The sequence below is a fragment of the Meiothermus sp. genome (genome assembly GCF_037443965.1).
Taxonomy (GTDB): Bacteria; Deinococcota; Deinococci; order Deinococcales; family Thermaceae; genus Meiothermus.
Map to the genome: position 1 here is coordinate 1 of NZ_JBBINI010000025.1, position 56798 is coordinate 56798.

Sequence of the window (56798 nt, forward strand, 5' to 3'; positions counted from 1 at the left end):
GGTGGTCGCGGGCTTGTGATTTGCAACTGTATGGGTTGGGTTGTTTAGGAGGAAGATGATGCGTTTCTGGTTCTTTGGGATGGTGCTGGCTTTGGGAGGTGTATTGGCGCAACAAAATCCGGCCCAGCCTTCACAGCCCTCATCCCGGCCGCAAACCCAGGCCAGCCTGTGCGCGCTGCTGCTTGATGCTGGGCGTCCAGAAGCGGCCCTCACAGCCTGTGAGCGTGCCGTCAAGGAGGCGCCCAGCGCAGAAAACCTGTACCTGCTGGCACGGGTACAGTCCGAGCTCAACCGCTTTACGGCGGCCATCGAAAACCTGCGCCGCTCCATTACCCTCAACAGCAGCTTTATCCAGTCGTATGTGGCCTTGGCCCAGGTTTATGTCCGCCAATACCTGCTGGCCGAAAACCGCGAAGCCTCCAAAAATCTGTTGGATCAGGCCCTGAGCATCCTTCGCGAGGCCGAGCGGGTCAACTCCCGATACGCTCCCATCTATGCCACCCGGGGCACGGTCTTGGCCTATCAGAACCGGCTCGACCAGGCGGTTGAATCCATCAATCGTTCGCTCGCCATCAAGGACGAGCCCATAGTCCGGGCCTTGCTGGCAGATATTTATATTCGACAGGGCAAATGGGACGAGGCCCTTAAGAATTACGATGATGCTGTGAAAGCGGCCCCCAAGAACGCTGGTTTGCGGGTCAAGTATGGCAGCTTGCTATTGCTTCGGGGTAATGTAGACCTGGCTGTAGAACATCTCGATCAGGCTGTGATTCTGACCCCTGGCAATGCCGAAGCTTGGTTGCGTCGGGGCGATGCCTACTACGAAAAAAAGGACTGGCAGCAGGCGGGTGTTTCCTATCAGCAGACCGTGGCCCTTTCGCCGGTGCGTTTTCCGGATGCCTATATTGGCTTGGGCCAGGTTTTGATTGAACTTAAGGATTTTCAAAAAGCCCGCTTCAACTTCACCAAGGCCGTGGCCCTGGAGCAGGACAACCCGGTCTACCGTTTCTGGCTGTGCCGCGCCAACGAACTGCTGGGGGATAAAGCCGGTGCGAAGGCCCAGTGTGAACAAGCCCTCAAGCTGCGGCCCGACTTCAAAGAAGCCCAGGACGTACTCAACCGTCTGAAGTAATACCGTTTCCGCTTGAAAAATCCTTCACCGCCTTGCGTAGTCAAAGGTGAAGGATTCAAGCCGACCGAAGGGAGTAGAAGTGCATTCCGGCAGTATCGCTTAGGCTTTCAATAGTGAACGATACTGCCGGAATGCGTATAAGGTGGCTGGGCCTGCAGACAGCGATCTGCAAGTTGGAAAAGATAACGGCTGCAGGCGAATATGGCCCTAACATTTTTCGTAAAGATATTTTCGTGTAAAGCAAAATATTGTACATTGGGCCTATGGCCTGGAAGCTGGAAGCCTGGAACCCCGACTATGCCCTGCCCGAACGGGTTGGGGCCGAAGACGAGGGAAGCGGCCTCGAGGATGTCAAAATCCACTACGAGGGCGACTGGATGGCCCATACGCCACCAAAAATCGAACCCCATGACTGGCCCATCGTGTACCTGGTGGATGGCCGCCAGCGCATAGACGCCCAGATTGCTGATGCAAGGGGGCAGCGGGCCTTGCTGGCTACGGTGATTGCGGGGGCTGTGCTGCGCGACGGCGGGGGTATCCGCCCAGTGGGAGAACCCCTGAAACGCCACATCCTGTTACACAGCAGCGACCTCGAGGAACCCCTACCCCCTGGCCTTAGGCATTATGAGCCCATCAAGACGGCAAAATCCGACCCTGCCAACCTGCGCAGTAAGGTAACCGAGGTGATGCGCCGCCTGGAGGCCAGCCTGGTGAACACGCTCGAGGGCGGCCTGGTGATTGTGGATGGGCAGATTTTCCCCGGTGAGCAGGACTACCGTGAACCCGGACGGCTGCTGGGTTACACCAAGACCCAGGCCGCGACCTACCTTGGGCCGGAGCAGCAAGCCTTATTGTATGACCTACAACCCTACCAGCGCAGCCCCATATTCCAGATTCCGGGCTATGCCCTGAAGCGTCCGCTGGACGTGTTCTCGTGGTACGTGCGCCTGCCCCTGGAACCAAACAGCACCTTCTACAGCGGCGCGGCTCTCCTGCGCATCGAGACCCCCACCGAGGAGCCCAGCGAGGCGGTTCGACTGGCCGATCTTTCGGTCAGCCTGTTTTGCGCCCTGGCCTCCTCACCCGCCAAAGACCCACGCGCACCGCAAAACCTAATCCCCATAGGGGGCCTGGAGCAGTGGCTTGGAAGGCACATGGGGCAGGGTGATGTGGTTCGGCGTAGAATCGTGCAGGCATTGTTTGGATATGTCGGGAGGAAGCTGTGAGACAGGTGGGCATGGTATTGGGTAGCCGCGAAGCAAAGGCCTTGGATTTCTGGGTTGGCGTTGAGGAGGGGCAGTACCTGCGCCTCGACGATCTGGTCTATGTCGAGTTTCGCCACCCCGACCCGCGCAAGGGCGATGAGAACGGCAACGTGCGCTACTACGGCATGGTGGTTGATGTGATCAAGCTCTACGAGGGGAAACCGTTCGACACCGATGTGTTCCTGGCCCAGCGCAACCTGCTACCGGTGAGCCTTTCCTATGTCGCGTACGTGCAGATCACCCGGATCATGCCGGAGGAATACCTGCCCCCCGACCCCGGCGCGCCGGTCTACCTGGCGCAGGGCGACCTGCTCGAGCTGGCGCTGTATTACGACCGGATGCAGGAGCAAAAACTCCCGGTGGGCCTCCTGAAAAACGGTGAGGTGGCCTATGTCAACTTCGAATTCCTAAATGGCTTCAAGGGCGGGCATGTCAATATTTCGGGGGTCTCGGGGGTAGCGGCCAAGACCAGCTACGCCACCTTTTTGCTGCACAGCATCTTTCAGTCTTCCGCCAACCGACAAAAAGCCAACACCAAGGCCCTTATCTTTAACGTCAAGGGGGAGGATCTGTTCTACCTCGACAAGGACAACAGCGGCCTGAACGACGAGGCTAAAGCCGCCTATCAAAAGCTGGGACTGCCCGCCCAGGCCTTCCGGAGCGTGGCCTTCCTGGCCCCGCCTCGCAAAACCCCCGGCGACATCCTGGCCGATGTGGGCCGCCACGATGCCAGCGCTTACCACTGGGACTTGGTGCAGTTCTGCCGCGAGGGGCTGCTGCCGTTTTTGTTTACCGACCGGGGGGCTATGAGCAACCTGGGCTTTCTGATTGACCAGGTGACCGAGCGCCTGCGTCGCCTGGTGGGTGATGAAAAGGGTGGCCAGAAAGGCCCGGCCCTGCAAGTAGATGACTGGACCGACGAGCTTTCGGCCATGGAGGCCGACGTGGCCTTTAACGAATTGGGTAAGCTCAAAGTCACCACCTTTACTGCACTCGTGCGCTACATAGAGTTCAAGCTGCTGGGCCCAGAGACCACTGAAGAGGACGAAAACAAGCGGCTTAAGGGCGATCCACGCTGGACAGCCCGGCAAGCTACCGGAACCCTCGAGGCTTTCGTGCGCCGCCTGCGCGCAGCCATTGGCAACGTCGAGCACCTGATTCGGGGTGATAAGGCGGGCAACCGCCCCAATCCGCTCTCGAGTCAGGCTCAGGTAAGCGTGGTGGATATTCACCAACTCTCGGCGCAAGGGCAGATGTTTGTGGTGGGCTCCATTTTACGTGAGGTGTTCGGGCGCAAAGAGCGCGGCGATTATGCAGGCCGGGTGTTTGTGGTGCTGGACGAGTTGAACAAGTATGCCCCCCGTGACGGCGAAAGCCCCATCAAAGACATTCTGCTGGACATCGCCGAGCGGGGGCGCAGCCTGGGCGTGATTCTGATCGGCGCGCAACAAACCGCCTCCGAGGTGGAGAGCCGGATTGTCGGCAACGCCGCCATCCGGGTGGTGGGCCGCCTCGACGCCGCCGAGGCCGAGCGGCCTGAGTACCGCTACCTGCCCCCATCCTTCCGCCAGCGGGCAGTAATTTTGCCGCAAGGAACCATGATTCTCCACCAGCCCGAGGTGCCCGTGCCGCTGGCCCTCACCTTTCCGCTGCCGGCCTGGGCCATGAAAAAAGACGAGGTGAGTGAGGACGTATCCGCAGAAAAGCTATCCAGACTGATAGATTAAGATGGGTGGGTAGCTCCGTGCAGGTAGCTCTGCCGCCAGACCCGTGAGACTCGGGCACGAGATATCCCTTTGTGGACAGGCAAAACTTACAAGCAGTGCTGCGTATGTATGCCCAGGGGTATTTTCCCCTAGGGATGGAACAGGGAATTGGCTGGTTCGATCAGCGGGCCTACGGTACGCCCTACCGGGCCTTGATGCCCCTGGATGAGCGGTTCCACATTCCCCGTAGTCTGCGCCGGGTGATCAACTCTGGGTGCTTCGAGATTCGGATCAACAGTGATTTTGCGGGGGTGCTCGAGGGTTGTGCAACCCGTGGCTGGTCATACAAAAGCGAGACCTGGATTACCCCCGAAGTGGCCTGGCTCTATCTGAGTCTGCACCGATACGGCTTTGCCCATAGCTTTGAAACCTGGCACAAGGGCAGGTTGGCAGGCGGCATTCTGGGTGTGGCGCTGGGGGCTGCCTTTATCGGCGACAGCATGTTTTACAGTGTTCCCAATGCCTCCAAGGTGGCTATGGTGCGGTTGGTGGAGCATCTGCGCCAGAGAGGTTTCGAGGTTTTTGATGTGCAGGTGCAAAACCCGCACCTAGCGCGTTTTGGCGCAGTGGAGGTGGAGCCGCAGGTTTTCCTGCAACATTTGCATCGAGCCATCGCCAAGCCGGTTAGGTTTACAGAGAAAGTAGGATAGAGCCCATGAAAGCAACCCTTCCGCTTCACACCTTCTCCCTGGTGGCCCGCGACCCTGATACCGGCGATCTGGGGATTGCGGTGGCTAGTAAATTTCTCGCAGTCGGTTTTCTGGTGCCTTGGGCCAAAGCGGGCGTGGGCGCAGTGGCGACCCAATCCTACGTTAACCCCGGTTTTGGCCCTACCGGTCTAGCCTTGATGGAAGCGGGTGCGGGCCCGGAGGATATTTTGGCCGTATTTGCTCGCAACGATCCCGAGTTGGCCAAGCGCCAGTTTGGCTATGTACTGGCTACCGGCGAGAGCCTGAGCTACACCGGGCAGGAGTGCCATGCTTGGGCGGGCAGCCGCTGGGGGTCCGACTACGCGGCCCAGGGCAATCTACTAGCAGGGCCAGAGGTGTTGGAGGCGCTCGAGCGCACCTTTCTGCAGCGTGCCGATCTGCCTTTTCCCGAACGGCTTCTGGAGGCGCTGCTGCAGGCCGACCGGGCTGGGGGCGACCAACGTGGGCGACAATCGGCCGCCTTGCTGGTGGTCGGCCAGGGGAAGGGCTACGGCGGTATGGAACGCTGGATTGACCTACGGGTAGACGACCATCCCGACCCGGTGGTGGAGTTGCAGCGGTTGCTAGGGATTCATCGGCTGCTCTTTGGGGCGGGTGAATCCAGCAGACCATTGAGCACTGAGGAAGTCGTTTGGATTCAGACCTTATTGCACCGCCACGGGTACTACACCGGGGCCATTAGCGGTCAGTGGGATCAGGCTACCGAGCAGGCTTTTTCGGCCCTCATCGGGCGAGAGAACCTCGAAGAACGATACCAGGGTGGCCCAGCCCTGGACGAGACGGCCTTGCGGTATCTTCAGGAGAAATTTGCATGAAAAGCCCTGTACAAGGTGCAGGCGGGGTGCTTTTTAACCCCAAGGGCCAGGTTTTGTTAATTCGAGATCGTCAGGGATACTGGTGTTTTCCCAAAGGACACCCCGAGGCAGGGGAAAACCTTCACCAGGCGGCACTGCGCGAAGTAGAAGAAGAGACTGGGATCAAGGGCAGGGTCAAGCAAGCGCTTTCGATGACCCGCTACACCAACAACAAGGGAATTGCCAGAGAAATCCATTGGTTTTTGATGGAGGGCCAGGGCAGGATTCAACTGGAAAAAGGGCTTTATGGAGCAGGTTTTTTCGATCTGGATGAGGCCCGGCGACTGCTGGCCTTCCCCGAGGACGTGGAACTGTTGGAAGAAGCGTTAAGGCATATTCAAGAGAAAAATTTCGGCATAGACTGAGCCCTAGCAAGGAGCAAGCATGGCTGTTTACCGTCTGGATGAACACGCACCCCAAATTCACCCTACCGCCTTCATTGCGCCCAATGCCGTGATCGTCGGGCAAGCGGAGATTGGCGAGAACGCTTCGGTCTGGTTTGGTGCGGTGGTGCGCTCGGATACCGAGAAAGTGGTGATAGGTGCAGGTAGCAACGTGCAAGATGGTGCAATTTTACATGCCGATCCGGGGGATCCCTGTATTCTGGGACAGAACGTGACGGTGGGCCACCGCGCAGTGGTACATGGAGCGATGGTGGAGGACGGCGCACTCATCGGCATTGGAGCGGTGGTGCTCAACCAGGCTAAGGTGGGCAAAGGGGCCATGGTGGGTGCTGGAGCAGTAGTCCCGCCAGGTATGGAAATTCCCGCGGGTATGCTGGCGATTGGTATTCCGGCTAAGGTGCGCGGCCCAGTTGAGCCGACGCAGAATGCCGAGCGTTACATGGACCTCTCCCGCCACTACCTGGCCCACCTTTCGCCGATTACTCCAATTGGTCGCTACCAGATTACCTTGCGAGGGCAGGATGCCCTCAATCCATTCAGCGATCTACATTTACAGCTCAAGCGGGGTGAACCGGAGGCGCTAACGGCCCTGAAAGCCATTGTGGACGGACGTGTCGGTGATACCAAACCCGAGATTCTGCATGAATTGGTACGCGAGGGCCTGATTCGTCAGATATGAGTAGGGCTGCTCATTCTTTGTTTAGAAATCTTCTGTTCTAGTGCAGCCCTCGAGTACACTGGTATAGAAGTGATAGCGTTGGGCAGTCGGCCAGGAACCCTGCAACCTGTAGCAAAGCTCGGGTTGGTAGGGGTGGTCTTGCTTACCTCGCTGCTGTTTGGCCTGCGGGGAGTGGTGATGTTCTCGCCAGAACCCGTTCGGGTGCAGCAGCATGAAACAGCACACCAACACGATACCGGAAAGACCCATCCCCACCATGAGCACTGCCCTTTGTGCTTTTTGCAGATGGTGTTACCTTGGTTGATTCCAGACCTTGGCCTCTGCCAGCGGGTCTTTTTTGCACTTCGGTTGTGGTTAGGAGAAACCCATGCCAAAGACGAGTTTCTGAAGGCCATAGCGGCTCGAGGGCCGCCAGACTTTGGTATGCGGCTTTGAATGCTTGTGTATTCCCAATCGTTGGTTGTGTGGACACGCTCAATGCCTGATTCGTGCCATTCATATATAAACAGTCGCGGGTAGATGTTGGAAGCTGTGACAAGTAGCTATGGGGCTTTGCAACCTGACAAGACGGGTTGCTTTACTGGGCCCCTCTGTTCTAGCCGCTTCACAAGGAAAACGTAATGAGAATTTTTTGGTTTTGTTTGGTATGGATGGGTGTAGTCTTAGCTCATGCCGAATACCGAAGCTCGATACCCACAGCGGGTGCTACGCTCAAGACAGCGCCCAGTGTTGTAACCATCAACTTCAGCCAGGCCGTGGAGGTGCGCCTTTCTACCTTCAAGGTCTACCTGCTAAGCGCTCCCCCGGAAACCTGGGGCAGTTCTACACGGCTCAAGCGTCTGGCCCGCCCCTTGGTCCAGCAGGTGTTGCCCCTTCGTAACGACGGCTCCCGCCGCGTGGATACAGGGGTCACCACCACCGCCCGCACCAGCAAGACCGTAACCCTGTCCCTCAAGCCGGGCCTGAAGCCGGGGGCCTATGTGGTGATGTGGAAGAACCTGGGGGTGGATGGCCATACCGAGACCGATTTCTTCGTGTTTGTCTACAGGCCATCTTAGCGTTCTGGTGGTCTATCGGGTATTGGGGAGACGCTCTAAGTGCTTGGCTGCGGAAACCCCGCTGGGCATTCAGCCCTCAACTGACCCCAATCACTGAACTGCTATGCCCCACGAACACGACAATACCCTCTCGATTCTGCGGGCTGTCCTTTACCTGGGGGTGTTCATGCTGCTGGGGGGTGGGGTGTTCAGCCGGTATGTGGGGCCGGAGGCGGCCAGGGCCCAGCGCTGGCGGCTGTGGTACCTGCTTTCGGGGGGTTTTTTGCTGGCCCTGGGGGCTACCCTCTATGGCGTGTATCACCTAACCTGGATGCTGGGCGATACCTCGCTTTTGCTCAGTTACCTGCTCGAGACCTCCCAGGGCAACTGGCTGCTGTTGCGGCTGGGGCTGTTGCTGGGTTTGCTGTTTCTGTCCATGGGCTGGTTTCGCCTGGATCGCTGGCTCTATCCCCCGCTGGCGCTGGGGCTCCTTTTCACCCTCACCCTCACCTCGCATGCCGCTGGGGGCGGGCTTGTGCAGATCTTTGCCGGGCTTGTGCACCTGGCATTCGGGGCGGCCTGGGGCGGGGGCGTGCTGGCCTTGGCGGTGGCCTGGCCGGGCACGAAGTACGAGGCCATTCTGCGGGCCATTCAGCGCCTTTCGGCCCTGGGCCTGGGTGCGGTGGTGCTGGTGACGCTGATGGGTTTGTACCTGTCCTGGGTTCGGCTGGGTGAGGTGGCCAACCTGTGGGGCAGTGCCTACGGCCAACGCCTGCTGCTCAAGCTGGGGCTGGTGGGGCTGGTGGTGGGCCTGGCGGCGGTCAACCGGCTGCGGCTTTTGCCCCGGCTGCGGGAGAAGCGGGCCAAGGGTTTGCAGACGGTGAGCCTCGAGGCCGCCTTGCTGCTGGGGGTGCTACTGGCCAGTGGTTTCCTGGCCACCACCGAACCGCCCCCCCCAGCCAGCCAGGCCGCACCCCGCCTCATCAACATCGCCGAGACCCTGGGCGACCGGCGCTACACCGGCCAGTTGTTTAGCCAGGGCAGCCTGATTCACCTATACTTAGATCTACGCGATGCCTCAGGCAATCTGCTCGAGGGGGGGCCTACGCTGAGAGTTCGAGCCGTAAACGGCACCGAAGTTCGCGAGGATACCCCGGTTCCTTTCTACAAGTCGCAGTATCACACTGCGCTGATCGCCGAAAAACCCGGCGAGTGGCTCATCACGCTAGAACTGCCGGATAAGACCCTCGAGTTTAGCTTGAGTGTGATGCGTTAAGCGCCGTTTCACACGATTCTGTGCTTTGGTTTGCTAACCTCAAAGAAGGAGTGGTTGTCATGAACAGATGGTTTCTCTCCCTCGTACCATTGCTATTGACCGGTGTCATGGCTGCGCCGGTTGAACTCAAGATTAACCTGCGGATTGGCGATCAACCGATGCAATTTGGTCAGACCTACCAGACCCCGCAGGGTCAGCGTTACCAGATTGACATGCTCAAGTTTTATATCTCCGATCTGGCGTTGGTGCGCCCCGACGGTAGTGAGGTCAAGGTAGATGGGTTGGTGCTGGCCGACTTCAAACGCGATGCCCCGACGCAGGGAGTGAGTGTAGTGAAGATGGACGTGCCCGCTGGACAATACCGGGGCATTCGCTTCAATGTGGGTGTACCCCGTGAACTTAATCACCTCGATGCAGCAACTCAGCAACTACCCCTGGGGGTGAACTCCGGCATGTACTGGGCCTGGAACCCCGGCTACATCTTCTACAGGCTCGAGGGTAGGGCCCTGCTGCCCGAAGGCAGCCCCAAATGGGTCATCCACATGGGCACCGATACCTTCCGTCTACCGGTGCGCCTGCACGACCTCCAGACCCGGCGCGTGCAGATCAACATCCCCTCCGGTGGCGGATCCATCTTGCTCAACCTGGACGTGGCCAAGGCCTTCGAGCCGGGGCCGGGTGGGGTTTTTTTGGATTGGCGCAAGCAATCCCTGCGCCAACTCCACGGCCTGGGCCCCGAAACTGCCCTTCTGATGTCGGTGGTGTACTTCAACATGCAGTCGGCCTTCTCGCTGGCCCAGTAGCCTCGAGGTGATGTGTATGCGACGGCGTCCAATGGTATGGGTGGGGCTCCTGCTGGGGGTGGGCCTGCTGGGCTGGTACTTCTGGCCCCGCACCGCTCCGCCGCCCCCTGTGGCCGAGCCGCCGCCCCCGCACCCCTCCAGCCCACGCATTGTTTTTGCTGAGCGGAGCGTGCCCATCCCCGAGGACAACCCCCAGACCCCGGCCAAGGTGGCGCTCGGGCGCAAGCTCTTCTACGACCCCCGACTTTCCAAGGACAACACCATCGCCTGTGCAAGCTGCCACCGGCCCGAGTTCGCTTTCAGCGATGGGGGTAAGCCGGTGAGTACCGGCATCTTTGGCCGTCAAGGTATCCGCAACGCGCCCACCCTGACCAACGTGGGCTTCCGTCGGCACCTGTTCTGGGAAGGCCGCTCTCCCCGGCTCGAGCTCCAGGCGGTGGGCCCCCTGACCGCCCACGACGAGATGGGCCTCGAGCCCGAGGAGCTCGCCCAGAGGCTCCAGGCCATCCCCGAGTACGCCCAGGCCTTTCGGGAGGTCTTTGGCGAGCCCCCCAGCCTCAGGGCTGTTACCTACGCTATCGCGGCCTTCGAGCGCACCCTGCTTTCGTACGATAGCCCCTTCGACCGCTACCAGGCCGGCGACGACCAGGCCCTGAGCCCGGCCGCCCTGCGGGGGATGGAGCTTTTCTTAAGCGAGAAGGGCGACTGCTTCCACTGCCACGTGGGCACCGACTTCACCGACGATGAGCCCCGCAACACCGCCCTCTACACGGTCTACAAGGACATCGGGCTGGCCCGTGCCACCGGCAAGGACGAGGACGTGGGCAAGTTTAAAACCCCCACCCTGCGCAATGTTGCGCTCACTGCCCCCTATATGCACGACGGCTCCATCCGAACCCTGCGGGAGGTTGTCCAGCACTACAACCGCGGTGGCGAGCCCAACCTCAATGCCGACGCCCTCATCCGGCCCCTGGGCCTCACCGACCAGGAAGTAGACGATCTGGTGGCCTTCCTGGAGGCCCTCACCGATACGAGTTTTATCACCAACCCAGCCTTGCTGCCGCCCGGCGGAAAGGGAAGTACACCATGAGGTATGCTCGAATGTTTGTTCTGCTGCTCGGTCTGGGGTGGGCCTGGGGCCACCCGTTTGAGGGCAGCGGGGGCTATGTGCAGGGCCAGGTAGACTTTGAACCCAACGACGCCCCGCCCATCGCCGGCAAGGCCACGGTGGCCTGGATTGAGTACATCCAGGTGGGCGGTCTGCCCATCAAGCCACAGGACTGCTTTTGTACGCTGCTTTTTTACCAAGGCCGGGTAAGCGCCACCGCCCAGCCCGACGCCCAGGTGCGCTTGCAGCCCAACCCACGCACTGGGCGCGTGGAAGGGGTGGTGACCTTCCCCAAACCCGGCCCCTACTTTCTGGTGCTCATGGGGCGGCCCCTGCCGGGCAAGCGGGTTCCGCCTTTTATCATGCAGAGCATCATCCAGGTCTTGCCGCCCCCGACAGGGCGGTAGAGTGGGCCTTGCTTCCGCAGAGCGTCAATGGGTTCTCGAGCGGGTAAACGTGGTTAGTGGCGAAGCCTGCTTCAGGGGCGGTATCACCTTCTACCACACGGACAGCATCTGCTTGGACTGCTGGAGACCATTCCGTAAAGAGCCAGCCGAACCTGGTAGCAACTGTAGACCTTCCTTCAGTCTGGACGCGGAATTTGCGGCGTAATGGTAACGACTCTAATGACGCACAGGAGGACATGGTGAGAAGACTGGTCTGGTTGCTCTTGCTGGTGCTGCTGCTGCCAGGGGCTTTGGCTCAGCAGCTCCGTGAACAGATCCGCAAATATACCCTCGACAACGGCTTGAGGGTGCTGATGGTGCCCGACAAGACCGCCCCGGTGATCCACTTCAACCTGATGTTCGATGTGGGTGGGGTGGACGAGGCACCCGGCCTGGGGGGCATTGCCCACATGGTCGAGCACATGGCCTTTAAGGGCACGCCCAGCATTGGCAGCCTAGACTGGGCCAAGGAAAAAGCCGCCCTCGAGGCCATTGACAAAGCCCGTGCCGATCTGGATCGCGCCATTGCCAACCGGGCTTCGCAGGAGGAAATCCAGCGCCTTACAACAGCCTTCAACCAAGCCCGTGAAGAGGCTAAGAAACTGGCCTTGCCAAACGCCATTGACCAGCTCTTTACCAACAATGGCGAGCAGGGCCTGAACGCCTCCACCGGCTACGACCGCACCGACTACCGGGTTTCGCTCCCCTCCAACCGCCTCGAGCTCTACCTGCGGGTCTATGCCGACGTGATGCTGAACGCGGTTTTCCGCAGCTTCTACGAAGAGGCCGACGTGGTGCTGGAGGAGCGCCGTCAGCGCAGCGAGAACGACCCCAACGGAGCCTTGAGCGAAGCATTTCTGCGCGCTGCTTTCCAGGTACATCCCTACGGCCGCCCGCTGATTGGTAGCCGTGAGGAGATTCAGGGCTACCGGGTGGATAAGGCCATGGAGTTCTGGAAGACCCACTACCACCCCAACCGGGCGGTGCTGGTGATGGTAGGGGACGTGGAGCCCGAACGGGATATCCAGTTGGTGCGCCGCTATATGGGGGTGATCCCCAGAGGCCCCGAGCGCCCCAACCTGAACATCCCCGCTGAGCCGCCCCAGACCGCCGAGCGTCGGGTGAGCATCGAGTACAATGCCCAGCCCAGCCTGCTGATTGGCTTCCACAAGCCCACCTACCCCAACCGCGAGGCCTACGTGATGGATATGATTGATTCCATCCTGACCGAGGGCCGTACCAGCCGCCTGTTCCGCCGCCTGGTTCTCACCGAACAAGTTGCGCTCAATGTCAGTTCAAGTTCATCCTCGCCAGGCTTCCGCTATCCCAACATGTTTACCATCTCGGCCCAGCCCCGCGCTCCGCGTACCACCCAGGACCTGGAACGCATCATCTACGAGGAATTAGAACGCCTCAAAAACGAGCCAGTCACAGCCCAGGAACTGCAACGGGTGCGCAACCAGACCCGCGCGGCCTATCTGAGGGTTCTGCAAGGCGGGCCTGGCCTGGCCCAGACCCTGGCTTTCTACGAGCTGTTCTTTGGCGGCTACCAGCGCATCTTCGAAGAAGAAGCCATCTACAACGCCATCACTGCCGAGGAAATTCAGCAAGCGGCCCGCAAGTACTTTACCCCGCAAAACCGCACCGTCGCCACCCTGGTTACGAGAGGAGCCAGCCGATGAAAGCTTTGGGAATGATGTTCGTGGGTCTTCTGGCCTGTTTTAGCCTGGCTCAGGGAGGCGTACCTGCCGACTGGCCCGACCCCTTCAAGCTGCAATTCCAGCGCCTACAACCTACTGCTATCCAGCCTACTCGAGTGCAGCTTTCCAACGGCGTGACGGTCTTGCTCATTGAAGACCGCACCCTTCCCTTCGTGACGGGGCGCATTTACCTGCGGGCTGGTTCGATCTATGAACCTGCCGATAAAGTGGGTATGAGCGGGATTTTCTCCAGTGTGATGCGCACTGGCGGAGCCGGCAACCGCAGCGCTGACCAGATTGATGAGACCTTAGAAACCCTAGCCGCCACGGTAAGTGTCAACACCGATAACCTCTTCACCTCGGTAGCGTTCAACACCCTGACCGAGAACCTGGATCAGGTGCTCTCGATTTGGGCCGATGTGTTAATCCGCCCCAGTTTTGCTCAGCAGCGGCTGGACTTGGAAAAGGGGCGGGCTCTGGAGGCTATCCGTCGCCGCAACGACCAGCCCACCCAGATTGCCGTACGCGAATTCCTGCGCCGCATCAACGAAGGGCACCCCTCGGGGCTGGTCAGCAGTGCAGCCTCTATCCAGTCCATCACCCGCGACGACCTGGTGGCTTTTCACCAGCGCTTCTTCAAGCCCAATGTGGCAGTGATGGCGATTACCGGCGACTTCAACACCCAGGAAATGACCGCCAAGCTGGAACGGGCTTTACAGGGCTGGCAGCGCGGAGAGGTGGCCCTCCCCACCTTTGCGTCGCCCAGCCCCAAGCCCAGCATCTACTTTGTGCAGAAGGAGACCAACCAGAGCGTCATCTACATGGGCAACCCCACCGTCACCGCTTATGCCGGTGGCTACAGCGAGCTGGATCTGGCCAGCCGGGTGCTGGGGGATGGCTTTAACAGCCGGCTCTTCCTGGAAGTCCGCACCAAGCGTGGCCTGGCCTATGCCACCGGTGGGGCCCAGACCCAGGGCTTCGGTTGGCCGGGCTTCATTTACGGGGCCTCGATCTCGAGGGTTGAGAAAACCGCCGAGGTTATCGAGATCATGCTCCAACAGTTCCGCGACCTGCAAAGCCGTCCTGTGTCGCAGGAGGAGCTCGAGCTCTTCCGCAACAACATCCTCAATGCCGAGGTCTTCCGCTTTACCTCCAAACAAGCTGTTGCGGAGCGAATCGCCCGTACGCAGATGCTGGGCCTGCCTGCCGACTACTACGAGCAGTACGTGCGCCAGATTCAGGCCGCTACCCCGGCCGATTTGCAGCGGGTGATGCAGCAGTATGTGCGTCCGGAGCAGTTTGTGATTGTGGTGGTGGGCGACCAGCGCCAGTTCGACAAGCCGCTCTCGAGCCTGGGCAACGTGGTGGAGGTACCGCTGGAATAACCGCCCCTATCCAAAGACCTATTGATAGCGTATTATCAGTAAATATGGCCGCGCTGGCGGTGCAGATTGAGCAGTATTCGGTGCGCTTTGGCGAGTTCCAGGCGCTGCAAGAGGTGAGCCTCGAGGTGCCTGAAGGGGCTTTTGTGGCTATGGTGGGCCCCAACGGGGCCGGCAAGAGCACCCTGCTCAAGGCCCTGCTGGGCTTGGAGCGGGGCTCCATGCGCGACGGCCCCACCCGGGTTTCCGGGCGCATCCGGGTCTTTGGTCATCCGCCCCGTGAGGTGCCGCCCGGCTGGGTGGGCTACGTGCCGCAGGTCAAAGGCTTTGACCGCAGCTTTCCAGCCCTGGCCATCGAGGTGGTGGTCTCGGGTCTGCGGCGGCACTGGCCCTTCCGGATTGGCCAGGAGGAGCGCCGGCAGGCCGCCGAGGTGCTGGAAAAAGTGGGGGCCCTGCACCTGGCCAACCGCCGGCTGGGCGGGCTCTCGGGGGGCGAGCTGCAGCGGGTTTATCTGGCCCGGAGCCTGATCCGCCAGCCCCGGCTGCTGCTGCTGGATGAGCCCGCCACCGGGGTGGATGTGGTCGGGGAGGCCGACCTGTACCGCCACCTCGAGGCCTACCAGGCCGAAAGCGGGGCCACCATCCTGATGATCACCCACGACTGGGAGGCCGCCCAGCACCATGCCTCGGCGGTGCTGGTGCTCAACCGGCGGGTGGTGGGCTACGGCCCGCCCGAAAAAGTGCTCTGCCACGAGTGCCTGAGCCAGGCCTTTGGGCACGTGGGTCACGCCCACCAGGTGGTCTTGGGGGGGCGCTAGGATGCTCGAGGCGCTTCAGCTTCCCTTTATGCAACGGGCCCTGCTGGCCGGCCTTCTGGTAGGCGGGCTGGCCAGCTACCTGGGCGTCTTGGTGGTACAACGCCGCCTCTCCTTTCTGGGGGATGGCCTGGCCCACGCGGCCTTCGCCGGGGTGGCGCTTGGGCTACTTCTGCACGAGGAGCCGCTCTGGGTAGCCATACCTTTCGCGGTGGGGGTCTCGCTGGCGATCACCTGGGTGCGCGAGCGCAGCAACCTGGGCGACGATACCGCTATAGGCATCTTCTTCGCGGTCTCGGTGGCTTTGGGGGTGCTCTTTATGTCCATGCGCCAGGGCTTTGCCCCCGACGCGGTGGCCTACCTGTTCGGCTCCATCCTGACCGTTACCCCAACCGACCTGCGGGTGATGGGCCTCATCGCCCTGGGGGTGGCCCTGCTGGCTCCGATGTGGCGCTACTGGGCCTATGCCACCTTCGACCGCGAACTGGCCCTGGCCGACCGCCAGCCGGTGATGCTCCACGACTACCTGCTTTCGGCCCTAATTGCCCTGGTGGTGGTGGTCTCGGTCAAGGTGGTAGGGATTGTTCTTATCGCGGCTTTTATCGTTATCCCTGCCGCCACGGCCCGCTTGCTGAGCCATACTTTTGCAGCCATGACTTTGCTTTCATTGGCGATAGGGATTCTATCGGTCATTCCAGGACTGGTTGTATCGTATGTCCTGGATGTCCCGACCGGCAGCGTGATTGTGCTGGTGCAGGCCCTGCTCTTTGGACTGGCCCTGTTGCTACGTCGGTAGGGGCAATTGCCATTGCAGGCGTCGTTTAGCCTGTCGAAGCTGAGATGCGCATATTTTCGCAACGGCTGTAATAAACAGGATGGTGCCGTTGTTGCTGGCGGCGGCTCTATTTTGTCTGCTGTTGCTGGGCCTCAGGTTTTGGCCCGTATTTGCTCAGGATGGTTTCGCGGGTGATGTATACCACCTCGGCGGGGGCGCTGAAGAGATGGCGAGCCACCTCGCCCCGGTAGAGCCAGGCAAACCAGGCTGTGGTCAGTTTGGACTGGAGCTCGAGGGCCTTCGGGACGGGGTGGGTCTGAAAACCCAGGGTGCGTGCCCCTTGTCCCAGATAGCTGTAGCCGAATAAAAATTTCACCTCAGGATGCTCTTCTAAAAACTGCACGATCTCCTTGAAAGTTTCTCGAAAAGCCCGCAAGACCTGCATGGTGGTCATGTCGGCCATGCGGGCCGATTCGAAGTGGATGTGCGCGCAGGGAGTCCCCTTTGGATACCCAGGCAGGTTGGGCCCAGGGTAGGGCTGGAGTTCCAGCCGCATGATGTGGTTGTAGCGATGACCCACCTTGATGCTGCCCACCCGTCGGTCGTAGCGTTCCTCATGGCCCTGGTTGACGCGAATAAGCCCCTGGCGCGGCCCCAGCGGCTTCAGATCCAGTTCATCCATGCGAACCATCTGGTATCCATTTTCCACCAGCCTGGGCAGCAGGATTTCGAGCACCTCCAACGTGAGCTTAGGGCCGTCGTGGAGCAGCAAGACCGAGCCCCCCTTCACATAGAACATCATTCGATGGACGAGTTGCTCAGCGTGCCTGTTAAGCCAGTCTTGGGATTCTACGTCCCACAGAGCAATCTGTTTTCCATGCAGCCGGGCAAACAGGTGCGTGAAGGGTGAATGAATGCCCCAGGGGGGGCGGTAAAGCTTGCCCGGACTTTTGCGAATTTGCACCCATTCGGTCCAGGGGGCCATCAAAATAGCCGGGCGGTGCCAGTAACCGTGGGCTTCGATCTGGTGTCCGGCCTGCCGGATTTTCTCGACCAGCTCGGGTCTTTGTTCGGCCCTTTGTCCGGTCAGGAAGAAAGTGGCGTTCGCACGGTATTTTTCGAGCAGTTTTAGAATCGCCTCGGTTTGTTCCGAGGGGCCATCGTCAAAGGTAAGGGCAATCCTGGGATCGGCGCGGTTGCCCCAGACCAAAGCCCCCAGGCCCATCCAACGTCCCAGGATTTCTGCCAGCGCATAAGCCAGCAGGACTAATCCTGCGAAAGAACCAACTAGGGTTGCGGCATCCACCAAGGCCTCCAAAGTGCTATTACATAGAACACGCTCAGCACCAACATGATGACTCCACCCACAAAGAAAGGCGCATTGCTGGCAATGGCGGCTGCCAAAACCCCTCCCACGGCAGGGCCAATGGCATGGCCCAGCCCCTCAACGGTCATCAGAGTACCCCAGGCGGCTGCTCGGTTGTTCTCGGGCAACAAGCGCACCACCAGCGCATTCCAAGCGGGGCCAAAGCAACCAAAGCCAATCCCACCGATCACGGCCAGCAGCAATAAGACGGATAGCCCAGGCTTGAGGCCCAGGCCAATCATGGCCATGCCGATGAGCACCAGCCCCACGATCAGCAGCTCACGGGGGCTTTTGCGGTCGGCGTGACGGCCAGTCCAGATCAGCAAAATGGTGGAAATAACCCCTCCCACCACAATCAGCACGGTTATCCAGAACATGCTCAGACCAAGGCTCTGGGCATATTTGAGAATGTAAAAGCTAAACAACGCGGGGGCAAAGGTTTGCCCGAAAGCCGCGGGAATGAACAACAAAAGTCGGCGCCACGGGTAGAGTTCCTGGCGGGGTGGGCGTACCCTTTCGGGACGGAAAATCAGCGAAAGGCCAATCAGGATGACGGCAATCTGCGCCCACTCGAGGATGTTCAGAGCCAGGCCGGGGTTGACCTTGGTCACAAAGCCTATCCCCAGCACCCCAATACCTGTCCAAGGCGTGGTTAGCATGTTGGTCAGGGTCACGGCCCGGCCTTCCCGTCCTTGTACCGCTACCTGGCTGCTCAGGGTTAGCAGGCCCGGAAAGATGGCGGAAAGCGACACACCCCAGACTAGGCTCAGACCGAAGAGCAAAATGGGAGACTGCGCATAAGGCGTGACCAGCAGGGCGACCAACCCCACGCCACCCCCCACCAGCGTCACGATGCCCATCCCGAGCTTTTGCGAAAGATAGCCGCCCAGGCTTTTGCTGAAGCTGTCCGATAGCAGGTGAATGCTCCAGGCGGTGCCGATCACGGCCAGGGTAAAGCCCAGATGCCCCCCGTGAATGGCCAGATAACCCGCATAGAATCCGTTGCGCACTCCTTCCAGCAGCCCCCACGCCAGTATGAGTCGGGCTACTGCCGATAAGCCTTTGAGGCGCCAGGGGGAGAGACGTTGTAACTTGAGGCGCACGCATTAGAGTATACCTGTGCGCATCTCTGTGGTAATTCCTGCCCGAAATGAAGAAAAATTCATTGTAGGGTGTTTGCAGGCTCTAAAGCGCCAGACCCTGCCACCCGACGAAATCATCGTGGTGGATAATGGCTCCACCGACCAAACCGCAGCGCTGGTGATGGATACGGGGGTCAAGCTGGTTCGGTGCCCCACCCCAGGGGTTGCGGTCGCCCGCCAGGCGGGGCTGGAAGCCGCGACCGGCGACTGGGTGGCTACCACCGACGCCGACAGCAGACCGGTAGCGGGTTGGCTCGAGGCCCTGCGACCCCATATGGAAAGCTGCATCGCCCTTTATGGCCCCTTGCGTATGTTTGGCCTTCCAGCCTGGCAAGAGGGGCTCACCGAGCTGGGCTACGGTGTTTTTCTGAAGATGATGATGCTTCTGGGTAGGCCCAACCTGGCCGCTGCCAACATGGCCTTTCATCGTCAGACCGCCCTGGAACTGGGGGGCTACCCAGTGGTGGAAGCGGCTGAGGACGTGATTCTGGGCTCGCGCCTGAAGGCCCAAGGCCGCGTATGCTACGTGCGCGATGCCCTCGTGCTCACTTCGGCGCGGCGGGTCAAGGGCGGCTGGACGAAATTTTTTCTACAGCAGCTCAAAAACCTTAGTGGGAACCCGTCGGGGTACTTTGAACCAAGGTAGGGGCAGGTAGTTGGATACGCATTCCTTCATCTTTGACTACGCAAGGCGGTGAAGGATTCAAGCGGAAACGGTTTGACAGCCGTTCGGTTCAGCCAGGGGAAGCTTAGCCGAAGTGGCAGGTACTGTGAACGAGTGGCTATTTGAGTTCGGGCAGGGTTTGAAAACCCTCGAGCCAGCCTTTCCAGATGGGTTTGATACCCTGTGGGCCCTTATTTAGGAGGCGCACCGCGAACACCCCCAGGCTATTCAGTAGCCAGTAGGTTTTGCCAAGGGGCCCAAAGGCGTCCGAGCGCACCAACCAGGCCCGGTTGCGGGCCTCGAGGTAAAACACCTCGTCCGAGGCGTTGATCGCCGAGCTATAGGGGTTGCGGGTTTTGTGCACCACCAGGCTGTCTCGCACCAGGTAGCCCACCCCCCGGCGCAGCAGGCGCCCGCTGTACTCGAGGTCGTCGTTGTACAGAAAGTAGGCCGCTGTCGGAAGTGGATGGCTTTGGGCGGCCCGCAGATTGACCAGCATGGAGGCATAGGTGCCAAAGCGAACCGGCATCAGGCCATGGGAATGTGCTTTGAGTATGAGCCCCGGCTTGCGGAGATCCGGCCAGGGTACACCCATGGGATGGACACGCTCGTCTACCCAGAGCAGGCGGCTTAGCAGAAGGTTGGGCTCGGAGCCGATACCTCGAGCCCGCTCCAGCCCCTCCAAAAGTTTCTGGAGGCTGTCGGGCCTTGGGTGGGCGTCGTCGTCGAGGAGCCAGATCCAGTCGAAATCCCTTCGGCAGGCCTCGGCCAGACCAAAGTGAAAACCTCCTGCCGCGCCAGAGTTGGTTTGCAAGCGTATGTGCTCGACTGGGTACTGGGCCACAAGCGCGGGGGTGCCGTCGGTAGAGGCGTTATCTATGACCAGCGTGTGGTCCGGCTTACGGGTTTGGGCTGCCAGCAAGTCGAGGCAGTCTTGCAGCAGGTGCTTGCGGTTGTGGGTGACGATCAGGGCCAATATTCGCTCATTCATAAATCTTTTTCAACGTCAGTTGCGAGGCGAATCTCATCAGCTATGCGAGGTATCGCCCCCGGCCGACCAATTCGCTCAGGGCCTTCCTGGCGAGCCTCTTCTCGAGCCTGGGCATCCGATAAGAATACTCTGACTGCTTCGGCGATGTGAAGAGCGCTGGCTTCCACCAGCCGCATGGCCTTGCCCAGTAGCCGGCTTTGCCGCAGGGCGTTGGGGTAGATGTACTGCGGCCCTGGGGTGGGGAAGGCCACCACCGGGATACCCATCCCGGCCGCCTGTTCGTTGGCGGTGCCGGCCGTGCCGATAGCCACATAGCCCACGTGCAGGATGGCCGAAAAAGCCCCCCGCAAAAGCCAGACCTGTTGGCCGTTGTGATGGGCGATGGCGGTCTGCTCGTCCCGAATATCCAGCGCCCAGCCCTCGGCCAGCGGTACGTTGGTAAAGCTGCCTGCCCAGGCCACCAGGGGCTGCAGCTCGGGTAGCAGTGCTGCGCTTTGCAGCATGAGGGGCAGGCTATAGCGCACATCGGCCCGGGTGCCGGGCAAGAGCACCAGCACCTTGCGCCCGTCCAGCAGTCCGTTCAGGTCGCGCTCAGGAGGGCCCAGGGTGTCCATAGCCATACTGCCCACAAAACGGGCCTTATGCATGCCAAGCTGCTGGGCCCGCTGCTCACTGAGCCTGTCCCGCACGTATACGGCCCGTACAAAGCGGTGCATCCAGCGCTCGTAGAACATATAGTCTTCGGCGGCAAACTGGTTGGGCTGGCGCAACCGTTCCCAGACACTTCGTCCTGCCGAGTAATGGTGCGAAATTTGAGGCTGAAGATGGAACAGGGGCAGCCGCCCCCAGTCCGAGGCCAGCACCCCCACGGCCAGCGCGTAGGCATCCCCTACCACCGCAACAGCCCGCACCTCGCGACGGGCAAGCTGGGCCGCGCGGATTTGCAAGACGATTTCTTGCAGAAAACCGGCCTGCAGGTCGGCCAGCAGGTTTTCCAGGCTGTTGAAGGGAAAGCCCCCCGAGGGCATCTGTTTGCGCGGCCCCAGGATGCGCTCGACGCGGCCTTCGTAGCGCTTGCCGGGGCCTACCAGGGGCAGGGCAGCCAGCCGCAAGCCCTCCAGGTGCTGGCAGAGGGTGGCCCCAATCAGGTCTTCGGCGTTGCCGCCCGAGATGATAAGTACGTCGGTCATGGTGTTTTGGGAGGTGGGCTGGTGAACCCCTGTTCGAGAAAGAGTTGATCAAAAGCGAAAGCCTGGCGGATGTTTTGCTCTCGCATCCACAAAAAGCTCACCCAGTCTACCAGGCTTACCTCTCGACGCCCGGCGCTAAGCAAGGCAGCCAACGCCTGCTGATGCAGGGCCAGGCTCACAGGGTATAAGGCTATCACGCCCATTAACGCCTCGAGCGCGCGCACGGCTTCTATCCCCAGCCGACGCTGTACCAGGGCAGCGGTTTCTATCCCTACATAGGTGTGTGTGCAAAGGGGCTCACCTTCTTCCAGGAGCATCTCCCAGCGTTCTTTGGCTTCTGGATGGTTTTGGTCGTCCCGATCTAGAAGGGCATACAGGGCCGAGGTGTCAACGAGGGTCAAAGGCCTCCTCCAGGTAGCGGTCGTGGTTTTTGCTCACATCCTGCAAACCCGAAGCAAAGCGCCCCACCACGCCCAGGGCCTGTTCATTGCGCCAGCGGTAGGCTTTTTGCTTTTCTTCTAACATACTATCCACGGCCCTGCGCACGGCCTCGGCAACGGAGATCCCCTCGCGGTGGGCTATTTCCCGTAGCTGCTGCCATTGTGCTTCCTCGAGCTGAATCTGGGTGCGCACCATGCTTAAATGATAACATTAGATGCCACAATGATGGCATTCACCCGCTAGAACCACCGGTAGTGCAATCGGCGCTGCCCCTGTAGACTGGAGCCGATCCCCCCAGGTTTTCCTGGTGGGCTTTGATGATTTGTCATGAACCTTACCGAGCCCTCTGTTCTGAACCGCTACCTGCCCGGCCTGCCCCAGGTGGCCCGCGCGCTGATCTTTGCCCAGCACCCAGGCCCCCGGGTGCTGCTCTGCCCCGAGGAGCGGCTGGGTTTGTACGCCGACCTGGGCGCACTGGGGGTCTCGGCCTATGTGAACCCTGGTCTGGAGGCCATCGGCGAGGCCGGGGTGGTGGTGATGAGCTACCGCGAGGCCCTCGAGGGCTTTCCGGCCCGGCCCGAAGACTGGCGGCTGGTGCTCGAGGTGGGCCGCCGCTACCTGCGCGACGAGCTGCTAGAGCGCCTTTTGCGCATGGGCTATCTGCGCGAGGAGGACTACCGCGTACAGGGAGAGGTGCTCGAGCTGGGCGAGGTGCGCCTCGAGTTCTTTGGCGACGAGCTGGAGGTGCTCAAGGTGGACGGCCAGCCCCGGCGGCGCCACGTCCTCACGGCCCGCGCAGGCAAGGCCGAGACCTGGGACTCCCACAAGATTCTGCACTTCCCCGGCCCGGTCTTCCTCGACACCCCGGCCCTGGCCCCGGAGGCCCTGTGGCCTTTGCTGGCCGGGCGGGATCGGGTGGCCTTTGGCCTGGGGGGGCCCGAGCTGCCCACCTTATCCCTGGGCTACCAGCCCCTGCCCCCCTACCGGGCTCGTATCTCTCAGTTCGTCCAGGATGTGCAAACCTGGCTCGAGGCCGGTTTTGCGGTGGTCTGGTTTTACCGCCACGCCAAAAGCCGCAGCTACCTGCTCGCCAAGCTACAGGCCCAGTACCCCGACCTGGCCGTGCTCTCCACCCCCACCCTCGGCCCCCGGCCCGGCAGCCTCAACCTGGTTCCGGCCTCCTTCGAAGGGGCTTTCCTCGAGCCCGAGCGCCGCACCGCCTACCTGAGCGAGGCCCACCTCTACGCCTTTGGCGGGGCCGAGGTGCTGCGCAGCCGTAGGCTGCTCCTGGGCGAAGAGACCGACCCCGGCGCCCTGGCCGTGGGCGACTACCTGATCCACCCCGAGCACGGCATTGGGCAGTACCTGGGCCTCGAGACCCGCGAGGTGCTGGGGGCCCAGCGCGACTACCTGGTGCTGCGCTACGCCGGCGAGGCCCGCATGTACCTGCCGGTCGAGCAGCTTCCGCTCCTGAAGCGCCACCCTGGCACCACCGACGACCCCCCGGCGCTTTCCTCGCTGGGCAAGGGCGAGTGGAAGCGGCGCCGCGAAAAAGCCGCCAAAGACGCGGAAGAACTGGCCCAGCGCCTGCTGGTGCTGCACGCCAAGCGCGAGGCCGCGCCGGGACGGGCTTTTGGGCCGCTGCCCGAGTGGGATGCTCTGATTGAGCAAAACTTCCCCTTCGAACTCACCCCCGACCAGCAGAAGGCCCTCGAGGAGACCCTGCGCGACCTCGAGGCTCCCCGGCCCATGGAACGCCTGATCTCGGGCGACGTGGGCTTTGGCAAGACCGAGGTGGCCCTGCGGGCGGCCTTCCGGGTGGTGGGGTATGGGGCCCAGGTGGCGGTGCTGGTGCCCACCACCCTATTGGCCGAGCAGCACAAAGAGACCTTCCAGAAGCGCCTGGCGGGCCTGCCGGTGCGGGTGGCGGCCCTATCGCGCTTCACCTCCGAGCGCGAGGCCCGCGAGGTGCTGCGGGGCCTCGAGCAGGGCACAGTAGACATCGTGATCGGCACCCACCGGCTGCTCTCGCCCGACGTGCGCTTCAAAGACCTGGGCCTATTGGTAGTGGACGAGGAGCACCGCTTCGGGGTGGGCCAGAAGGAGCGCATCCGCGAGCTCAAAGAGGCCGTGGACACCCTTTACCTCTCGGCCACCCCCATTCCCCGCAGCCTCTACAGCGCCCTGGTGGGCTTGCGCGACCTCAGCAGCATCCAGACCCCGCCCCCCGGACGCAAGCCCATCCGCACCCTGCTGGCCCCCTACGACCCGGCCCTGGTGCGGCAGGGCATCATGGACGAACTCGAGCGCGGCGGCAAGGCCTTCTATGTGCACGACCGGGTGGCCACCATCCTGGCCCGGCGGCGCTACCTGGAAGCCCTGGTGCCCGAGGCCCGCTTTGGGGTGGTGCACGGGCAGATGCCCGAGGCCCTTGTGGAGGAGACCATGCTGGCCTTCGCCGAGGGGGCCTTCGATGTGCTTTTAGCCACCACCATCATCGAGTCCGGCCTCGACATCCCCGAGGCCAACACCATCCTGGTCGAGCGGGCCGACAAGCTGGGCCTGGCCGCGCTCTACCAGCTCCGGGGCCGGGTGGGGCGGCGCGACCAGGAGGCTTGGGCCTATCTCTTCCACCCCCTGCGCCTCACCGAAGGGGCCGAACGCCGTCTGGCCGCCATAGCCGACCTCTCCGACCTGGGCTCCGGCCATCTGCTGGCCGAGAAGGACATGGAGATCCGCGGGGTGGGCAACCTGCTGGGCCTCGAGCAGCACGGCCATATCCGCGCGGTAAGCCTGGAAGTCTATACCGAACTGCTCTCCGAGGCCATCCGCAAGTTGAAGGGCGAGCAGGCCGAGCCTGAGCGCCACGTGACCCTCGACCTCCAGCTCTCGGCCCGGCTCTCCCCGGAGTACATCCAAAGCCCCGCCGCCCGCAGCCGCTACTATGGCCGCCTGGCCGAGACCCGCAACCTGGCCCAGTTGTCCCGCATCGCCAGAGAGCTCAAGGAGCGCTACGGCCCGGCCCCCCAGGAGGTGGAGAACTTCCTGGCCCTTACCCGCCTGCGCCTGCTGGCCGAGGGCCGGGGGGTGGTCTCCATCACCGAGGACATGCTGCACCTGCAAATCGCCTTCCAGACCTCCGCCCTCGACTACGACGCCAAAGCCCTGCGGGCCCTGCCCTTCCGGGTCGAACCCACCCAGTACCCCCCCGGCTTTCGCATCCCCAAAAAAGGCCTGCGCCCCGAGGGGTATGTGCAGGCCCTGAGCGAGGTGCTGTACCTGGTGGGTTGATGTGTACTGCGAGAGTTTAGGCCTAAAGTTGCTTTTCCACCCAGGCCACCACCCGCTGGGCGAGCTCGAGGGCTTCCAGGTAAGCGGCTTCATCCAGATCGGGGTAATCCCCTGGGTAGCGGGTTACCACGGCGTAAAAAGACAGCACCTCGGCAGCTTTGATTTCCTCTGGTGCGATCATGCCCGCTGCTTCCAACCGCTGCAACAAGAGGCCGATGTCGTGTGTTTTGGGGAAGGGCTGGTGGTGTGCCAGCAGCAGGGCTTTGAGGGCTTTTGCGGCAGCTTGCTGCGCGTCGAAGCAGAGGTCTTCGTAAAGAATTTCTGGGGTGAGGCGGCCTGCGTTGGCGCGGGCAAGGCTGCCTTTGGCCCGAAGCAACCAGGCTTTGGGGTTGTTGCCCTTACCCGGCATACACAATCTGACCGTTGCGCTGTGCTTCGGAGTGGATGGGCATCCAAGCCTTGCGCGCGTGCTCGAGTTGTTCGGGTGTAGTCAGAATCACGTCTACCCCAAAGCTTCGCCTGACCTGGCCCAGGCAGCGATACAAGGCTTTATAGCTTTCTAGGGTGATGTACTCTTCTGGCACCACCACCAGCAAATCGTAATCGCTGTCCGGGTGGGCCTGGCCTTTGGCCCTCGAGCCAAACAAAATAATCTGCCGGGCCGGCACCACCTCCAGAATGCGCTCCAACACCGGCTTTAGCTCGGGGTATTCCATGTCTGTATGCTAGCACGCCATCTGTGCCTCTACCCAGGCTACCACCCGCTGGGCGAGCTCGAGGGCTTCCTGGTACTCCACTTTGGTCAGCTCGGGATAGTTAGAAGGATACTGCCCACGAATGGTGTAGTTTTGCAACAAGACAGCCCGGCGTACTTCTGCAGGGATGGTCACAGATGCCTCTTCGAGCAGCTCAAACAGGAAGTCCAGGTTGTGGGTCTTGGGAAAAGGACGCTGCAGGTGTATCAGAAGCGCCTTTAGTGCCTTCTCTGCGGCCTGCTGGGCTAGATAAGCAGAGGTTTCGAAAAGCCCTCGGGTTGGGGGGTTCTCGGCATAGGCTAGATCGCTTTGGGCCAAGTTCAGCCAGGCCTTGGGGTCGAGCGGGTTAAGCGGCATACAGAATCTGCCCGTGCGCCAAAACCTCGGGGTAAATGGTCATCCAGGCCTGTCGGTAGCGCTGCAAGTCCTCGGGATAAGCCACTAAAACATCTACTGGAAAGCCTTTTTTGATCTGGCTCAGGCCCAGGTAGAGCGCCCGCATGGCCTCGCGTTTGTCCAGACTGGGCGGCACCACCACCAGCAAATCGTAATCGCTGTCCGGGTGGGCCTGGCCTTTGGCCCTCGAGCCAAACAGAATAATCTGCCGGGCCGGTACGACTTCCAGAATGCGCTCCAATACCGGCTTTAGCTCGGGGTAATCCATGCTTTTATGCTAGCACCCTCCGGGGTTTCCTGAAAAATCGAATCCAGCGCGTCCCATAGCCGCAAGATGAGGGGGTGTATGGTGCTAAGGTTCACGGCCCGGATTCGCCTTCCTCTAAGCTTTAGTACGTCCTCCGAAACCATTTTTTCGACGACAGGCTCCAGAGGATCCCACAAATCCAGCCCTGTGCGCTGCTCGAGGGTGCCCACATCCACGCCTTCGTGTAGGCGCAGGCCCAACATCAGGGCCTCTTTGGCATGTTCCAAAGGGTCAATCGCTTCGATGGCGGGTTTCTCGCCTTGTAGCCAGCGGGGCAGCGGGGGGTTTTGCGTGCGGAGCGCATAGACCTTCCCTTGGTCTAGGGGAGACCCGGTGGGTAGGTAGCCCGAAAGGGCGGGGTTCAGGAGTCCCGCGGCACTGGGCCCCAGCGCACCCCAGAAGGCCAACTTCCAGTACAGCAGGTTGTGGCGGCTTTCCTGGCCTGGCCTAGCGAAGTTCGAGACCTCGTAGCGGAAGAATCCGGCTGCCCCCAGGATGTGTTCGGCACGCTCAAAGGCGGTGGCCTCGAGGTCGGGGTCGGGTTGGATTCCACTAGCCCAGAAGGAAGTTCCAGGCTCTACTTGCAAGGTGTAGGCCGAGACGTGCCCAACGCCCAGGGCGGCGGCCTCAAGTAAGTCGGCCTCGAGGTCTTGCTCTGGCAGCCCCAGTATCAGGTCAACCGAGGTTCGGAAGCCGGCCTCGAGGCTCATCTCCACCGCCCGCAGGGCCCCTTTGCGTCCGTGTGCCCGGCCCAGGGTTTTCAACACGGAGTCCTGGAAGCTCTGTACCCCAATGGAGAGGCGGTTTACACCCAAATCTCTGAGCAGTTGCAGCCGCTCAGTGTTGAGGGTGCCGGGGTTGGCTTCCATGGTCACCTCGGCCTTTGAAATGTCCCAGGGGATAGCGGCAAAGAGCTGTTCCAGTTCGTGGTTGCGCAAAAAACTCGGCGTGCCGCCGCCGAAATAAAGCGTGTGCGGGGTTTGGGCCCAGTGGGCAAAAAGCAGTTGGGCTTCCTCGGCCAGGTGGGCCAGGTACGCCTCTACCACCCCACCGTGCCGCCGCACCACGTGAAAGTCACAGTAGGGGCAAAGGGTGGGGCAGAAGGGAACGTGGATGTACAGGCCTTGCATTATTCCCCATTGCGAAGGGTCTGGCCGAAAAAGGTGGTCGCCCTGGACATCAGCGTGGTGTAGTCGCTACCCCGGAAGGTGTGGCCGGCCCCTCGGTAGGTGAAGCACTGGTGCCGGACGTTGCTCTTTTGTAGCGCAGCGCAAATCTCGCCGGCCCAGGCGTAAGGGGTCTGGGGGTCGGCGGTGCCGTGGTGCACCTGCACCTGGGCGCGGATGCGCGAGTAAAAGTTGACAGGGGATCTTTGGGCCATGGTCTGGGCGGGCGTGTTGAGCTCGTCACAACCGCGCTGCCGGTTGGTAAAAACAAAGCAGATTTGCCGTGCGTTCTTGAGGTCGTCGCCGTGCATGGTGCCATATAGGAGCACTGCCCGGATTTGCGGGTCGAGTACCGCTACCCGCTGGGCGATGCCGCCCCCCATGCTGTGCCCCATGAGCCCAATGCTGGGAAGGGCTTTTTCCAGAGCCCCGCGTCCTGCCTGGGAGCGCACAATGGCTGCCAGGTCGAGTATCTCCCGCGCGTAGAGGACCCTCGAGGCGCCCTGTTCAGGGCTGCCTTGCGAGAGCCCATGCCCGCGCAGGTTGGGGTGAATGGTCACGAACCCTGCCCGGGCCAGATGGTCGGCGTAGCGGGTGGTGTAGGCCAGGATGCGGTAGGTGGCGGGGTTTACATACCCGTGAATCACGATCACCACTGGAAAGCGCCCTGGCGCGTTGGGCACATTCATGAAGCCGTACATGCTGAGCCCGTCGGAGGGATAGCGCACCAGGTAGCGGGTGAAGGCCGGGGTGCGCTCGAGTACCCGCTCGGCCACCAGGGTACCACCACCGTAGGAGAGGCGCGCGAGCTCGGCAATGCTTAGGGGACTCTGGGCAAAAGCCCATGAAACCATGAGCAACCCACATGGAACCAGTAACGGCCTGAGCATGGCTAAACGATACGGCAGTGAGAGGCCCTGGAGGTTGCCCAAAGGCACATTGACCTGCCGCGGGTTGGGCAGTTGCCACCCGTCCTGATGTAGATATCATCCGCATTCCGGCAGTATTGTTCACCTTTGATTACACCCGGAGGTGAAGGATTCAAGCGGAACCGGTATCAAACTTTCAGATTCCGGCAAACTTTTCCAGCGCCCGCTTGATGACAAGGATGCCGGACTCCAGGTGCCCAATCACAATGTGTTCGTTGGGGCTGTGGATTTTGCTGCCGGGATAGCCAATCCCAAGGCCCAGTACCGGTGCACCGATCACGTTGGTGAAGGGGTACATGGGGCCCGAACCGGCAAAGTTGGGCCAGACCACCGGCTCCTGGCCGTAGACCTCGCGGCAGGCTTCTATGGCGGTTTTCACCCAGGGGGAGGCCAGGTCGCTGCGGGCGGGACGCTCGCCGAACTCGAGCTCGATGACCTCGATGTCGTCGAAGCCGTGCTCGAGGAGGTGGGCTTTCACCAGGTCTACGATCTGGCGCGGCTCCTGGTCGGGCACCAAGCGGATGTCCATCTTGACAAAACCCTCGGCCGGCAGCACCGTTTTGGAACCGGGGCCGCCGTAGCCGCCATGAATCCCGTTGATGTTGATCACCGGCTCGGCCAGGTATTTCTTGTAGAGCGCAGGGCCGCTCACCCCGCCCAGAAAGCCAGAGAGGCCATACTCCTTCTTCAAGGCCGGCGATTCGTCGGGGATGCGCCCCAGGGTCTCCTCTTCCAGCTCGGTGAGGGGGCGGACGGCGTCGTAGAAGCCCCTCACCAGCACCCGGCCTTCCCGGTCGCGCAGGCTGGCCACCGCGGCGGCCAGACGGTACAGGGGGTTCTGCACGATGGCGCCCAGGCTGGAGTGCAGGTCGTAGGCGGCGGTTTTGCAGCGCAGCTCGAGGCCCACAATGCCCTTCAGGCCGCAGTAGACCAGGGGCCGCCCCACCGCGTCCACCCCGCCCGCCTCCCAGATCACCGCATCGGCCCTGAGGCGGCTTTGGTGCTCGAGGACGTAGTGCTCGAGGTTGGGACCGCCAATTTCTTCTTCCCCCTCTATAACAAACTTGACCTTCAGGGGGAGGCGCCCGTGTTCCTCCATGAGCCAGCGCAGCGCCGCCAGCCGGGCCACAATCTCGCCCTTGTCGTCGTTGGCCCCGCGCCCGAAGAGCTTGCCATCGCGCTCGGTAAGGGTAAAGGGGTCGGACTCCCAGCGCTCCAGCGGGTCGGCGGGCTGCACATCGTAGTGGTTGTAAAAAAGCATGGTGGGGCCGTCCGAGCCTCCCTCGGCATAAACCACCGGGGCCCCGGCCGTGGGGTGAATCTCCGCCCGCAGGCCCAGTTCTTCGAGCAGTTCTTTGACCAGCAGGGCAGTTTCGGGGATGGCCCGTTGTTCCGCCGAAACGGTCGGGAGGGCTACGAGACGGGCCAGCGTGTCTTTGGCGTAATTCATCACATGGGTAGGTAACGTGCTCATGCTAGACTTAGCCTACTATGGTTGAGCCTGCCATCGCACTCTTTGGGGGCGCCTACGAGAAGGCTTCGCATGTCCTCGAGGAGCTACTTCGCGAGAGTGGGGCCCGTTACGCACTGCTGCTGGATCGCAAGGGGTTCGTGCTGGCCCACAAGGAAGCGCTCTGGGCGCCCAGACCCCCGGCGCTGGACTCGCTCGCAACCCTAATTGCCGGTAACGCAGCCGCCACCCAGGCCCTGGCCCGAATGCTGGGCGAGCCACGCTTCAATGAGCTGCTGCATCAGGGTTCAACCCACGGTATGTACGCCGAGGAAGTGGGCGAACTGGCCCTGCTGGTCGTCATCTTCGACAACTCGGCGCCCGTGGGGCGAATTAAGCTCTTTGGGAAACGAGCGGCACAATCCCTCGAGGTCATCACCAAAGATGCCCTGGTACAGCCCGGAACCCTTGGAATTGACCACGAGTACCGTGATGGGGCCAGCGCCCTCCTAGACGAGCTATTTGGTAACTAACTATGAGCACGATCAACTTTGCCGCCAGGGAGATCAACTTCAAAATTGTCTACTATGGCCCCGGCATGTCCGGGAAGACCACCAACCTCAAATGGGTATTCCAGCAGGTGCCACAAAACCGCAAAGGCGAGATGGTCTCACTGGCCACCGAGGACGAACGCACCCTGTTTTTCGACTTTTTGCCGGTGGATTTGGGCGAGGTCAAGGGCTTCAAAACCCGCTTTCACCTCTACACCGTGCCGGGGCAGGTCTTTTACAACGCTTCACGCAAGCTGATCTTGCGGGGGGTGGATGGGCTGGTGTTCGTGGCCGACTCGGCCCCCAACCGCCTGCGGGCCAACGCCGAGTCCATGCGCAATCTGCGCGAGAACTTAGCCGAGTACGGGATGAAGGTGGAAGATATTCCCATCGTACTCCAAGCCAACAAACGTGATACCCCCGGTGCCCTACCGGTCGAGATGATTCAGGCGGTGATTGACCCCGAGATGCGCCTGCCCATCTTCGAGGCCGTTGCCACCAACGGTACGGGGGTCTTCGAGACCCTCAAGGCCGTGAGCCGTCATGTGCTTTCCAGGGTAGCGGCGGCCAGCTAGCGCACCGTTGGTTGCTCGGCGGGGGAGTGGAATCCCAGGTAGCGCAGTGCCCAAGCCATCCACCGGCCTGCCAGTGTGAGGGTTGCCAGAGCTCGTCGAAGCCAAGCCCTTCCTGGTTACCGCCTGTTTTAAGTGAGGGTTGTGACAAAATCTGTATGGCTCCGCGCTCATAAAACGATGGATGGGCGGGTTTTTCTATCGGAACGTCAGTTCGAAGTTATCCAACAAGCTGAAAAAGCTGAGCCGAAGGTTGAAAACCCGTCAATCAGCCGGGCGGCATCGTAAAGTCCACCCCTACGCTGTTGGGGAGGCTTTAGCGTGAGTCTGCCGTGTCACACAGGTTTATTCTGCTTTTTATATCCGAGCTGACGCTATCCGAATAAACCCGTATATATCGGTTCTGCTTGAGCCCTTCGTCTATGGGAGTAATCGAAGGTGAGGGTTCAAGCCGACCGAAGGGAGTAGGAGTGCGTATTACGACGCGCTGAAGCTTGGATGCTCCGCCCTATTGGTATGCTGTAAGGGCATGAAAACCACCCCACTCCACCAAGCCCATCTGGCCCTGGGAGCCAAGATGGTGCCTTTTGCTGGTTATGAGATGCCCATCCAGTACACCTCCATCACCTCCGAACACCTGGCCGTGCGGGGGCTGGTGGGGATGTTCGATGTGAGCCACATGGGCGAGTTCTGGATAAAGGGGCCTGGGGCGCTGGATTTTTTGCAGTACGCCACCCTGAACGATGTGGCCAAGCTCAAGGTGGGCCGGGCCCAGTACTCCATGCTGCCCAATGCACAGGGGGGCGTGGTGGACGATGTTTATATTTACCGCACCAGCGAGGAAGAGTACCTGATGGTGGTGAACGCCGCCAACATCGAGAAGGACTGGGAGCATCTTCAGCGCCTGGCGGAAGGCTTTGAGGTGAGGCTCGAGGACGCCTCCGACTTCTTTGCCCTGATCGCCGTGCAAGGCCCCAACGCGGTGGCGGTGCTGCAAAAGCTCTGCGACACCGACCTGATCTCGCGCAAGAAGAACGATACCTTCATGGGCAAGCTGGCGGGCAAGTGGGTGCGCTTTGCCCGCACCGGCTACACCGGCGAGGACGGCTACGAGGTGTTTGTGGCCCCCGACGAAGCCCCTGCGGCCTGGGAGGCCCTCCTGGCCGCCGGGGTGACCCCTTGTGGCCTGGGCGCGCGCGATACCCTGCGCCTCGAGGCGGGATTTCCCCTGTACGGCCACGAACTCACCGACACCACCAACCCCCGATGCACCCCTTTCGACTGGGTGGTTAAGGGCCAGAAAGAGTTTTTTGGTAAACAGGCCATGCTGGACGCCGCCTGTGAGCGCCGGCTGGTGGGGCTGCTGGTCGAGGGGGGGATTCCGCGCGAGGGCTACCGGGTGCTGGGAGGGGGCCAGGAGGTCGGCATCCTCACCTCGGGAACCCACTCACCTGTGCTCAAAAAGGGCATCGGGCTGGCTTATGTGCAGCCCGACTGGGCCGGGGTGGGCACCGCGCTGGAAGTGGAGATTCGTGGTAGGGCCGCGCCGGCCACTGTGGTCGAAACGCCTTTCGTGAAACGCTAGATAGTGAGTCTTCTAGGCAATAAACTGACAGCCGAGGTGAGATGATGAACTATCCTTCCGAGCTCAAGTACACCAAATCGCACGAATGGGTTCGCCTCGAGGGCGACGTGGCCGTGGTGGGCATCACCGACTTTGCCCAGGACGCCTTGGGGGATGTGGTGTTTGTGGACTTGCCGCAGGTGGGTAAGGCCGTGGAGGCCGGTTCAGCGGTGGCGGTGGTGGAGTCGGTCAAGACCGCCTCCGACATCTATGCCCCGGTGGCGGGGGAGATCCTCGAGGTCAACAGCGCCCTTTCCGACAAACCAGAGCTCATTAACCAGGCGCCCTACGGCAAGGGCTGGTTGTTCAAAATGAAGGTGAACCCGGCAGACTTGAACGGGCTCTTGTCGGCGGCGGATTATCAGGCCGTGGCAGAAAGCCAGTAACCCTCGAGCCAAAACTGTACAAGTGTCACTTTTTGACCTGTGCAGGTTTCGGCTATCATGGCTTTGGTACAAGTAGCGCGCTGCTGATGGGAGAGATGGGCCAGCCCCACGCCGAAGGAGCAACCACCCCGGAAACTCTCAGGCAAAAGGACCACAGCAGTGAAATCTGGAGAGAGGCGCAAAGCGCCCGCCGACGGGATAACACTCTCAGGCAAAAGGACAGATGGGGTCAGTGGAGGAGACCGCATGACCCCTGAACGCAAACCCCGTTCCACCGATTTCTCACGCCGCCACATTGGCCCCACCCCAGCCGACATCGAACAGATGCTGCAGGCCGTGGGGGTCTCCTCGCTGGAGGAACTCATCCAACAGACCGTGCCAGCCTCCATCCGCGAGGACGCACCGCTCGACATCGGCCCTGGTCTGAGCGAGACCGAGATGCTGGCCCGTATGCGGGCCATTGCCAGCAAGAACCAGGTGTTTACCTCGCTCATCGGACAGGGTTACTACGGCACGATTCTGCCCCCGGTGATCCAGCGCAACCTGCTGGAAAACCCGGCCTGGTACACCGCCTACACCCCTTACCAGCCCGAAATTAGCCAGGGGCGCCTCGAGGCCTTGCTCAACTTCCAGACCATGGTGGCCGACCTCACCGGCTTGGACATCGCCAACGCCTCGCTTCTGGACGAAGCCACGGCGGCGGCTGAGGCCATGGCGGTGGCCCAGCGCAGTTGTAAGCAGCCACACCGGGCCTTTTTTGTGGATAAGAACGTGCACCCCCAGACGCTGGCCGTTTTGCAGACCCGGGCCGAGCCGCTGGGCTGGCAATTGGTGGTGGGCGACCCCGAAACAGAGCTGGATCCCCAGGGGCTTTACGGTGCGCTCTTCCAGTACCCCGATACCCTGGGCCAGATCCGCGACCTGCGCGGCCCCATCGAGCGGGTCAAAGCCGCCGGCGGGCTGGTGGTGGTGGCCGCCGACCTGCTGGCCCTGACCCTGCTCACCCCGCCCGGTGAGCTGGGGGCCGATATCGCGGTGGGCTCGGCCCAGCGCTTTGGGGTTCCGATGGGCTATGGCGGGCCCCACGCCGGCTATATGGCGGTCAGGGACGCGCTCAAACGGGCCCTGCCGGGGCGCCTGGTGGGGGTTTCGATTGACTCGAGGGGAAACCGGGCCTACCGCCTGACCCTCCAGACCCGCGAGCAGCACATCCGCCGTGAGAAAGCCACCTCCAACATCTGCACCGCCCAGGTGTTGCTGGCGGTAATCGCCTCGATGTACGCGGTCTACCACGGGCCCGAGGGTCTGCGAGAGATCGCCCAGAGCGTGCACGAAAAAACCGCGGTGCTGGCGGCGGGCCTGAAGCGCCTGGGTTTGGAGCGGGTCAATGCCCACTTCTTCGATACCCTGACCATCCGGGCCGAAGGCCGGGTAGAGGAGATCCTGGCCGAGGCCCGTCGCCACCGCATCAACCTGCGCAAAGTGGACGAGGCCCACATCGGCATCGCCCTCGACGAGACCACCACCCCCGAGATCATCGAGGCGGTCTGGCAGGCCTTTGGGGGTGACTTTAAGTACCCAGACTTTGCCCCCGAGAACCACCTGCCGGCCTCCTTACAGCGCACCAGCTCTTACCTGACCCACCCGGTTTTCAACCGCTACCACTCCGAAACCGAGCTGATGCGCTACATGCGCCGTCTGGCCGACCGCGACCTGGCCCTGGATCGGGCCATGATTCCCCTGGGCTCCTGCACTATGAAACTCAACGCCGCGGCCGAGATGATCCCCATTAGCTGGCCCGAGTTTGCCAATTTGCACCCCTTTGCGCCGGCTGAGCAGGCCCAGGGCTACCACGAGCTCTTCGAGACTTTGAGCCGCTGGCTGTGTGAAATCACTGGCTACGATGCGGTCTCGCTCCAGCCCAACTCCGGGGCCCAGGGTGAGTATGCTGGGCTGCTGGCTATCCGGGCCTACCACCGCTCGAGGGGCGATGGGCACCGCAACGTCTGCCTGATCCCTTCCTCGGCCCATGGCACCAACCCGGCCTCGGCCCAGATGGCCGGGATGGAGGTGGTGGTGGTGGCCTGCGACCCGCACGGCTACGTGGATCTGAATGACCTCGAGGCCAAAGCAAAGCAGCACGCCGATAGGCTGGCAGCGGTGATGGTTACCTACCCCTCCACCCACGGGGTGTTCGAGGAGAAAATACGCGAACTGTGCGATATCGTGCACCGCTACGGGGGGCAGGTCTACCTGGATGGGGCCAACCTCAACGCCCAGGTAGGGCTGGCCAAACCCGGCCACTACGGGGCCGATGTCTCCCACCTCAACCTGCACAAAACCTTCGCCATTCCTCATGGCGGGGGCGGGCCGGGGATGGGCCCCATCGGGGTTAAGGCCCACCTGGCCCCTTTCCTGCCGGGGCACCCCGTGCTCGATGGCGGGACGGCTCCGGTGGGGCCGGTGGCGGCGGCCCCCTATGGCTCGGCCTCGATTCTGCCCATCTCGTTTGCCTATATCTGGATGATGGGCAGTGAGGGACTCAAGCGGGCCACCGAGGTGGCCATCCTGAACGCCAACTACATTGCCAGCCGGCTCGAGCCCTACTTCCCGGTGCTCTACAAAAATGAAAAGGGCCGGGTGGCCCACGAGTGCATCCTCGATCCCCGGGCCTTCAAAACCCGCTGCGACATTACCGCCGAAGACATTGCCAAGCGCCTGATTGACTTTGGTTTCCACGCCCCCACCATGAGCTTCCCGGTGCCCGGAACCCTGATGGTCGAGCCGACCGAGTCGGAGTCGAAGCACGAACTCGATCGCTTTATCAACGCCATGGTCGCCATCCGCCAGGAAATTGCCCAGATCGAGCGGGGCGAGCTCACCGCCGAGGAAAGCCCCCTGCGCCACGCCCCCCACACTGTGCTGGACCTGGCCGACGAGCCCTGGAACCGTAAGTACACCCGCGCTCAGGGCTGCTTCCCCGCTGGCCAGCCAGCTATGGACAAATACTGGAGCCCGGTCAACCGGGTAGATAACGCCTACGGCGACCGCAACATCGTCTGCTCATGTCCGCCGGTGGAGGACTATGCGGGAGCCACCAATTGACGAACCGTAGGTAAAACACCCCCAGGCGCCAGCTTCAAGTGTGGCCTCTCCGCTTTTCGAGGAGCACCCGATAACCAATCGGGTTGCTTTATAGGATGGACAATTCACGAATACCGGTTTCGCCTGAGTTCTTCACCTTTGGGCCTAATCAAAGGTGAAGAACTCCAGCCGACCGAAGGGGTAGGAATGCGTATAACCCAACCGAGCGAAACTTAGCGCATCAACTGCTGGATGATGCTCTGAAAAACCTGCGACCGCCGCTCCACACTCAGGCTACCCAGGTCGCCGCTCACAAAACTGGCCTTGCCCTTCCCGTAGGCGCTGGACTCGTTGACCGGGCGCTGGCCTTGGTTGTTGGTAATGAGCAGCAGGCGTCCGCCCTGCTCCACGTAGGCCCGTAGCATCTTGCGGTGGGGCTCGGGCCAGTTGTCGCTCCAGCTTGCGGGCAAAACCCAGATCACCAGAGCAAAATCGTCCACCTTGTCGGCGCCGGGGCGCTGGTCGGGCCTAATTTGAAGCACCTCGGTGTGAAAACCCAGGCTGTCCAGGGCGCGTTTGGCCCCATCCGCACCGGAGGTTTCGACGACCAGCAGGGCGGTTTTTCCTCCTGACGGCGGTTGGTTGGCCTGGGGCGCTTGGGCAGGAGGTGGGGTCGGCTGGACGGCATGTGACGAATCCGGTTGTTTAGGACGCAGTACGGCCAGGGCCTCGCCAAGTCGTATGATTCCCCGACCGCCACCGGGTGCCTGGAGGTTCTGGGCCACGCTGAGCAGGGCTTGCCGCACCTGGTCGGCCTTGAAGCCTCCGGACATCAACAAAGCCGCGCCGCCGGCCGCAATGGCGGTGCTGACCGAGGTTCCACTCATGGCCATGTAGCGCCCTCCGGGAATGGTGGAGAGCACATCCACCCCCGGTGCCACCAGATCGGGCTTGTTCAACACCACGTTGTAAGGGTTTCCCCAGCGCACCTCGCCCCGGCTGCTGAAGCCTGCAACCTGGCCTGCTTGGTTGGTAGCGCCGATGCCCAGCACATCCGGCATATTGCCGGGGGAAGCGGTGGTGCTGCCGGAGTTGCCAATGGCAAAGACCGGCAGTACCCCCATCTGCTTCATGCGTTCAATAACGCTGGCAAACTCGGTCCAGGTGCCTTCCAGACCCAGCGACATCGAAACAATTTGTACGTTTTGTTCCAGCACCCAGTCCAGCCCACCCAACACCTGGGCCAGCGTACCGTAGCCATTGGGCAGAACCAGTGCCGAGACCAAGCGGGCCTCGGGAGCGACCCCCACATTGTTGCCAACCAACAAACCAGCCGTGTGGGTTCCGTGCAGCGAGGAGTCGTAGGGCTCGCTCTCGCGGGGGGTGCCGTCGGCGCTGATGGCCGCAAAGGCCACAACTTTGCCGCGCAGGTCGGGATGGGACGCATCCACCCCGGTGTCCAGGTGGCCGATGCGAATCCCCTGGCCGCGCAATCCGCTGGCCCACAGGTTGGGCGCCCCAATGTGCTGCAAGGCCCAGTTGCTACCGCTGTTTACCGGAACTGAAAGGGCCGAGGCCACCGGCGGGGTCATGCGCACCGGGCGGTTGGGATACACCCGTCGTACACCTGGCACCTGCATCAAACGCCCCACCTGCGACTCGGGCAGACGCACCAGGAAGCTCTGGCTGGCCCAGAAGCCCTCGGCTGCCTTGATTTTCAGCCGCCCCTGCATCTGGCCGAGGTTGGCCTTGAGCAGTCGCATCAGTTCGGCCCTGGCCTGCCCCCGGGGTAGTTGCGGCCCCTCGAGCTCCACAATCACTTCCACCATGTGGGGTTGTGCCAGGGAATAAGGTGCTAACGGTATGAGCCATAACAGGGTGAAGAGAAAACGGAGCATCATGCCTTCAGGCTAGGCTCGGATTCGGGCTTTAGATTGAGCCAGGCCTAAAGAAATCTTGGGATTGGGATTGAGCGTTGCTTAAGGAATGGCAGAAAGCGGAAAGTGCGCCTTTAACCTGCAAAATGGCGAACAAAAAACACCATGAGGCTGTCTTTTGGAATCCCGGTGTACGCTCCTCGCTGCGCTCGGTGACGCAACAGCCAGGTCCTGTTAACAAAGACTCTGCTATGCGGCGGAGTCCTCGAGGCAGCTCGGGCGAACCCTGTCGCTTGTTTGTGAAAACTGCTCTAGTGGTTTGGTAAGTTAAAGATTGATGTGCAGTGAAGTTCCCAAAATGAAGCGCTCAAAGCAACTTCCAGATATTAGGGGAGCCAAATCCATCCCAGGAATTAAGTTACCGGAGCACTAGCCAGGTAGCAGGAAAGTTCCCTGAGGAGCAAACTGTACTCGGACTTTCTCTCCGCGACCGGGCAGCTCGGGGGCATCACCCGCTACCACGCCCTCGAGCCGACCCACGGCGGTATCTACGCTGAACTCGGTGGAGGAACCCAGAAAGGACACCAGGTGCACGGTGCCCTCGAGGCCCTCCCCTTCCCTCGAGACCCGCAGGGCCTCCGGGCGTACCATCACCGTCACCCTGCCCGAGATGCCCTCCTGCTGGTGGGGCTGGCTGTAAGTTCCTACCTGGAGGAGTCCGCCGCTGTAGTACCCTTCAAAAAAGTTGGCCCGCCCGATAAAGTCGGCGGCAAAGCGGCTGATGGGCTTGGTGTAGAGGGTGCGGGGGTCGCCTTGTTGCTCAATTACCCCCTTGTTCATCAGCACCACTAGGTCGGAGATGGCCATGGCCTCTTCCTGGTCGTGGGTTACGTAGAGCGAGGTGATGCCGAGCTCTTGCTGTATGTCGCGGATTTCCTCGCGCACCCGCTTGCGCAGCTTGGCGTCGAGGTTGGAGAGCGGTTCGTCGAAAAGCAGCACCCGCGGCTGCATGACCAGTGAGCGGGCCAGGGCTACCCGTTGCTGCTGCCCCCCCGATAGGGCCGCTACCGGGCGCTCCTCGAGGCCCGTCAGGCCCACCTGCCGCACCACCTCGGCCACCCGCTCGCGGATTTCCTCCTTGGGGCGACGGGTCACCTCGAGGCCATAGGCGATGTTCTGATAGACGTTCATATGAGGGAAGAGGGCGTAGCTCTGGAACATCATGGTGATGTCGCGCAGATAGGCCGGTAGCCGGGTGACGTCCTCCCCGCCAAAAAGAATGCGTCCCTCGGTGGGGCGCTCGAGCCCGGCTACCATGCGCAGGATGGTGGTTTTTCCACAGCCCGAGGGGCCCAGTAGGGTGACGAGCTTCCCCGCCGGTAGCTCCAGGTCTACCTTTTCCACCGCGGTCACCTTGCCGAATTTCTTGACGATGCCCTCGAGCCTGACCGACACCGCCTGGTGCGTGCCCTTCCTATTGGCTACAGCTTGCTGCATATTGACCTCACACCGCGGACTCCAGCGAGGCGCCGCGTCCCAGCCGCCTCGAGGCGGCGAACAGAATCAGGATGACCGTGAGCAAACCCAGAATCATTACCGTGGCCATGGCCGCGCCCCGGCCCAGGTCGCCCTGCTCGATCCAGCGCAACATCAGCACGGTGGCCAGCGCGTTTCCGGGGCTAATCAGGAAGATAATCTGGCTGATGGCGGTCATGCCCCGCACAAAGGCGAAAACCAGCCCGGCCAGAAGCTGGGGGATAAGCAAGGGCAGCAAAATCCTGCGCAGGGTGGTGCTCGAGGGCGCTCTGAGCAAGGTGGAGGCTTCCTCCAGGCTTTTATCAATCTGGGAAAGGCCCGAGATAACCCCCCGCACCGCTGCTGGCATGTTACGAAAAACCAGCGCCAGCACGATGATGATGCCAGTGCCGGTAAGCAGCCAGGGGCCGGTGTTGAAGGCCAGGATGTAGGCCACACCCATCACGGTGCCGGGGGTGGCAAAGGAGAGCATCGAACCCACTTCTAATAGCCCCCGCCCCCAGAACTGCTGCCTCGAGACCAGATAGGCAATCAGGGAGCCTACCAGGGTGGCGATAATTGCGCTGATAAAGGCCAGTTGCGCAGTTTTGAACAGTACCGGCAGGCCCAGGTTGGTCAGGTCAATGTAGTGCTTGAAGGTGAAACTGTTGTTGATGCCCCAGATCTGCACAAAGGAGCCGAAGAAGATCGAGAAGTACAGCAACACCACCGCCAGGCCCCATAGCGCCAGGATGCTTTGCAGGGTGCGCTCGAGCCAGACCGGCAAGGGTGAAAAGTTGCCCGCTCCGGGCTTGCCCGTAACCGTAACAAACGAAGTATTGCCCAGCCACACGCGCTGCAAGCCGAATATCACCAGCACCAGACACAATAGCACCGCGCCGTAGACCGCCGCCTCGTTGGGGTCGTAGCGCCCGGTCAGGGCCAGGAATACCTCGGTGGCCAGGAAGTTGCGGTCACCCCCCAGCAGCATAGGGTTGCCGAAGTCGGCCAGCGACTCGATGATGGTCAGCAAAAAAGCTGCCGCCAGCCCAGGGCGCAGCAGGGGCCAGGTAATGCGGCGGAAGGTATCCCATGGGTGGGCCCGCAGGGTGGCCGAAGCCTCCTCGAGGGCCGGGTTCAGGCCCTGCACCGAGCCGCGCAGTATCAGGAAGGCCACCGGGGTGAAAGCGAAAATTTGGGCGATGGCTACCCCGTTGATGCCAAACAAAAAACTGGTTTTGAGGCCCAGCAGGTCGCTGGTGATGATGCCGCTGCGCCCCAGCCAGTAGATGAGGGCAAATGCGAACACAAACGGTGGGGTGATGAGGGGCAGCAGGCTGACCACCCCCAGACTACGGCGAACCCAGGCGGCCCTCGAGCGCTGCTCCAGGAGCGCGAACACCAGCCCCAGTGCAGTGGTAATGGGGGCCACGATAAGGGCTAGGTAGAGGCTGGTGGGAAATGCCCCACCCCCAAAAATGCCCGCACCCACAATCCAACCCAGCACTAGACCCGCCACCAAACCGCTGAAGACTCGAGGCCAGCGCCAACCTCCACGGGCCGCCAGCCCTGCGCCCAACAGCCCAGCGACCAGGGTAACCAGGCCCACCTGCAAGCGCTCCGACTGGGCAGTGTAGGGGTTCTCGATGGTGATGAACAGCGGTGAACTGAGCACGCTTTGAGTCTTGCTGAGGGTAAAGACACCCTTAACCACCACCGATTCGTGCAGCACGGTAAAAAGTGGATAGATAATGAACAGCAGCACAAACAGCGCAGACAGCAGGATGCTGGTAGTGACAAAGGGGTCGTTTTGGATAATACCTGACTCGCTCAGCCCAATGCCCACCACCGTCAGCAGGGCGACCAGCACCAGCAGCGCGCCCAACCCCAGCGGCGCCGAGGTAGCCACCAGCCACCCCACACCCGCCAGAAAGCCCCCGGAACCCAGTACCACCAAGGCGTAGCCCCTATGCACCAGGGGAAGGCGGAGCAAGCTCAGGGCCGTAAGGCTGAGTGCAACGGCCAGCAGCACCGCTCCCAGCACCGGGGCGGTGCTCATAGCCAGAAGATTGGGGTTGAACTCGAGGAAACTTCGGTCGGTACGAACCCACGGCAGCAGCAAGAGGCCCAGCAGGCTTACCAGGCCGGCCATCCACGCAGAAGACCTTCCGCTGGCCATGCCCACAAGGCCGGTTTTCCCTATTACAGCCATTCAGGCTCCTTTGATAGCGTTGCAGTTATCGCCCGCATCACTTGAATGACTCCGCCCAACGGCGGAGTCATTTAGCAAATCAACCAATCATCACTTCCAGCATGGGTTTAGCGGCGCGGCAACGGGAATACCTCTCTTGTCCAGCGGGCAATCAGCCGCTGGCGCAGATCGGGGTCGCCGTACTTCTTGGCGTCGTAGTTGATGAGCTTGAAGTCTTTGGGGTTGGGAATACCTTCGACCAGAGGGGTTTTGGTGTTGGAAGGCAGCGAGAAAATGCCTGCCCGGAAACCGACAGCCTGCCCCGCTGGTGAAACGGCCCAGTCCATGAAGGCCTGGCCGTTGGCTTTGTTCTTAGCCCCGCGCACCAGGCTCAGACCGCCGATTTCGTAGCCTGTACCCTCACAGGGAGCCACAATCTCGATGGGGAAGCCTTGCTTCTTGAACTCCACCAGGTCGTGCATGAACTGAATCCCAATGCCAATCTCGCCGCGCCCCAGCGCAATGCGCGGGGCCACGCCCGAGCGGGTGTATTCGGCCACGTTGCGGTGATAGCTCTTCATCAGATCGAACGCTTCATCCTCGCCGAACAACTGCACCAAGGTGGCAATCTGGGTGTAGGCGGTTCCAGAGGTGTTGGGGTTTGAGACCTGAATCAGACCCCGGTAGGCTGGGTTGGCGAGATCCTTCCAGCAGCGAGGAATAGGTGCGCCGCGATCCTGGAGCACCTTGGGGTTAATGCCAAAGCCCAGAATCCCCTGGTAAAGCGGGGTGTAGGTCGTACCGATGGCCTGCTTCATGTTGGGAGATAGGTCGTTGTAGGCTTTTACGCGGTACCATTCGGTGATGGCATCTTTGAAGGCTTCGTAGTGTGGATCGCCTGTGCCCCCAAACCAAACATCAAAGGTGGGGTTGTTGCGCTCGGCCCGTAAGCGGGCGAGGGCTTCGTTGGTCGAGACGCTCACGATACGCACGTCAATGCCTGTAGCCTGTTTGAAGGCCGGCCCCAAGGCCTCACACCAGTTTTGCGTGACGCTACAGATCACATTGACAACCCGTTGTTGGGCAAAGCCCATGCTTGTTGCTAGCAGTGCGAACACAAGAGCCCACCAACGGAGATTCCGCTTCAAAAAAGACATATTTTTGCCTCCTCGGGTGAATCATACGGCTTGTCAGAAAAATGTCAAGATTCAAGTGCCTTACACGGCAGAAAATAATTCATGGAACATCAGCAAAGTAGAGCTGGGCTATAGGCTCGAAAGAAGGCCTCGGGCCTTGCGCTCAGTGACTTCACGGCCCTTTCGACGTTCGAATTTGCTGGACTTTAGCGGGTATTACGCCTATACTTCCAGCAGATTGGATGGTCAGGGGAAAGTCAAGTGTTAGAAGCCTTGGGTGGTCTGGCGTTGCTGGTGAAGGGTCTCTCCTTCTTGTCCCAGGCCCTGGCGGTTGCGGTGGGTGGGCCCGCACGCCGGGTCTTGACGTGGGCTACGGCTCGCTCGAGGCGGGCTTGGTTGGCCGGCACCCTGGTGGGGGCTTTGACCCTCAATAGTTCTGCGTTGGGCCTCACGGCCATCCGGCTGGCCGAATCGGGCATTGCCAGCTTTGGCTCGGCACTGGTGCTGGGCCTGGCCGCCAAAGGGGGCGCCACGGTGGCGCTGCAACTGGCGGCCACCCCCATCAGCGCGATGGCTTTGCCGATTGTAGGGGTTGGGTTCGTACTATCGCTGTTCAAGCGGATCCAGGTCTGGGGTGAAGGAATCCTGGGGCTGGGTATGCTGCTGTTGGGAATTTCGCTGATGGTGCAGGGGCTACTGCCCATGACCAGCTCGGAGCTTTTTATCCTGATACGCCAGAGCCTGGAATCTTCTCCACTGGGCTTGTGGTTGCTGGGTTTTGCCCTGGCCTCGTTGCTGGGCTCGGCCAATGCAGTGGCGGCGCTGGCCCTGGCGCTGGCGGCCTCGAGCGCCTTCAGTCTGTCGTCTGCGCTTCTGCTCACCCTGGGTGGGGGGGCTGGATCGGGGATGATTCTGCTGCTCAGTACCTGGGATAGCACCCCCGCGGCCCGCCGGATAGCAGCGGCTCACCTGGGCTGGAAGATGCTGCTTTCCATCCCCTTCGTGCTGTTTTTGCCAGCTTTCGCCCGCTTCAGCAGCGAGCTAGCACAGCAGGCGGGCTTGGGTGCTTCGGCTGCGGTGGCCCAGGGGCATCTGCTGTACCACGTGCTGGCCTCGCTATTGGTTTTGCCGGTGGTGCGGCCCCTCGAGGGGCTCATGCACCGGCTGATGCCCGATTCGGAGCACCGCATCAGCCCCCGGTACATCTCCGAGGAGGCCCTCGAGTCGCGCGAACTGGCTTCCAGCCTGGCCTTGCGTGAGGTGGGGCGCATTGGCGATCAACTCTCGGAGATGCTCACCGAAACCGTGAAAATTCTGGCCCGCGGTAATGGGGATACCGCCGAGGTGGCCCGGCGGGAGGAAAAGGTAGACCAACTGGCCCGTGCCATCGTGCTTTACCTGAGCGATCTTTCGGCCCGCCATCCAGGCGACTCGCCGCTGGTGCTGATGATGGCGGCCAGCGAGATCGAGCACATGGGCGATCAGGTGCGGCGGATGTTGCGCAAACAAGACAAACTCTATGCCCAGAACCTCGAGTTTTCCGAGGAGGGCCGCACCGAGCTGGCCGATGCGGCCGAGAAAGTGCTCAAGCGGCTGCGGCTCTCCTTAGCAGCCCTCGCCACCCGCAACGAGGCCTTGGCCGGGCAGGTGATTGCCGACCGTGAGCATCTGGAAAACCACCTGCTCGACCTGCGTCGCTCCCATCTGCGCCGCCTGGAGAAAGGCCGCATTGAAAGCCGCGCCACCACCCTGGCCCACCTCGATCTACTGATCGTGCTGGATGAGCTAGACCAGAGCATCACCCGCTTGGCCACGCTTTCCCAGGACCTTCGCCAACCCCTGGCCGGGTCTGCACGCGCCATACGCAATTCCACCCGATCCACCTGAAGCCGGGTTTTTGCCGAAGGCTCCAGATTGCGCTACAGTAGTGCGCAATGTCACGCTACGATGTGCTGGTTATTGGGGCTGGCATCATAGGCGCCGCTTGTGCCTATCGCCTGGCCGAGCAGGGGCTGAAGGTGGGTGTGCTGGAGCGGGCGGCTGCTCCCGCAATGGGTTCTACTGGCAAGAGTGCGGCGGGGGTGCGGGTGCAGTTTACCGAGACCACCAACATCCTCTTGTCCTGGTACTCCATCCAGGAGTACCGGCAGATGCCCGAAGCAGCCTACCGGCCCATTGGCTACCTGTTTTTGGTGCCGGATTCCCACTGGAAACAGCATCTCGAGGGGGTAGAGCTTCAGCGTAGCCTGGGGGTACCGGTGGAGGTGCGCGACCTCGAGGCCGCCCAGGAGTGGTTCGGCTTCTTGCCTGTTGCGCCGGGCCTGGAACCCATCCTGGGTGCCACTTTTGGGAGTGCCGACGGGATGGTAGACCCCCACGGTATCTGCATGGAGTACCTGCGCCGCGCCAGGCAGCATGGGGCAGCGGTGCATACCGACACCGAGTTTCTGACAGCCGAGCCCAAAGCAGGTGGCTGGCAGGTGCGGACCTCGAGGGGCCTCTTTCAAGCAACGATACTGCTCAATGCGGCGGGTGCCTGGGCAGGCGAGGTGGGGCGACGGGCCGGGCTGGATATTCCGGTGCAGCCTGCCCGGCGCATGGTGTTCTCCACCGCGCCCATCCCCTATCCCACCTGGCATCCGCTTACCATAGACCTGTCCAGCGGCTTCTGGTTTCGCCCCGAGCACGACCGGCTGATTTTTGGCCGCAGCAACCCGGCGGATGTGGGCTTTTGTGAAGGCATGGACTGGAGCTGGCTCGAGCCCACCCTGGAGGTGGGTATGGCCCGTTTTCCCTGGCTCGAGCGGTTCCAGCTCGACCAGAAGGCCAGTTGGTGGGGTTACTACGAGGTCACGCCCGACCACAATCCCATCCTGGGCCGGATGCCGGGGGTGGAGGGGTGGGTCAACGCCTGTGGCTTTTCCGGCCACGGGGTGCAGCAGGCGGCCGCAGTAGGTCGCCTGATGGCCGAGGAAATTGTAGACGGGCAAGCGCAGAGTTTGAACATTGATTCGTTGCGCTTTCAACGTTTCGCCAGGGCGTCCTCAACCGTTGAAAAAAACATCGTGTAGCCATTTATCTCTGCTGCTCTTGCGCAACCGCGTCTTGGGCGCGTACACTTGGATTTGGTAGGTGAGCCATGCGTAACCTTGTTTTCATCCGTATGTCCGGGCTTTGCGCCTAAGCGCGACCCGCACCCGACCCGCAACAGCGCTATTTGCGTTCCTCGGCGGCCTTCGGGCCGCCGGTTTGTTTGGAGTGCCAGGATGCCTTTACCCAGAACCAACTGCCTCAAGTTCCCAAGTCCCCCGACTGATTCAAGACAGGATCCACTATGCTAACCCTCGAGCCCACCAAAACCCAACTCGCCATCGAGGTCTCCGATCTCAAAAAAGTCTTCCGCAAGCGCGACGGGCTTCGTGCGCCCCTCAGGGAGGAATGGGCCCTCAAGGGGGTGTCTTTTCAGGTGCACGAAGGGGAGACCTACGGTCTGCTGGGCCCCAACGGCTCGGGCAAGTCCACCCTGATTCGCATTTTGTCCACCCTGCTCACCCCCGATGGCGGCACGGTGCGAATGCTGGGCCACACCCTGCCCGAAGGTGAGCGCGAACTGCGGCGCAAGATGGGCCGGGTGAGCGTGGATGCGGCCTTCTACAAGAAGCTCTCGCCGCGAGAGAACCTGCTCTACGCCGCGCAGCTCTACGGCCTCGAGCCCCGCCAGGCCGAAAAGCGAGCCATGCAGATCCTGGAGCAACTGGGCCTGGAGTCACGCCGCTTTGGCGACCCCATCGAGGAGATGAGCCGGGGCATGCAGCAGAAGATTGCCATTGCCCGGGCCCTCCTCATCAACCCGCCGCTCCTGCTACTGGACGAGCCCACCACCGGCCTCGACCCCAAAAGCCGCCGCGACGTGCAGGCCTTCCTGGAAGACCTGCGGGCCCGCGAAGGCACCACCATCCTGCTCACCACCCACGACATGGCCGAGGCCGAGCGCCTCTCGCACCGCATCGGCTTCCTGGCCCATGGCCGCCTGGTGGCCGAGGGCACCGCCGACGAACTCAAGCAAAAAGCCGGAACCGAGAGCCTGGAAGAGGCCTTCATCGCCCTCACCGGCGAGGCCTTCGATGAGGAAGAGGCCGAAAGCTAACCGTTGTTCGCAGAACCTAAGGGAACGCTATGTTTGAACGTTATATCCGCCCCATGTGGGCCTTTGTCTTCCGCGACTGGCACCTGACCCGGCGCTATATGAGCTGGGTGGTGGTGTTCGTGTTTTACGCCATCGTCAACTCGGCCACCATTGCCCTGATTGGCAAGGCCCAGGACGACTTCCGCCTGACCCTCACGCTGTTGCTGGGCGTGCTCTTGTGGTCGTTTTTATCGGCCATGTACAACGAGATCGCCAACTCCATCTCCTACGAGCGCTGGGAGGGGACGCTCGAGTACACCTTTATGGCCCCGGTCTCGAGGCTCATCCACCTCTCGGGGGTCTCGCTTTTTGCGGTCATTTTCAGCGTGATCCGTACCATCGTGATCCTGGTGGGGTTGGTGCTTTTTATCCAGGTCTCGGTGAACGGGGCCAACCTGCTGGGGGTTTTGGTGGTCTTGCTGGTGGCCAGCCTGGCCTTCATGGGGCTGGGCTTGATGGCCGCCATTCTGCCGGTGATGTCGCCGGAAAACGGGGCCCAGGCCACCAACATCTTCCAGGGCATTCTGCTTCTGGTCTCGGGCATCTACTATCCTGTTAGCGTGCTGCCTTCCTGGGTGCAGCCCCTGGCCTACCTGAGCCCGGCCACCTATGCCCTCGAGGCCTGTCGCAAACTCATGGGCATCAACCACCCCGACTCCACACCCGACAAACTGGTGGGTGCGCCGCTCTCCTCGGTGCTGCCCGAGCTGGGTATCCTGTTGCTGATGGGGGTGGTGCTGATTCCGCTGGGCCTGTGGGTTTTCCACACCGCCGAGATGTGGGCCAAGCGCACCGGCAAGCTCAAGCGGACGGGCTAGCGGGCGGGATGCCCCCCGCTTAGTTTAGGAGGTCACATGATTGAGGTGGTCAACCTACAAAAAAGCTACCAGAAGACGCAAGCGGTCAGAGGCATCTCGTTCAGGGTGCAGCCGGGCGAGGTGTACGGCCTGCTGGGCCCCAACGGGGCCGGCAAAACCACCACCCTGCGGATGCTGGCCACCCTGCTCAAGCCCACCGGGGGCAGCGCTAAAGTGGCGGGTTTTGATGTACTACGGCAAACCCTGGAGGCGCGCCGTAACCTGGGCATTGTCAACGGTGGCATGAAGGTCTACGACAAGCTCACCGGCTACGAGGTGCTGGACTTCTTCGGGAGCTTCTACGACCTGTGGGGGCCCAGACTCAAGGAGCGCATCGCCTGGGCCGCCGAGCTTTTGCACATCGAGCCCTCTGTGCTTTCCAAGCAGGTCAGGCAGATGTCCACCGGTATGCAGCAGAAAATTGTCATCGCGCGGGCCATCCTGCACCAGCCCCAGGTCTTGCTGCTGGACGAAGCCACCGCCGGCCTGGATGTGTTCGCCCGCCGGGCCTTGCTAGACTTTGTCAAGCAGTACGCCGGGCTGGGTAAGACCCTCGTCTACTCTACCCATGTGATGAGCGAGGCCGAGGAGGTCTGCGACCGGGTGGGCTTTATCAACCAGGGCCTGCTGGTCTTTGAGGGCAGCCTGCAGGAGGCCCTCGAGCTCGGTTCGGGCAACCTCGAGCGGGCCTTCATCCGCCGTCTGGAACAGGCCGCCTAAAGGTTGGGTGCCCCATGAACGAAATTCTGATCATCGCCCGTAAAGAGCTGCTTAGCGTGGTGCGCGAGCGCCGGGTGCTTTTTACCACCCTGATTCTGCCCATCCTGATCATGCCGCTGGTGATGTTCGGGCCGATTCTTCTATTCGCCAACGCGGCCCGACAGACCCAGGAGTCGGTGCAGAAGGTGGGGGTGATGGGGGTTCCGGCGGTGGTGCTGGAGGAACTCCGAAAAGCCAAGGTTGAGCCCATCGAGGTAGCCAACCCCCAGGAGGCCGTGCAGAACCGCGAGGTGCAGGCGGCTCTGGTCTTCCAAAACGGGCGCTACATTATCTATGGCCGACTCTCGGGTGGGGCCACCCAGAGCGCGCTGGTGGTGGAGAAAGCGCAGGCTGCGCTGCGGGCCTACAAAGACCAGGTGGTGGCCGAACAACTGCGGGCAAGAGGGATTGGCACCGATATCCTGGAGCCTTTCAGCATCGAGACCAAAGACGCCTCGCGCGAGCAGGAGCGGGCCGCCGGCCTGTTTGCCTTTCTGATTCCGTACTTTTTGGTTTTGTTCATTCAAATGGGCGGCATGCCGGTAGCGGTGGATGCCACGGCAGGGGAGAAGGAGAAGGGGACCCTCGAGGCCCTCATGGCGGCCCCCGTCCCGCTCATCCAGGTTCTGCTGGGCAAAGGGCTGGCGGTGTTTGTGATGTCGCTGCTCTCGACCTTTGCTGCCGTGGCCGGACTCTTGCTGGGTGGCGGGGTGTTCCGCAACCTTTTTGCCGCCCAGCTTCAGGCCGTGCAGAACGGAGAGAACCAGGCCCAGCTAGGAGGTGCCCTGGCCCTTGACCCGCTGGGTTATCTGGCAATCCTCGTTACTGCGGTATTGTTCGCCCTGCTCATCATCGCCATCATGATTTCCCTGGGCCTGTACGCCCGGAGCTTCAAGGAGGCCCAGAGTTATATGAGCCCCTTAATGCTAGTGATGATTATTCCTATCCTGTTTCTTCAGTTCTCGGATTTTCTTAAACTGCAAGACTGGTATTTTGCTCTGCCCTTTGTGAACGTGATGCTGGCGCTGGATGCGATTGTCAAAGGTGCAGCCACCGCGACCCAACTGGTTACCACCTGGGCCTCTACCCTGGCCTATGCGGGGTTGGCCCTCTACCTGGCCTACCGCAATTTCCAGCGGGAAGACGTGGTCTTCAGAAACTAAGCCAACGGCAGGGCCACCGGCGGCTTCTCGTTTAGGATGGCCTGCACATCGGGGTACTGCTTGATGTTGTAGTAGGGGTCGCGCTCAGCCGGGGTAAAGCCTGCGTCGGCGATGTGGCGCACGATTTGCCGCACGGTGGCGTGGGTGCGGTTGTGTCCAGCAGCCACACTGACCACGTTTTCTTCCAGCATGGTGGACCCGAAGTCGTTGGCCCCGTAGTACAGCGCGGCCTGGGCTATCTTGAAGCCCATGCTGGGCCAACTGGCTTGTAGGTTGGGAATATTGTCCAGGGCGATGCGGGCGATAGCAAGCTGCTGCAGGTACTCGTGCGCGGTGGCCCCCGGCGCTTTGCCCTTGAGGCGGGTGTGCTCGGTTTGCAGCGTCCACATGGCAAAAGCCGCAAAGCCCCGCCCGTACTCGCGCAGGGCCTTTTCCTGCTGCTCGCGAATCTGGAGCAGGTGGGCAATGCGCTGTTCGTAGGTCTCGCCAAAGCCAATCACCATGGTGGCAATGGTGTAGAGTCCCAGGCTCTGGGCGGTGTCGAGGATGCGGAACCAGTCACGGCTCTTAATGCGGGCTGGAGCCGCTTTGGCCCGCACATCGTCCACCAGAATTTCGCCGCCAGCGCCGGGTAGTCCATCCAGGCCGGCTTCCTTGAGGGCAGTCAGCAGTTCGCGGCAGTCGCGCCCGGTGATCTTCTCCAGGCCCAGAATTTCCTCGGGGCTAAAGGCATCAATGCGCACCTCGGGGTAGTGTGCCTTGAGGTAGCCTAGAAGCTCGAGGTACCACTCGAAGGGCAGGTCGGGGTTGACCCCACCTTGCATCAGGATGCGCCGCCCGCCAATCTGCATCAGCTCTTCAATCTTGTGCCCGATCTCCTCAAAGGAGAGCACGTAGGCATCGCCCTGCCGTTTGGTGCGGTAGAAGGCGCAGAAGTTGCAGGCCACGTTGCAGATGTTGGTGTAGTTGATGTTGCGGTCAATCAGGTAGGTGACCACCTGGGGATTGCTGCGCTGGAGCCGCAGTTCGTGGGCCACCGCCGCCACTTCGGGGAGGGGAAGCTGGTAGAGCTCGAGTATTTGACCGGCCGAAAGTCGTTCGCCCGCTGCCGCACGGCTCAAAACGTCCATGGGCTTATTCTACCGACTGGCTTTTTGGAAAAAGTAGGACAAATAACCCCTTGTTCTATGTACATAGCCTCAAATCGCGCACGTACTGTTGGTGGTACAACTTGTGTTTAGGTCAGCTAAGAAGAGTTGCCAATACCTTCTATTCTCGTGCATCGAGATGAAAAGATGTGGATAATCGCAAGCTAAAACCACCAGATTTAGCCGAAGTGTTCTCTGTACCCGGACAAACACATGTGAGACTGGATAAGTGAGAATAGGGGAACCACTCCAAGCAAGAGGAGGTTCCCCAGATGCAGCTTACCACGGTTGGTCGAGAGATATGGCAAGGGGCTAGACAAGCGAAGAAGCTGGCCGAAGCCGGGGCAGGCGACCCGGAGGTGCAGGAACGCCTGCGCAAGCTCAAACTGGTCCAAGCGCTGCGTGAGGGCAAAAAGAGCTGGCGTGAGGTTCAAGAGCTGGTCGGGATTAGCCGGGCCACCTACTACCGCTGGGAAGGGGCGCAGCAAGAAAAGGGTCTGGCCGGACTCAAAGCCAAGCCCCGTCGCCCCCGGCGTCAGCGGAGGAAGGTGCACTGGACGCCTGCGCTGCTGAGCCGGATAGAAACCCTGAGAAAAGCGAACCCCACCTGGGGGAGATGGCCCCTCTGGCTAAGCCTGAGGAAGCAGGGCCTGGAGGTGAGCGAGCGCACGGTGGGCCGCATCCTGGCCTACCTGGAGGGCAACGGACGGGTAGAGCGCGTGGCCAGCTATCTGGCCAGGGCAAGGGGAGGAAAGGGAAAGTCAAGCGCGCATAGACCCTACGCCCAGAGGAAACCCCGAGGCTACCAGGCCGAAGCACCGGGGGATCTGGTGCAGGTGGACACCCTCACGGTGAGCCCGGGGGCGGGGGTCAAACACTTCTCGGCTGTCGACCTCTCCAGCCGCTTTGCGGTGGCCGAGGTGCATACCCGGGCTACGGCAAGCCTGGCGGGGGGATTCCTGTGCAGACTGGTGGCCCAGGCCCCTTTTGCCATCCGAGCGGTTCAGGTGGATGGCGGGAGCGAGTTCATGGCCGAGTTTGAAGAGGCTTGTCAAAGTTTGGGCATTGCGCTATTCGTGCTGCCACCCCGGAGTCCTAAGCTCAATGGCTACGTGGAGCGGATGCAGCGAACCTTTAGGGAGGAGTTCTATACCCGGTCTCTGCCCACCCAGATCAGCGAGCTGCAATCGGAACTCGATGCCTACCTTGACCACTACAACCGCAGAAGGCCTCACATGGCCTTGGGTGGCCTTGCACCTTTGGAGTTTTTGGCTAAGATGCAAGAGGCGTCGGTTCCCCAAAGAGTCTCAAATGTATTGACGGATTACATTCTCTTGCCCCTCCAAACTGCCGCATGGTATTTTTGTTTGAATCTATGCAAGGTCAAGAACTTCCTTTTTGGGAACGTCCCGAAATCGTTGAACAGTTTGCTTCAAGGCCGCCAGACAAACGAATGGTGGAGCTATTGACTGATGTAACCAGAAACTACAGAGTCCTCGATCTGGGCTGCGCGGGTGGGCGCAACACCGAATGGCTGGCAAAGGAAGGGTTTGATTTCTACGCCTTCGATGGGTCTAGGGCGATGATCGAGAAGACCCGCTCTCGAGTGGAGCCCTTCGTAGGCCGGGTCGAGGCCGAGCGGCGCGTGGTGGAAGGGAAGATGGATGATCTCGGTGCTTTTCAGTCCAACTTTTTCGATCTAGTGATTTGTTTTGGCGTTTACCACGGTGCACAGAGTACCGCCGAGTGGAACCGTGCCATCGGGGAGACCGCTCGAGTCCTAAAACCGGGCGCCCACCTGCTGATGACCCAGTTCAGCCCCCGCTCGGACCCAACCGGGAATGGCTTGCAAAACGTTGAGCCGCACATGTTTATGGGCTTCCGGGGTGAGCGGCGGATGTTGCTGTTGGAACCGGACGAACTCGATGCCTGGATGCTGCTGCACGGACTGACCCCCATCAAACCCACCTACGATGTCACCGCGCCCGCCGACGAGGGGGGAACCAGGGTGGTGGTCAATGGGTTTTATCAGAAGGCGGATAGTTGATGGCTCTAAAATCAGTTCGCAACCAGAACACCTTCGCGCAGGTGTAGCACTTCGTCCGCCGCAAACCGGGCCAGCTCGAGGTCGTGGGTGGTGAAGAGCAGGCCCAAGCCTTGTTCGCGCACCAGGCCCAGCAGCATCCGCATCACGCCCGCCGCCAGCAGCGGGTCGAGCATGGCAGTGGGTTCGTCGGCGAGTAGGAATTTGGGCGAGCCAAGCAGCGCCCGCACCAGCGCGGCGCGTTGCAGCTCACCGCCTGAAAGCTGGTGTGGGTATCGGGTAAACCACTTCGGGGCGAAGCCGACCCGCTCGGCGGTCTCGAGCAAGTGCCGCTCCCGGTTCTCGACCCTCAAGTCCAGCAGTCGGAATGGCTCGTGCAGACTCCGATGCATCGTCCAGCGGGGGTTGAAGGCGGTCTCGGGGTGCTGAGGCAGATAGGCCAAAATACGCGAGCGCTCCTTGGCCTGGAGTTTGGACTGGTGGTGCAGAACCTGCCCGCCATCCGGCTCGATTAGGCCGAGCAAAATCCGCAGAAGGGTGGTCTTGCCGCAGCCGGACGGCCCCATGACCGCGACCACTTTCCCGGTCTGTAGGCGCAGATGCACGTCCCCCAAGACCCGGCGGCCCCGGTAGCTTTTGTGCAGCCCCGTGGCCTCAATCTGCATAGAGCCAGCACCTCACCTGGGCCGCATCGGAGCTTAAGAGCAGCGGTTCTTCGCTCTGACAGCGCGGCAGGGCTTTGGGGCAGCGGGTGTGGAAGCGGCAGCCCTGCACCGAGCGGCTCTCGGCCCAGGGCAGGGCTTGCAGGCCGTTTTGCGGCAGGGCGCTCAACAGGGCCTGGGCGAAGGGATGCTGGGGCGCGGCAAAGAACTCAAGCGCACTCGAGCTCTCCACGGCCTGCCCCGCGTAGAGCACCACCACCCGGCCCGCCACGGCGCGAACCAGCTCGAGGTCGTGGGTCACCACCAGCGTGGCCAGGTCGGGCTGGAGCTGCTGGGCTTGGCGCAGCAGTTGGGCAACCTGTTGCTTGCGCTCGGTGTCCACGCCCTTGGTTGGCTCGTCCACCAGCAACACCTTGGGGTGCTGGGCAAGGGCCGCCACCACCAGCGCCCGCTGGCGCATCCCGCCCGAGAGCTGGTATGGGTATTGCTTGGTGATGGTCGTTGCAGGGCGCAAGTCCAGGGCTTCTAGCAGCCGGTGAACGCGATCCTCGGCCTGTTTTTTCGGGAGGCCCCTGGCCACCAGCGCCTCGGTTAGTTGCAGTCCCAGCGGCAGCATCGGGTGCAGCGCCTGCGCCGCGCTCTGCGGCACCCAGGCCAGTTCTTGGCCCAGCAGCGGGCGGAGCGCAGCAGGACTTAGGCTCAACAAATTTTGTCCCTTGTACATCACGCTTCCGCTCACCGTGCAGCCCTCCGGCAGCAGCCGCAGCACCGTCTCGATAAACACCGACTTGCCCGCGCCCGATTCGCCGATCAGGGCTACAGTCTGGCCGGGCTCGAGTTCCAGAGAAAAGTCTTCCAGCACCCGCACCGGGCCGCTGGCACTGGGAAAGGCTACGGTCAGGTTGTGGGCCTGCAAGCTCACGTGTCCCTCCGCAGGCGCGGGTCGAGGCGGCGCTCGTCGCCCAGCAAGGGCAGCGAGAGGGCCAGCACGGTCAGGGCCAGGGCCAGCGCGGGCGGCAAGACCGTCCAGACCCAGTAGTGGGCGGTAAAGGTCTGGTCTTGCTGGAAGGCCTGAAAAAGCATCAGCCCCCAACTGGGCACGCTGGGGTCGGTCAGACCCAGGAAGGCCAGCCCGGTCTGGGCTACCAGCCCAAAGCGAATTTCCAAGAGCAGGTTGACCATCACCAGCGGCGTGAGCTGCGGCAGCACGTGCCTAAACAGCACGTACAGCCCGCTCCCGCCCAGCGTGCGGGCCACCTGCGCGTAGCCCGCCTCGCGCAGCCCGGCCACCGCTGGGCGCAGGGTACGGGCGGTGCTGGGCCAGCCGAACAGGGCCAGAATTACCACCGCGTTGAGCGGGTCGGGCTTGAGGTACAGCGCCAGCAGGATTAGGAGCGGCAGACGCGGGAAGGCCAGGATCAGGTCGGTCAGGCGGGTCAGAGGGGGCTCGAGGCCCGTCCAGTAGCCCGCCGCCCCGCCCACCAGCAGGCCCAGCAGCGTGGCCAGCACCCCCGCTGCCAGCCCCACCCCCAGTGTGGTCAGCGCCCCGTGGGCCAGCACCCGTAGTACGTCCTGTCCGATGTCGTCGGCTCCCAACAATAGCTGGTTGCTGGGGGGTGCAAAAGGTGGATGGATGGCCTCGGCCCTGGGCAGCCCAAAGCCCAGCAGCACCAGCCCCAGGGGCACCAGGGCGCACAACCCGGCGGCGATTTTCACCGGCCCTCCGCCGTGCGCGGGTCGAGGCCCATCACCACTAGGTCGGCCAGCAGGTTGAAGAGCAAAATCGTCCCCAGGGTCAGCAGGAAAATCCCCTCGATCAGCGGGTAGTCAAAGCGGGCAATGGCGGTTAGAGAGAGTGTGGAAAGCCCCGGATATCCGAACACCGCCTCGATAAAGAAAACCCCGCCAAACGAAGCGCTCAAAATCAGTGCGGTGCGGGCTACCAGCGGGGGCAGCGCAGCCCGCAGCAGGTGGCGAAAAATCACTATGCGCTCGGGCAGCCCCTTGGCCCGCGCATAGGTCATGTGGTCATTGCCGAGCACACTCAGGAAGGCTCCCCTGGCAAAGAGGTAGAACAGCCCCAGCTCCCACAGCACGTAGGCCAAAACCGGCAGCGCCAGGCGCTCGAGGCGATCCCCCAGCCCCTGCCCCGGCAGCATGGTCGAGACCACTGGGAAGACCGGCCACACCACCGCCAACAAGATCAGTAGCAAGATGGCAATAAGGAAGGGTGGCAGGGCTTGCAGCAGCACCAGCCCGCCCAGCAGCCAGCGCTCCCAGGCTTGCTTGTAGTTGAGTGCCGAGACCAGCCCCAGCCCCACCCCCAGCAGCAGCGCGGGCAAGAAACCCAGCAGCACCAGCAGCAGGGTGCGCTCGAGGTAGGGCCAGACCGCCTGGGTGACGGGCTGGTTGTAGTATAGCGAGGTGCCCAAGTCCCCCCGCAGCATCCGCCCCGCGTACTGCCAGAACTGCCCCAGGAGCGACTGGTCGAGGCCGTACTGGGTCAGCAGCCGCTGCTTCTGCTCCTCGCTCAGGGCGGTGGCGATCTCGCTGTGCTCGAGGCCCAGCAACGGGCTCCCCGGTGCCAGCCGCAACAGAAAAAAGTTCAGCGTCAACGCCAGCAGGGCCAGCCCCAGGTATTGCAGCAGGAGGCTCGAGAGGGTGCGGGCAGGTCGGGGCACGAATGATTACCTCGAGGCCAGCCCGCCCTCGATAAAAGCCAGCTTGTTGTAGTAGCTCGGGGGGCCGCCGCGCCCCGCCAGGCCGCCCTTGGTCCAGAAGAGGCGGATGCCCTCCTTCTCGC

55 protein-coding genes and 1 riboswitch (1 of these 56 running past the window's edge) are annotated in these 56798 nt (G+C 61.8%); of the genes, 32 read left to right on the plus strand and 23 right to left on the minus strand.

Features of this window, described 5'->3' with window-relative positions:
• Positions 1-55 precede the first annotated feature (55 nt).
• The 17 genes from WKI89_RS12820 (at position 56) to WKI89_RS12900 (ending at position 16173) form a co-directional block, all read left to right on the plus strand.
• Positions 56-1132: a tetratricopeptide repeat protein gene (locus WKI89_RS12820; RefSeq protein WP_337870209.1), complete on the plus strand. Its 1077-nt coding sequence runs from the start codon at positions 56-58 to the stop codon at positions 1130-1132.
• Positions 1133-1395: 263 nt separating this feature from the next.
• Positions 1396-2358, plus strand: a complete 963-nt coding sequence (locus WKI89_RS12825; protein WP_337870211.1) for a hypothetical protein — start codon at positions 1396-1398, stop codon at positions 2356-2358.
• Positions 2355-4124, plus strand: a complete 1770-nt coding sequence (locus WKI89_RS12830; protein ID WP_337870213.1) for an ATP-binding protein — start codon at positions 2355-2357, stop codon at positions 4122-4124. Before WKI89_RS12825 ends, WKI89_RS12830 begins: the two co-directional genes overlap by 4 nt.
• Before the next feature lie 104 nt (positions 4125-4228).
• Positions 4229-4813 (plus strand): leucyl/phenylalanyl-tRNA--protein transferase, encoded by a 585-nt coding sequence (gene aat, locus WKI89_RS12835; RefSeq protein WP_337870309.1) that lies wholly within the window; start codon positions 4229-4231, stop codon positions 4811-4813.
• 5 nt (positions 4814-4818) lie between these two features.
• The gene (locus WKI89_RS12840; RefSeq protein ID WP_337870215.1) at positions 4819-5688 is read left to right on the plus strand and encodes a DUF1028 domain-containing protein; all 870 of its coding nucleotides are present in this window, start codon (positions 4819-4821) and stop codon (positions 5686-5688) included.
• A complete protein-coding gene (locus tag WKI89_RS12845; protein ID WP_337870217.1) occupies positions 5685-6092 on the plus strand; it encodes an NUDIX hydrolase in 408 nt (135 codons plus the stop codon). Before WKI89_RS12840 ends, WKI89_RS12845 begins: the two co-directional genes overlap by 4 nt.
• 19 nt (positions 6093-6111) lie before the next feature.
• Positions 6112-6810, plus strand: coding sequence for a gamma carbonic anhydrase family protein (locus tag WKI89_RS12850; RefSeq protein WP_337870220.1), 699 nt, complete (start codon positions 6112-6114; stop codon positions 6808-6810).
• Positions 6811-6879: 69 nt separating this feature from the next.
• The gene (locus WKI89_RS12855) at positions 6880-7245 is read left to right on the plus strand and encodes a DUF2946 family protein (protein ID WP_337870222.1); all 366 of its coding nucleotides are present in this window, start codon (positions 6880-6882) and stop codon (positions 7243-7245) included.
• Between the two features lie 215 nt (positions 7246-7460).
• The gene (locus WKI89_RS12860) at positions 7461-7868 is read left to right on the plus strand and encodes a copper resistance CopC family protein (protein WP_337870224.1); all 408 of its coding nucleotides are present in this window, start codon (positions 7461-7463) and stop codon (positions 7866-7868) included.
• 103 nt (positions 7869-7971) lie between these two features.
• Positions 7972-9123 (plus strand): CopD family protein, encoded by a 1152-nt coding sequence (locus WKI89_RS12865; RefSeq protein ID WP_337870226.1) that lies wholly within the window; start codon positions 7972-7974, stop codon positions 9121-9123.
• A 59-nt stretch (positions 9124-9182) separates the two neighbouring features.
• Entirely contained in the window at positions 9183-9926 is a 744-nt protein-coding gene (locus WKI89_RS12870; RefSeq protein ID WP_337870228.1) for an MbnP family protein, read from the plus strand.
• Between the two features lie 16 nt (positions 9927-9942).
• A complete protein-coding gene (locus WKI89_RS12875) occupies positions 9943-11016 on the plus strand; it encodes a cytochrome c peroxidase (RefSeq protein WP_337870229.1) in 1074 nt (357 codons plus the stop codon).
• 11 nt (positions 11017-11027) lie between these two features.
• Positions 11028-11441 (plus strand): hypothetical protein, encoded by a 414-nt coding sequence (locus tag WKI89_RS12880; RefSeq protein WP_337870231.1) that lies wholly within the window; start codon positions 11028-11030, stop codon positions 11439-11441.
• Between the two features lie 236 nt (positions 11442-11677).
• Positions 11678-13162 (plus strand): pitrilysin family protein, encoded by a 1485-nt coding sequence (locus WKI89_RS12885; RefSeq protein ID WP_337870233.1) that lies wholly within the window; start codon positions 11678-11680, stop codon positions 13160-13162.
• Positions 13159-14565, plus strand: a complete 1407-nt coding sequence (locus WKI89_RS12890; protein ID WP_337870236.1) for a pitrilysin family protein — start codon at positions 13159-13161, stop codon at positions 14563-14565. Before WKI89_RS12885 ends, WKI89_RS12890 begins: the two co-directional genes overlap by 4 nt.
• A 44-nt stretch (positions 14566-14609) precedes the next feature.
• Entirely contained in the window at positions 14610-15380 is a 771-nt protein-coding gene (locus WKI89_RS12895) for an ABC transporter ATP-binding protein (protein ID WP_337870238.1), read from the plus strand.
• Between the two features lies 1 nt (position 15381).
• On the plus strand, positions 15382-16173 hold the full coding sequence (locus tag WKI89_RS12900; protein ID WP_337870240.1) for a metal ABC transporter permease: 792 nt from the start codon (positions 15382-15384) through the stop codon (positions 16171-16173).
• A gap of 106 nt (positions 16174-16279) precedes the next feature.
• On the opposite strand, the gene WKI89_RS12905 is transcribed toward WKI89_RS12900, so the two are convergent.
• Positions 16280-17458, minus strand: a complete 1179-nt coding sequence (locus WKI89_RS12905; RefSeq protein ID WP_337870242.1) for a polysaccharide deacetylase family protein — start codon at positions 17456-17458, stop codon at positions 16280-16282.
• Positions 17440-18621: an MFS transporter gene (locus WKI89_RS12910; protein WP_337870244.1), complete on the minus strand. Its 1182-nt coding sequence runs from the start codon at positions 18619-18621 to the stop codon at positions 17440-17442. The genes WKI89_RS12905 and WKI89_RS12910 overlap by 19 nt, the downstream gene beginning before the upstream one ends.
• Positions 18622-18637: 16 nt before the next feature.
• Here WKI89_RS12910 and WKI89_RS12915 point away from each other — a divergent pair, with 16 nt between their 5' ends.
• Complete coding sequence (locus WKI89_RS12915) at positions 18638-19306, plus strand: glycosyltransferase family 2 protein (RefSeq protein WP_337870246.1); 669 nt, start codon at positions 18638-18640, stop codon at positions 19304-19306.
• A gap of 136 nt (positions 19307-19442) precedes the next feature.
• Here the strand turns inward: WKI89_RS12915 and WKI89_RS12920 are convergent, their stop codons facing one another.
• Genes WKI89_RS12920 through WKI89_RS12935 form a run of 4 tightly spaced genes read right to left on the minus strand, consistent with a single transcriptional unit; the run spans position 19443 to position 22141 of the window.
• Positions 19443-20315 carry a glycosyltransferase gene (locus tag WKI89_RS12920; RefSeq protein WP_337870248.1) on the minus strand — a complete coding sequence of 291 codons (873 nt, stop codon included), beginning with the start codon at positions 20313-20315 and terminating at the stop codon, positions 19443-19445.
• Positions 20312-21505: a lipid-A-disaccharide synthase-related protein gene (locus tag WKI89_RS12925; RefSeq protein WP_337870250.1), complete on the minus strand. Its 1194-nt coding sequence runs from the start codon at positions 21503-21505 to the stop codon at positions 20312-20314. Before WKI89_RS12925 ends, WKI89_RS12920 begins: the two co-directional genes overlap by 4 nt.
• Positions 21502-21906 carry a PIN domain-containing protein gene (locus WKI89_RS12930; protein ID WP_337870252.1) on the minus strand — a complete coding sequence of 135 codons (405 nt, stop codon included), beginning with the start codon at positions 21904-21906 and terminating at the stop codon, positions 21502-21504. Before WKI89_RS12930 ends, WKI89_RS12925 begins: the two co-directional genes overlap by 4 nt.
• A complete protein-coding gene (locus WKI89_RS12935) occupies positions 21893-22141 on the minus strand; it encodes a ribbon-helix-helix domain-containing protein (RefSeq protein ID WP_337870254.1) in 249 nt (82 codons plus the stop codon). The genes WKI89_RS12930 and WKI89_RS12935 overlap by 14 nt, the downstream gene beginning before the upstream one ends.
• 132 nt (positions 22142-22273) lie before the next feature.
• Between WKI89_RS12935 and mfd the strand changes: the two genes are divergently transcribed.
• A complete protein-coding gene (gene mfd / locus WKI89_RS12940; RefSeq protein ID WP_337870256.1) occupies positions 22274-25237 on the plus strand; it encodes a transcription-repair coupling factor in 2964 nt (987 codons plus the stop codon).
• Between the two features lie 22 nt (positions 25238-25259).
• On the opposite strand, the gene WKI89_RS12945 is transcribed toward mfd, so the two are convergent.
• The 7 genes from WKI89_RS12945 to WKI89_RS12975 form a co-directional block, all read right to left on the minus strand.
• A complete protein-coding gene (locus WKI89_RS12945; protein WP_337870258.1) occupies positions 25260-25646 on the minus strand; it encodes a HEPN domain-containing protein in 387 nt (128 codons plus the stop codon).
• Positions 25636-25953, minus strand: coding sequence for a nucleotidyltransferase domain-containing protein (locus WKI89_RS12950; RefSeq protein WP_337870260.1), 318 nt, complete (start codon positions 25951-25953; stop codon positions 25636-25638). Before WKI89_RS12950 ends, WKI89_RS12945 begins: the two co-directional genes overlap by 11 nt.
• Positions 25954-25962: 9 nt before the next feature.
• Positions 25963-26349, minus strand: coding sequence for a HEPN domain-containing protein (locus WKI89_RS12955; protein ID WP_337870262.1), 387 nt, complete (start codon positions 26347-26349; stop codon positions 25963-25965).
• Complete coding sequence (locus WKI89_RS12960) at positions 26339-26656, minus strand: nucleotidyltransferase domain-containing protein (RefSeq protein ID WP_337870264.1); 318 nt, start codon at positions 26654-26656, stop codon at positions 26339-26341. The genes WKI89_RS12955 and WKI89_RS12960 overlap by 11 nt, the downstream gene beginning before the upstream one ends.
• Positions 26638-27825, minus strand: coding sequence for a radical SAM family heme chaperone HemW (gene hemW / locus WKI89_RS12965; protein ID WP_337870265.1), 1188 nt, complete (start codon positions 27823-27825; stop codon positions 26638-26640). The genes WKI89_RS12960 and hemW overlap by 19 nt, the downstream gene beginning before the upstream one ends.
• The gene (locus WKI89_RS12970) at positions 27825-28715 is read right to left on the minus strand and encodes an alpha/beta fold hydrolase (protein ID WP_337870266.1); all 891 of its coding nucleotides are present in this window, start codon (positions 28713-28715) and stop codon (positions 27825-27827) included. Before WKI89_RS12970 ends, hemW begins: the two co-directional genes overlap by 1 nt.
• A 211-nt stretch (positions 28716-28926) precedes the next feature.
• Positions 28927-30264 carry a M20/M25/M40 family metallo-hydrolase gene (locus WKI89_RS12975; RefSeq protein ID WP_337870268.1) on the minus strand — a complete coding sequence of 446 codons (1338 nt, stop codon included), beginning with the start codon at positions 30262-30264 and terminating at the stop codon, positions 28927-28929.
• A gap of 17 nt (positions 30265-30281) precedes the next feature.
• Here WKI89_RS12975 and WKI89_RS12980 point away from each other — a divergent pair, with 17 nt between their 5' ends.
• The 5 genes from WKI89_RS12980 to gcvP all read left to right on the plus strand — a co-directional run bounded on the left by WKI89_RS12980 (position 30282) and on the right by gcvP (position 36478).
• Positions 30282-30773 carry a roadblock/LC7 domain-containing protein gene (locus WKI89_RS12980; RefSeq protein WP_337870270.1) on the plus strand — a complete coding sequence of 164 codons (492 nt, stop codon included), beginning with the start codon at positions 30282-30284 and terminating at the stop codon, positions 30771-30773.
• Between the two features lie 2 nt (positions 30774-30775).
• Positions 30776-31366 (plus strand): ADP-ribosylation factor-like protein, encoded by a 591-nt coding sequence (locus WKI89_RS12985; protein ID WP_337870271.1) that lies wholly within the window; start codon positions 30776-30778, stop codon positions 31364-31366.
• 526 nt (positions 31367-31892) lie between these two features.
• Positions 31893-32948 (plus strand): glycine cleavage system aminomethyltransferase GcvT, encoded by a 1056-nt coding sequence (gcvT, locus tag WKI89_RS12990; protein WP_337870272.1) that lies wholly within the window; start codon positions 31893-31895, stop codon positions 32946-32948.
• Positions 32949-32992: 44 nt separating this feature from the next.
• Entirely contained in the window at positions 32993-33373 is a 381-nt protein-coding gene (gene gcvH, locus WKI89_RS12995; protein WP_337870310.1) for a glycine cleavage system protein GcvH, read from the plus strand.
• A gap of 76 nt (positions 33374-33449) precedes the next feature.
• A riboswitch (glycine riboswitch) is annotated at positions 33450-33537 on the plus strand.
• An 82-nt stretch (positions 33538-33619) separates the two neighbouring features.
• Positions 33620-36478, plus strand: coding sequence for an aminomethyl-transferring glycine dehydrogenase (gcvP, locus tag WKI89_RS13000; RefSeq protein ID WP_337870273.1), 2859 nt, complete (start codon positions 33620-33622; stop codon positions 36476-36478).
• 212 nt (positions 36479-36690) lie between these two features.
• Here gcvP and WKI89_RS13005 read toward each other — a convergent pair whose 3' ends face one another.
• From WKI89_RS13005 to WKI89_RS13020, 4 genes are all read right to left on the minus strand, one after another.
• A complete protein-coding gene (locus WKI89_RS13005) occupies positions 36691-38358 on the minus strand; it encodes a S8 family serine peptidase (protein ID WP_337870274.1) in 1668 nt (555 codons plus the stop codon).
• Between the two features lie 405 nt (positions 38359-38763).
• Positions 38764-39831: an ABC transporter ATP-binding protein gene (locus WKI89_RS13010; RefSeq protein WP_337870276.1), complete on the minus strand. Its 1068-nt coding sequence runs from the start codon at positions 39829-39831 to the stop codon at positions 38764-38766.
• Between the two features lie 7 nt (positions 39832-39838).
• A complete protein-coding gene (locus WKI89_RS13015) occupies positions 39839-42061 on the minus strand; it encodes an iron ABC transporter permease (RefSeq protein WP_337870278.1) in 2223 nt (740 codons plus the stop codon).
• A gap of 107 nt (positions 42062-42168) precedes the next feature.
• Positions 42169-43158 carry an ABC transporter substrate-binding protein gene (locus tag WKI89_RS13020; RefSeq protein ID WP_337870280.1) on the minus strand — a complete coding sequence of 330 codons (990 nt, stop codon included), beginning with the start codon at positions 43156-43158 and terminating at the stop codon, positions 42169-42171.
• 279 nt (positions 43159-43437) lie between these two features.
• Between WKI89_RS13020 and WKI89_RS13025 the strand changes: the two genes are divergently transcribed.
• The 6 genes from WKI89_RS13025 to WKI89_RS13050 all read left to right on the plus strand — a co-directional run bounded on the left by WKI89_RS13025 (position 43438) and on the right by WKI89_RS13050 (position 50141).
• Positions 43438-45063 (plus strand): Na/Pi symporter, encoded by a 1626-nt coding sequence (locus WKI89_RS13025; RefSeq protein ID WP_337870282.1) that lies wholly within the window; start codon positions 43438-43440, stop codon positions 45061-45063.
• A gap of 47 nt (positions 45064-45110) precedes the next feature.
• Positions 45111-46247: an FAD-dependent oxidoreductase gene (locus WKI89_RS13030; protein WP_337870284.1), complete on the plus strand. Its 1137-nt coding sequence runs from the start codon at positions 45111-45113 to the stop codon at positions 46245-46247.
• Positions 46248-46510: 263 nt separating this feature from the next.
• Positions 46511-47323, plus strand: coding sequence for an ABC transporter ATP-binding protein (locus tag WKI89_RS13035; RefSeq protein WP_337870285.1), 813 nt, complete (start codon positions 46511-46513; stop codon positions 47321-47323).
• 29 nt (positions 47324-47352) lie between these two features.
• Positions 47353-48180 (plus strand): ABC transporter permease, encoded by an 828-nt coding sequence (locus WKI89_RS13040; RefSeq protein WP_337870288.1) that lies wholly within the window; start codon positions 47353-47355, stop codon positions 48178-48180.
• Between the two features lie 36 nt (positions 48181-48216).
• The gene (locus tag WKI89_RS13045) at positions 48217-48939 is read left to right on the plus strand and encodes an ATP-binding cassette domain-containing protein (RefSeq protein WP_337870290.1); all 723 of its coding nucleotides are present in this window, start codon (positions 48217-48219) and stop codon (positions 48937-48939) included.
• Between the two features lie 14 nt (positions 48940-48953).
• Positions 48954-50141 (plus strand): ABC transporter permease, encoded by a 1188-nt coding sequence (locus tag WKI89_RS13050; protein ID WP_337870292.1) that lies wholly within the window; start codon positions 48954-48956, stop codon positions 50139-50141.
• Here the strand turns inward: WKI89_RS13050 and mqnC are convergent.
• Positions 50138-51271, minus strand: a complete 1134-nt coding sequence (gene mqnC / locus WKI89_RS13055; RefSeq protein ID WP_337870294.1) for a cyclic dehypoxanthinyl futalosine synthase — start codon at positions 51269-51271, stop codon at positions 50138-50140. The genes WKI89_RS13050 and mqnC overlap by 4 nt on opposite strands.
• A 290-nt stretch (positions 51272-51561) precedes the next feature.
• Between mqnC and WKI89_RS13060 the strand changes: the two genes are divergently transcribed.
• Both WKI89_RS13060 and WKI89_RS13065 read left to right on the plus strand, forming a co-directional pair.
• Complete coding sequence (locus WKI89_RS13060; RefSeq protein WP_337870296.1) at positions 51562-52758, plus strand: integrase core domain-containing protein; 1197 nt, start codon at positions 51562-51564, stop codon at positions 52756-52758.
• Entirely contained in the window at positions 52755-53336 is a 582-nt protein-coding gene (locus WKI89_RS13065; RefSeq protein ID WP_337870298.1) for a class I SAM-dependent methyltransferase, read from the plus strand. Before WKI89_RS13060 ends, WKI89_RS13065 begins: the two co-directional genes overlap by 4 nt.
• An 11-nt stretch (positions 53337-53347) precedes the next feature.
• On the opposite strand, the gene WKI89_RS13070 is transcribed toward WKI89_RS13065, so the two are convergent.
• The 5 genes in view from WKI89_RS13070 to WKI89_RS13090 are tightly spaced (at most 6 nt apart) and all read right to left on the minus strand, a layout consistent with a single transcriptional unit that may run on beyond the window.
• Positions 53348-53998, minus strand: coding sequence for a dipeptide/oligopeptide/nickel ABC transporter ATP-binding protein (locus WKI89_RS13070; RefSeq protein WP_337870300.1), 651 nt, complete (start codon positions 53996-53998; stop codon positions 53348-53350).
• Positions 53988-54917, minus strand: a complete 930-nt coding sequence (locus tag WKI89_RS13075; RefSeq protein WP_337870302.1) for an ABC transporter ATP-binding protein — start codon at positions 54915-54917, stop codon at positions 53988-53990. The genes WKI89_RS13070 and WKI89_RS13075 overlap by 11 nt, the downstream gene beginning before the upstream one ends.
• A complete protein-coding gene (locus WKI89_RS13080) occupies positions 54914-55711 on the minus strand; it encodes an ABC transporter permease (protein WP_337870303.1) in 798 nt (265 codons plus the stop codon). Before WKI89_RS13080 ends, WKI89_RS13075 begins: the two co-directional genes overlap by 4 nt.
• Positions 55708-56676, minus strand: coding sequence for an ABC transporter permease (locus tag WKI89_RS13085; protein WP_337870305.1), 969 nt, complete (start codon positions 56674-56676; stop codon positions 55708-55710). The genes WKI89_RS13080 and WKI89_RS13085 overlap by 4 nt, the downstream gene beginning before the upstream one ends.
• A gap of 6 nt (positions 56677-56682) precedes the next feature.
• Positions 56683-56798, minus strand: partial view of an ABC transporter substrate-binding protein gene (locus tag WKI89_RS13090; protein ID WP_337870306.1) — the end only. 1420 nt of this gene lie beyond the right edge of the window; the window shows 116 of its 1536 coding nt (coding positions 1421-1536); its start codon lies off the right edge, out of view; it ends in the stop codon at positions 56683-56685.

Coding starts and splice junctions, on each gene's coding strand:
- WKI89_RS12820 (WP_337870209.1), top strand. CDS start 56: ATGATGCGTTTCTGGTTCTTTGGGATGGTGCTGGCTTTGGGAGGTGTA.
- WKI89_RS12825 (WP_337870211.1), top strand. CDS start 1,396: ATGGCCTGGAAGCTGGAAGCCTGGAACCCCGACTATGCCCTGCCCGAA.
- aat (WP_337870309.1), top strand. CDS start 4,229: ATGTATGCCCAGGGGTATTTTCCCCTAGGGATGGAACAGGGAATTGGC.
- WKI89_RS12840 (WP_337870215.1), top strand. CDS start 4,819: ATGAAAGCAACCCTTCCGCTTCACACCTTCTCCCTGGTGGCCCGCGAC.
- WKI89_RS12845 (WP_337870217.1), top strand. CDS start 5,685: ATGAAAAGCCCTGTACAAGGTGCAGGCGGGGTGCTTTTTAACCCCAAG.
- WKI89_RS12850 (WP_337870220.1), top strand. CDS start 6,112: ATGGCTGTTTACCGTCTGGATGAACACGCACCCCAAATTCACCCTACC.
- WKI89_RS12860 (WP_337870224.1), top strand. CDS start 7,461: ATGGGTGTAGTCTTAGCTCATGCCGAATACCGAAGCTCGATACCCACA.
- WKI89_RS12865 (WP_337870226.1), top strand. CDS start 7,972: ATGCCCCACGAACACGACAATACCCTCTCGATTCTGCGGGCTGTCCTT.
- WKI89_RS12870 (WP_337870228.1), top strand. CDS start 9,183: ATGAACAGATGGTTTCTCTCCCTCGTACCATTGCTATTGACCGGTGTC.
- WKI89_RS12875 (WP_337870229.1), top strand. CDS start 9,943: ATGCGACGGCGTCCAATGGTATGGGTGGGGCTCCTGCTGGGGGTGGGC.
- WKI89_RS12880 (WP_337870231.1), top strand. CDS start 11,028: ATGTTTGTTCTGCTGCTCGGTCTGGGGTGGGCCTGGGGCCACCCGTTT.
- WKI89_RS12885 (WP_337870233.1), top strand. CDS start 11,678: ATGGTGAGAAGACTGGTCTGGTTGCTCTTGCTGGTGCTGCTGCTGCCA.
- WKI89_RS12890 (WP_337870236.1), top strand. CDS start 13,159: ATGAAAGCTTTGGGAATGATGTTCGTGGGTCTTCTGGCCTGTTTTAGC.
- WKI89_RS12895 (WP_337870238.1), top strand. CDS start 14,610: ATGGCCGCGCTGGCGGTGCAGATTGAGCAGTATTCGGTGCGCTTTGGC.
- WKI89_RS12900 (WP_337870240.1), top strand. CDS start 15,382: ATGCTCGAGGCGCTTCAGCTTCCCTTTATGCAACGGGCCCTGCTGGCC.
- WKI89_RS12920 (WP_337870248.1), bottom strand. CDS start 20,315: ATGAATGAGCGAATATTGGCCCTGATCGTCACCCACAACCGCAAGCAC.
- WKI89_RS12925 (WP_337870250.1), bottom strand. CDS start 21,505: ATGACCGACGTACTTATCATCTCGGGCGGCAACGCCGAAGACCTGATT.
- WKI89_RS12935 (WP_337870254.1), bottom strand. CDS start 22,141: ATGGTGCGCACCCAGATTCAGCTCGAGGAAGCACAATGGCAGCAGCTA.
- mfd (WP_337870256.1), top strand. CDS start 22,274: ATGAACCTTACCGAGCCCTCTGTTCTGAACCGCTACCTGCCCGGCCTG.
- WKI89_RS12945 (WP_337870258.1), bottom strand. CDS start 25,646: ATGCCGGGTAAGGGCAACAACCCCAAAGCCTGGTTGCTTCGGGCCAAA.
- WKI89_RS12950 (WP_337870260.1), bottom strand. CDS start 25,953: ATGGAATACCCCGAGCTAAAGCCGGTGTTGGAGCGCATTCTGGAGGTG.
- WKI89_RS12955 (WP_337870262.1), bottom strand. CDS start 26,349: ATGCCGCTTAACCCGCTCGACCCCAAGGCCTGGCTGAACTTGGCCCAA.
- WKI89_RS12960 (WP_337870264.1), bottom strand. CDS start 26,656: ATGGATTACCCCGAGCTAAAGCCGGTATTGGAGCGCATTCTGGAAGTC.
- hemW (WP_337870265.1), bottom strand. CDS start 27,825: ATGCAAGGCCTGTACATCCACGTTCCCTTCTGCCCCACCCTTTGCCCC.
- WKI89_RS12970 (WP_337870266.1), bottom strand. CDS start 28,715: ATGGTTTCATGGGCTTTTGCCCAGAGTCCCCTAAGCATTGCCGAGCTC.
- WKI89_RS12975 (WP_337870268.1), bottom strand. CDS start 30,264: ATGAGCACGTTACCTACCCATGTGATGAATTACGCCAAAGACACGCTG.
- WKI89_RS12980 (WP_337870270.1), top strand. CDS start 30,282: ATGGTTGAGCCTGCCATCGCACTCTTTGGGGGCGCCTACGAGAAGGCT.
- WKI89_RS12985 (WP_337870271.1), top strand. CDS start 30,776: ATGAGCACGATCAACTTTGCCGCCAGGGAGATCAACTTCAAAATTGTC.
- gcvT (WP_337870272.1), top strand. CDS start 31,893: ATGAAAACCACCCCACTCCACCAAGCCCATCTGGCCCTGGGAGCCAAG.
- gcvH (WP_337870310.1), top strand. CDS start 32,993: ATGAACTATCCTTCCGAGCTCAAGTACACCAAATCGCACGAATGGGTT.
- gcvP (WP_337870273.1), top strand. CDS start 33,620: ATGACCCCTGAACGCAAACCCCGTTCCACCGATTTCTCACGCCGCCAC.
- WKI89_RS13005 (WP_337870274.1), bottom strand. CDS start 38,358: ATGATGCTCCGTTTTCTCTTCACCCTGTTATGGCTCATACCGTTAGCA.
- WKI89_RS13010 (WP_337870276.1), bottom strand. CDS start 39,831: ATGCAGCAAGCTGTAGCCAATAGGAAGGGCACGCACCAGGCGGTGTCG.
- WKI89_RS13015 (WP_337870278.1), bottom strand. CDS start 42,061: ATGGCTGTAATAGGGAAAACCGGCCTTGTGGGCATGGCCAGCGGAAGG.
- WKI89_RS13030 (WP_337870284.1), top strand. CDS start 45,111: ATGTCACGCTACGATGTGCTGGTTATTGGGGCTGGCATCATAGGCGCC.
- WKI89_RS13035 (WP_337870285.1), top strand. CDS start 46,511: ATGCTAACCCTCGAGCCCACCAAAACCCAACTCGCCATCGAGGTCTCC.
- WKI89_RS13040 (WP_337870288.1), top strand. CDS start 47,353: ATGTTTGAACGTTATATCCGCCCCATGTGGGCCTTTGTCTTCCGCGAC.
- WKI89_RS13045 (WP_337870290.1), top strand. CDS start 48,217: ATGATTGAGGTGGTCAACCTACAAAAAAGCTACCAGAAGACGCAAGCG.
- WKI89_RS13050 (WP_337870292.1), top strand. CDS start 48,954: ATGAACGAAATTCTGATCATCGCCCGTAAAGAGCTGCTTAGCGTGGTG.
- mqnC (WP_337870294.1), bottom strand. CDS start 51,271: ATGGACGTTTTGAGCCGTGCGGCAGCGGGCGAACGACTTTCGGCCGGT.
- WKI89_RS13060 (WP_337870296.1), top strand. CDS start 51,562: ATGCAGCTTACCACGGTTGGTCGAGAGATATGGCAAGGGGCTAGACAA.
- WKI89_RS13070 (WP_337870300.1), bottom strand. CDS start 53,998: ATGCAGATTGAGGCCACGGGGCTGCACAAAAGCTACCGGGGCCGCCGG.